Source organism: Neobacillus drentensis NBRC 102427 (assembly GCF_001591445.1).
GTDB classification, from domain to species: Bacteria; Bacillota; Bacilli; order Bacillales; family Cytobacillaceae; genus Neobacillus; species Neobacillus drentensis.
In genome coordinates, this window is the sequence record NZ_BCUX01000009.1 from 173,014 (window position 1) to 230,684 (window position 57,671).

Genomic DNA, 57,671 nt, shown 5'->3' on the forward strand with positions numbered 1-57,671 from the left:
ATATATTAGGATAAGAAATTTTCTCAATTAGCTCAATCCTCGCCATCGCATCTTCTATTTCCTCCACCTGCACTTCATATTCATCTGCTAGCTGATGAATATTCGAGTCCATACCTAGGTAATAATGTGCCATGTGGTGAAAGGCTGCAGCCCAAGCAGCAGGGCTTTTCGGCTCTAATTCAAACGGATAGCTTATAAAAAAATTACGTTCTGCCATTCTGATGCTGTTTTCGAAAAGACCGGGATTTTCACTTTCCAATTGATCCGCTAAAAAAGCCTTTACCTCAGTCAATCTTGGTTCTTCCCTAACTTCTGGGAGCTGTGTGGGAATGATCTTCTTTTCCTTAGCAAATTTCACGACAGTTAATTCTCTATCAATTTCCTGCTCTTTTAAGAGAGTTAATAGGATTGTTTTCAGAAAGGGATGACCAGCATCTGCAGCTAAGTAATCAGCAATTTCCGAGAGATAAGGGCGAATATTTTTCTCAGCTAGGCTTGAAACGAGGAGCATTTGCTCGTTTAGGCTATCAATCGAAAAAAGATTGAGTTCTTGGATGTTGGTTTCCGCCGGAATGATAGCGATTGTTTCTGGGTTTGTATCTATATCTGTTTCTGGCTGACGGTTCTCTGCCATCCGCCGACTGAATTGCAGTATGGTTAAAAAGTGGTCATGTTTTTCAGGCGGAATCTCTTTTTCATCTAAGAGGGCTTCAATCGTTGCAATAATTTCATGGTACTCATGCAGCTGAATAAGGACCGTCAAATAGAGATCGACCATTTGCAGGTAGTCTCCAATTCCTTTGTGCAGCATTTCTTTGGCGAGTTCTTTTGCTTTTTTAAAAGAAGATGCTTCAAAATAAGCAAGAACGAGACCAATCAATATTTCGTGATTATCAGGGTCATGTTCTCTCGCTTCCTCCAATAGATTTATTGCTTCATGAAATTTTTTCTTTTCAAGTTTTTCCAGACCTTTGTCTGTTAATCTTTTTTCAAGTCCGGGAAAAAAGATCACATTATCAATTTTTTTTACAGGTTCCCGTTTTTTCATAAAATCCGTCCTTAAGGTAGTCTTGGAAATAGTTTAGCACAAATAATAGACAGAAAAAAACTCAACAGCAGTGGTGATTGGAATTTGTTAGAAATAGGGGGAAAATAGCTATTCATATTTTAAAAATAGACCTCAAAATATATTGATAAAACCAAATAAAGATTCTATGTGACTAGAATCGCGATGGTGGCAAGGGTTCGGTCACTTAAAGGGGTCCTATGTGACCGGAAAGGCGATTGTGGCTAGCGTCCGGTCACTTAAACGGCTTCTATGTGACCGGAATGACCATTGTGGCTAGCGTTCGGTCACTTAAACGGCTTCTATTTGACCGGAATGACGATGGCGACAAGGGTCGGTCACTTAAAGGGACTTTTTGTGCCTATTTATTAGGACCAAGAATTTTCCCCAATACAGCTACGACTCGTGTAATTTTATGGAATCTCACGATAATCTTTTGCAAATTTAACATTTTGCATTTGATTATTCTTTGGCATTTCTACCCTCAAGCTAATCGAATTCTGGAAATATTTTGGATCAAAGTAGTAACATTCATCTGTTTGAGGACAGTAAACACAATATACATCAATTTCATCTTTGTCTACGTATTTAGTCATTACACCATGGCTAGTACTATAGGATGAACTGAATCTAACTTCTAAAATCCCTTTTGCGTTTAAATTTCTATATTTAACCTGCACTCTTTTAAAATTCTGATCTTTATAACCAACTACATCAAAGGGAGCATGCTCTGTTTGTGGAAGTAAAATCATAAAACCTTTTTCAAATAAATCAACTTGGGCCTTTAGAACACCTAAATCACCTTTACTCTTTGTATGATGTTTCATATAATTACCGTCCTCTTTCAATTTATTAGAAAATAGTCTGGCAAAAATAAAGATTTGGGATGTATTCAAGTTTCAAACAAACAGAAAAAAACTCACTTATAAAAGTGAGTTGATTTCTCTAGTATGTAGTATAGCGTCCCAGGAGAGATTCGAACTCCCGACCCACGCCTTAGCTTACCACTATGACTTTCGTCACCAAACATTCGCTGTTTGTGGTCTGGACTATATCTTCACCATTTCAGGTGCGACACGTGTAGTCTCTACGGAACCTCACGATAATCGTTAAGATTATTTTTTAAGATCTTTACCACTGACAGTTATCAGTCATTCAAGATTTCTCTTCCTTGTGAAAGGCGTAAGTTTCCTCGGTATTACCATCAGCATTATCTGTTAAGGCTTCACCGATATAGTGTCGTCCACTTTATAGGTTCTTGTTTCCCTATAAAGGCTCCTATTTTCTTGAAGGGCGTTGCTCTATCCAGCTGAGCTACTGGGACATATAAGTTGTTTAAGACAAGATTTATTATATTATCCTAATATCAAAAAGTCAACAGATTTTCGATTATTTTTTTAAAAAGAAAAAGGGAGAGGAGTCTCCCTTACTCATAGGGCAAATTCATGAGCAAGCTCGGGGATTTCCCTTCCACTCACTTCAAATACTGACATTTTGATCGTTGCATCCTGCAAATCTAGTATAACATAGGTTTTTTCCAGACGTCCTCGCGGCAGGCGGATGCTGCCTGGATTTAAAAATAAAGTACTGCCTATCACTTCTGCACCAAGGACATGTGAGTGTCCGAAGCAGACGATATTAGCATTTACTTCCTCTACTTTGTATTTTAAATTCATCAATGAAGTTTTTACAGAATATCGATGTCCGTGCGTAATGAAGAACTTCCTGCCCGCTGCCTCGGCCATCGTCTCCAACGGGTATCCTCCTCCGAAATCACAATTTCCCATCACTGTTAAATAACCAGATATCGCTTCATCAGCAGGTGGTAATTCCGAATCACCACAATGAATCATTAAATCGACTTCCTCTGAATGCCGTTCTCTTAAAATCTCGAGTTCCTTCGTCAACCCATGGCTATCACTAACGACTAAAACCTTGCTCATTACTGCCCCGTTTTTTCTAAAATAGAATCCAATACGACATCTAACTTCTTCAGAGCATTTGCACGGTGGCTAATCTTATTTTTTTCATCTGATGATAGCTCTGCCATCGCAACGCCCTTCTCAGGCACATAAAAAACCGGATCATAGCCAAAACCATTGGTTCCCCTTCTCTCCTCAAGAATGCGGCCTTCGCAAGTGCCTGACACAGTCATTGGTTCTTGCCCTGGAATGGCGACAGCTAATGCGCAGTAGAATCGTGCGGAACGCTTCTCTTCAGGTAATCCCTTCAATTCTGACAAAACTTTATCTGTATTGTTCTGGTCATTTTTTGGTTCGCCAGCATAGCGCGCTGAATAAATTCCTGGTCTACCTTCAAGGGCATCGACAATCAAGCCAGAATCGTCGCCGATCACCATTTTTCCAAGCGCTTGAGAGATAGCCTCAGCCTTTAAGAGTGCATTCTCTTCGAAGGTCAAGCCCGTTTCCTCAACATCAGGAATTTCAGGAAAATCAAGCAAAGTTCGAACCTCGATACCTCTTGCCGAGAAAATATGCTCAAATTCCTTCGCCTTTCCCGGATTTTTAGTAGCAATTATAACTTCTTTCATTTCGATCACCTCTTATTTTTCTCTTCGGGATTCTATCTTACTGGTTATTTCTTCACCCAGTACTGCCTTTTGGTGTTCAAATAGTTCCATCAATCCTGCTTGCGCAGCACTTAGCAGACCTTGAAGCTGTTCATAGGAGAAAGTTGATTCCTCCCCCGTTCCCTGCAGTTCAACAAATTCGCCATTTCCGGTCATTACTACATTCATATCGACCTGGGCCTTAGAATCCTCGGCATAGTTCAAATCAAGAACCGTTTGGTTATTTTGTAAGATTCCCACACTTGTGGCCGCTAAATAATCCGTAATCGGAAACTTTGCAAAGTTTTTTTTCTGTGAAAAAGCATTTAATGCTAGCGTCATCGCTACAAAAGCACCAGTGATCGAGGCTGTTCGTGTCCCGCCATCTGCCTGAATCACATCACAATCGATCCAAACAGTTTTTTCACCAAGTGCTCCTAAATCGACAATCGCTCGAAGGGCACGCCCAATTAATCTCTGAATCTCCATGGTCCGGCCTGAGACTTTCCCTTTGGATGATTCTCGAATGTTTCTTGTTTCGGTTGCTCGGGGCAGCATCGAATACTCGGCAGTAATCCAGCCCTTGCCTTCCCCTCTCATAAAGTGAGGGACTCGATCTTCAATACTCGCCGCACAAATCACTTTCGTATTACCAACAGAAATAAGGACAGAACCTTCGGGGTGCATTAAATAATTGGGTTCAATATGTATGGGCCTTAATTGGAGCGGCTCTCTTCCATCTACACGCACAAATACTACCTCCTTCATATTTGTAAAGCCTTTTTACATGGTACCTGATTTTTACTTATAGTCCAAATAAAGAAGAGGCGGCATCCAAGCCAACCTCTTCATGGTCAATATATAGTATAACAAATATTTTTTTTTAAAAACTACCCGTGTTGACTTTTTCTGGACGAGTTACTGGTTCCGTTAATTTTTTACCAGCATCATTTTTGAGGTCTGCCTTCCCTTTGACCTGAATGGCGACTTTTTCAACACCCTCTTGTTCCGTTAAGGAAAGGACGAGTGCATCTAGTAAATGCTGTGAAATTTCTTTTTCTTCAAAGCTGCCAAAAATATTCTCATTAAAGTTTAAGGTTACTTTTCCGTCTTCATACTTTGGAGCCTCTAGGAGCTTAACATCTGACATAAATTCAGAGACGAGTGTTGATTTTTCACTAGGTCCTTTTATCAGTTCATTGACGACGGCAACATAAGGATCTTTCTCCGTATTGCTAACCCTGCGCGTCACAGGTACATAATAATAGGAGCCCTCTACACCGCCAATATAATAAACAGTTACCGGTTTGGTATTGGTAATATCAGAAACATCGGATGTATCGTAGTTAATACCGGTGGCTCTTGAGAGATTTTCACTTATTGGTGTTCCATTAACAGGCATTTCAGTTAGCTCATGACCGTTCATTTTCAGCTTAACAGTTTTCACATTATCAAACTGAGTCAGGGTCCAGGTGACCGATTGGAGGATCTTCATCTCATCTTCAGCTTGGTAATTCTTAAACTCTTTTGAAAAATTAACGGTGGCGACGCCTTCTTTATCAATATTCACAGACAGTTCCGTGTCCTCAGGGAGAACTGCTCGAAAATCATTTGGTAGTTTGTCGGTGACAGGTCCATTCGCCACTAACCATTCAAGGGCTTGCTTAGCTACAGAAGTTGTTTTTGGTAGATCCAATGTTTGCGGGACAACATAGCCATCCTTATCAATCAAATAAAGCTCCGTTTTGACCATATTTTTATTTTCTTGCTTAGCTGTTTCTTTGGTGGTCGCCTCCTTACCTGATGTATTCTCTACGACCGTCGTACTCTTTGGTGGATCAATTTTCTTTTTTGTTTCGGACCCTAATAATCCACAACCTGACAGTAGAACTGTTGAAGTAAGCACAGTCGTGATAAGGATCTTCGCTTTATTTTTAGACATAATTATTTCCCCCTAAGACAGTTTGTACTATCATGTATACGAGCCTTGCGGAAAATTAGACCGACTTAAGTAAGAAAAATAGAACAAAAATTAAAAAAATATGGTGTCAGGCACCATTTCTTTGACAGCTCTTTTATAACACCACTTCTTTTTCAACATAAAAAAGAGCCGCTTATTTAAGCAGCTCGACTCATAGTTTTATTTTTTGTACGTTGTTTATTGGAGTTCCAAGCCATTGTGAGGCAATTTTTGAAAATATTCGTCTCGAACCGGTTGTGATAAATTCATGTTCTGGTTCTTCCTCACACGTTTCAAGTAACCCATTATACTGAAGGATTGCACTTATTTCTCGGGCTGTCTCATCACCAGAGCTAATTACGCTGACAGACTCACCCATGACATCTTTTATGACGGGCTCAAGTAATGGGTAATGGGTGCAGCCTAAAATTAGAGTATCAAGATTTTGGTCCTGCATTGGCTTTAAGGCCTCATCAACAACTCTTTCCACTATCGGCCCGGAAAATTCATTACTCTCGACAAGAGGAACAAATTTGGGACAAGCATGCGCTTTAACAAAAAGCCGACTATTTAAAGATTTCAAAGCTCTTTCGTAGGCACCACTTTTCACAGTGCCTACTGTACCAATAATTCCGACACGGTAGTTTTTTGTCATCTTGATTGCTGCCCGTGCCCCTGGATTAATAACACCTAAAACAGGAATAGACAATTCCTTTCGAATCTCGTCAAGTGCCGCAGCGGTTGCCGTATTACAGGCAATAACGAGCATTTTGATCTTCTTTTCTAATAAGAATGAGGTCATTTCCCAAGTAAACCTCTTCACTTCCCTCGTCGTTCTCGGACCATAGGGACAGCGTGCGGTATCTCCCAAATAGATAATTTTCTCATTTGGAAGTTGTCTGATTACCTCTTTGGCTACAGTCAATCCGCCAACACCGGAATCAATAACACCAATTGCTTGTTTCAAACTTATCGCCTCTTTTAACGCATTTCCTGATGCAATTTCGTTAAACCTTTTTGAAGTAGCTGTATTTCTTCCGTGGAGAAATTGACCAACACTTCTTCTAAATAGCCTTGACGCTTTTTAATCACTTCATCGATGATTCGCTTGCCCTCTTCAAGAAGATGAATTCTGACAACACGACGATCATTCGGATTTTTCACCCGCTCGACGAGTAAATTCTTCTCCATCCGATCGACAAGGTCTGTTGTCGTACTGCATGCCAAATACATTTTATTAGAAAGTTCCCCAATTGTCATATCACCATCTTCAAACAACCATTGCAGTGCCACAAATTGTGGAGGAGTAATCGTGTACGTACTTAACATTTCTCTTCCCTTTTGCTTGATGATCCCAGAGATGTAGCGTAAATCCTTCTCAATATTTGCAACAGTTTCAATATCTTCATTTGCTTTTTGTGAATTTTCGAGTTTCATCCGATAACACTCCTATAAAAAGCTTCTCTTCTCCTTGAGACTATATCTATTAAAAATGATTGTTCAAAGTTGTACGTCATATTGCTTGTACTTATTTTCTACTTTTTGCACTAAAAATTCAAGTTGAAACTATTAGAAATATATTAGTTTGCCACTGTTTGGAATATAATAAAGAGGGAATTCAATAATAATTTCAATAATAAACCAAAGGTGAGAAAAGAATGGACATCGTAATCAGCAAGTCAGCATTACAATGGTTTAAAAACGAGGTAGAGTTAAAAGCAGGAGATAAAGTAAAATTTTATCCAAAGGTTTATGGAAACAGCCCCGTGCAAGAAGGTTTTTCACTCGGCTTTACTGTAGATAATGAGCCTATCGATATCATTACTAAATTCGAAGCAGAGGGCATGTGGTTTTATATTGAAGAAAGGGACTTGTGGTTTTTTAATGGCCACGATTTACACGTTGGCTACAATGAAGAAATAGATGAGGTAGAATATAGCTACACAAAGCATGAAGAGTAAAAAACATTTATGATATTTTATTCGCTATTTCTTATAGTAATTACTTATGTAGTCAATATTAAACCGGCCTCCCCAAAAGGATGCCGGTCTTTTTTAAAGTTCTAGCTCTCCCATTCGAAGGAGCTCTACAACTGCTTGTGAACGCCCTTTGACACCAAGCTTTTGCATGGCATTTGAAATGTGATTCCGAACCGTTTTTTCGCTTATAAATAAATCACCAGCGATTTCTTTCGTTGTTTTGTCTTGTACTAATAACTCGAATACTTCTCTTTCTCGTTTGGTGAGTAACGGTTTATGATTATATACATTCTCCTTCAAGTACTGTAACCCTCCTTGCCTTCGCCAGTTATGAACACGGGGTGGGTATATATTTAGTCAACATATCTTATGTGAACAGCACGAATGTAGTGACTATAATTACAAACAGATGCTTTGTTTTTATAAAAAAAACTCCCAATGATTAGGAGTTTTTCAGCTTTGCATAAATAATGTATCGTTTTGGAGCATTTCCTAGATAACTAAACGGGTAACAGGTTGTTAAAATCAATTCCTCTTTCTCGTGTTGCAGTGTAATAATGCTCGTATCATCTGACTTTACAATTTTGGTATTAATTATTTCGTAGGTATACGATCCATAAGGCATTTCCATTTTAAGTGCATCGCCAATCTCTAATTCCCCTAATTTACGAAACACGGTGTCTCGATGCCCGGATAATACTATTTGTCCTCGATCACCTGGGTAATACGCACCTTTATAATGACCTACCCCTTTTTCGAGGTCATCGGGATCAGTTCCTTCGACAATGGCTAACTCTGCTTTAATTTTTGGAATGGCTAAAAGACCGACTGTTTCACCCATTTCCGGCGGCGGGCTGCTTTTATCCCTCTTTTTAGGGGCCTTTGCAGGCTGATCAGCAATTAGCTCTTTGGCTTCCTTGAGTGATACATGTGTTTGCGTTTTTACATCTATAAATTGCCAGAGTCCAATACCTACTAAAATTAATCCAGTAAGAATAATTAACAGCGGAAATTTAGATTTCACCAGTAAGTACCTTCCTTTTTTAACGGGCTTTGCATTAATACGAGTATACCAAACCACAAATGATAGAACCAATGCAATTATTCGCCTATAAACGACAAAAAACCTTCTTTTCCATAGTAGAAAAGAAGGTTTTTTAGCATCCGCATTACTATGCGTGGTCACTTCCAAAGAAGCTTCTAAATGCTTGAATGGTTGTATCGCGGTTCAAGGCTGCAATCGAGGTAGTCAAAGGAATACCTTTCGGGCATGATTGCACACAGTTTTGGGAGTTTCCGCAGCTGGCAAGGCCGCCTTCACCCATAATCGCTTCAAGGCGTTCTGCTTTATTCATTGCACCAGTTGGATGTGCGTTGAAAAGACGAACCTGAGAAAGTGGCTGTGCACCAATAAAGTCTGATTTGCTGTTTACGTTCGGGCAAGCCTCAAGGCAAACACCACAGGTCATACATTTTGAAAGCTCATAAGCCCATTGACGCTTGGTTTCAGGCATACGTGGTCCAGGACCCAAATCATAGGTACCATCGATAGGAATCCACGCTTTCACTTTCTTTAAGGCATCAAACATTCTGCTTCGGTCAACTTGCAAGTCACGAACAACTGGGAATGTCTTCATTGGCGCTAATCGTATCGGCTGCTCCAATTGGTCCACAAGTGCTGAACATGCTTGACGAGGCTTTCCGTTGATGACCATGGAACATGCTCCGCAGACTTCTTCAAGACAGTTCATATCCCAAGTAACCGGGCTAGAGGCTTGTCCTTTTGCGTTTAATGGGTTCTTACGGATTTCCATTAACGCCGAGATGACATTCATATTCGGACGATAAGGAACCTCAAATTCCTCCACGTAAGAAGTAGTATCTTCGTTATCCTGACGTGAAATAATAAATTTAACCATTTTAGTTTCAGACATTCTTCCTACTCCCCCTTAACTTTTAGCGTAATTTCGTTCACGTGGCTTGATTAATGAGACATCAACATCTTCGTAATGGAAAGCCGGCGCTGATGAACTGTCAACAAATTTCGCCATTGTCGTTTTTAAGAATTCTTCATCATTACGTTTAGGGAAGTCAGGCTTATAATGAGCACCACGGCTCTCATTCCGGTTGTATGCACCAATTGTAATCACACGAGCCAATTGCAGCATGTTTTGCAGTTGACGAGTAAATGCTGCTCCTTGGTTGCTCCATTTGGATGTATCATTAATGTTAATATTTTGATAACGTTCTAGGAGTTCTTGGATCTTTTCATCTGTCTTTAACAGCCTGTCATTATGGCGAACAACGGTTACGTTATCCGTCATCCATTCCCCAAGCTCTTTATGAAGAATATAAGCATTTTCAGTTCCATTTAGAGACATAATTGAATTCCACTTGTCTTCTTGTTCTTTGACATGACGGTCAAATACAGTAGAAGAAACTGCATCGGAACTCTTTTCTAAGCCTTTGATATATTTAACAACATTAGGACCAACGACCATTCCGCCATAAATCGCTGAAAGAAGGGAATTGGCACCTAAACGGTTCGCACCATGTTGTGAATAATCACATTCACCTGCTGCAAATAGACCAGGAATGCTTGTCATTTGGTCATAATCCACCCATAGTCCACCCATTGAATAGTGAACAGCAGGGAAGATTTTCATTGGAACTTTACGTGGGTCATCACCCATGAATTTTTCGTAAATTTCAATAATACCACCAAGCTTAACATCTAATTCATGTGGATCTTTATGAGAAAGGTCGAGGTAGACCATGTTCTCGCCATTGATTCCAAGTTTTTGATTCACACACACATCAAAAATTTCCCGGGTTGCGATATCACGAGGGACAAGGTTTCCGTAGGCTGGATATTTTTCCTCTAAGAAATACCAAGGCTTACCATCTTTATATGTCCAAATACGGCCTCCTTCACCACGAGCGGATTCACTCATGAGGCGAAGCTTATCGTCACCAGGAATGGCTGTTGGATGTATTTGAATCATTTCACCGTTTGCGTAATAAGCACCTTGCTGATACACAATTGATGCTGCTGAACCAGTATTAATAACTGAGTTTGTCGATTTTCCAAAAATAATACCAGGGCCACCAGTTGCCATGATTACGGCATCACCAGCGAACGATTTAATTTCCATAGTTTTTAAATTTTGAGCAACGATTCCACGACATACACCATCGTCATCAACGACAGAGCCCAGGAATTCCCAGCCTTCATATTTCGTAACCAAACCTGCTACTTCTTCACGACGAACTTGTTCATCTAATGCATAAAGCAGCTGTTGACCAGTCGTAGCACCAGCAAATGCTGTCCGGTGGAATTGGGTTCCCCCAAAACGACGGAAGTCTAAGAGTCCTTCAGGTGTCCTGTTAAACATAACTCCCATCCGGTCCATTAAGTGAATAATTCCAGGTGCTGCATCACACATCGCTTTTACTGGCGGCTGGTTAGCTAAAAAGTCTCCGCCATACACGGTGTCATCAAAGTGAATATATGTTGAATCACCTTCACCTTTTGTATTAACTGCGCCATTAATACCACCCTGTGCACAAACAGAGTGAGAACGTTTAACTGGAACAAGAGAAAATAGCTCAACTGGTGTTCCCGTTTCTGCAACCTTAATCGTTGCCATTAAGCCAGCTAAACCACCGCCGACAATAATTATCTTACCTTTACTCATTCGTGACTCACTCCCTTAATCCAAAATCCACTATTTTACGATCAATAATTAATTTGTTAGACAAAAGCTAATAATGTCGTTACCCCAACATAAGATAGAGCCAAGAAAATAACAATTGTCACGTATGTAGAAATAACTTGAGAACGTGGCGATACAGTGATACCCCAGCTAACTAAGAATGACCATAATCCATTGGCAAAGTGGAAAATAGCTGAAATAATACCAACCACATAAAATGCAAACATGAATGGGGATGAAAGAATATCTTGCATCATTTGGAAGTTTACTTCATTCCCAAACGCTGCGGCTATCCGTGTTTCCCATACATGCCAAGTGATAAAGATTAGTGTGATCACACCGGACACACGTTGAAGCAAAAACATCCAGTTTCTAAAAAATCCATATTGGCTTGCATTGTTTTTTGCTGTAAAAGCGATATACAGCCCGTAGATTGCATGAAATAAAATTGGCAAATAAATAATTACAGTTTCTAAAACATAGCGAAAAGGAAGATTTCCCATAAAGTTTGCTGCTTTGTTAAAGGACTCTACCCCATCTGTCGCATAGTGGTTCACCACCAGATGCTGCATTACGAAGATCCCGATCGGAATAACTCCTAGCAGCGAATGCAATCTCCGATAAACAAACTCTCGATTACCCGCCATAAATTTACCCCCCTATAATGTTTAAAAAAAATGATGTTCAGTTTCTATCAAATTTAATCCCCTTATTAGGAAACCTAGCACCACTGTGACAATAATGTGACAAGTCCATTTTACTCCCATCCAGAAAGAGCGTCAAGAAAACGTATACACAAATCATGCATAAATAATAAAATTTTTTAAATATATTGAAATTATAATAGACTTGTTATTCTTACTAATATCACTGGCTTTATATTAAAAATATACAACTATTTACCAAAAAATAACGGTTGTTATATCTTCTAAATTGGGAATTATAATTATCATAGAAAACATGGTTAGATATTGCAAAATAACAAAAAAATGATTGAAATTGAGCCGTTTTATCTAGAAAAACTGTACTGACACTTAATAAAAAGTGTATATAATAGAAAGATAGAAAGAGGGGAAGCTCGTGAAAGATAGTACAGTTATTGTTGATACGATAAATACCGATGAACCAAGAACCATATCCATTTTTGGATATGAATTAATCAGGGAAATTCTTTTACCTGAGATTTTAGGAAAAGATACACCTGAGATTTTATATTGGGCCGGAAAACGCCTCGCTCGTAAATTTCCGTTAACAGATATTGCGCAAATTATTGATTTTTTCACAAAGGCCTCTTGGGGTCAGCTTGAAATAAAAAAAGAAAGTAAAACGGAAATCCAATTTGAACTTTTCAGTCCACTGATTGTCTCGCGTGTAAAATCAAAAGCTGAGTACTTTTTCCAACTCGAGGCTGGGTTCATCGCCCAACAAATCGAACTCCAAAAAGAAGCCATTGCTGAAACCTTTGAACACCCTGTAAAAAAATCAAATATCGTCCTTTTCACCGTCAAATGGGAAAAAAACTATTAGAAAAGCGCAAGCGCCCTGTTCAGCGGCGTATGGCCTGGAGCTAGACAATTTTCAAAGCTGAAAATTATATTCTTATCTTATGAAATGGTGTCAGGCACCGCTCGGGTGCCTGACACCATTTTTTTATTGAAGTGACAGTCCAAATGCTTCGTGTAATGCTTCTACTGCTTTTAGCATATTTTTTTCTTCTACCACGGCTGATACTTTGATTTCGGATGTGCTGACCATTTTGATTTGGATGTTGTCAACAGCGAGTACCTCAAACATTTTTGCTGCGACTCCAGGGTTGGAAACCATTCCAGAGCCGACAATCGATACCTTGGCTAATTTATTTTCCGCGTCAATCTGCTCATAACCAAGCTCTGTTTTATTGTCTTCTAGTACCTTCAATGTCTCTAGTAAATCATTCGTATGGATTGAGAACGATAAATTAGCAGTATCACCCTCGGTTGTACTTTGGATAATAATATCAACATTCAGATGATTTTCGGCTAGTGTAGTAAAAATAGTTGAAAGACTTGTTAATGAATTGGCCAAGCCTAATACTGTTACTTTCGTTATTTCATCTTCAAATGCGACACCGCGGACTACTAGGTTTTGTTCCATTGCTGCTTCCTCCTCAATAACTGTTCCTTCTATTTTCTCCATGCTTGAGCGAACCTCAAGTCGAACTTGATAGTTTTTCGCAAATTCCACCGCTCGTGGATGAAGCACACCGGCGCCTAAATTAGCTAACTCTAGCATTTCATCATACGATACTGATAATAATTTACGCGCATGCTTGATATACCTTGGGTCAGTTGTAAATACCCCGGTAACATCAGTATAAATATCGCATTTATCTGCCTTTAGGGCCGCCGCTAATGCCACGGCTGTCGTATCAGAACCACCGCGGCCAAGGGTCGTAATTTCACCATCCTCCGTGATTCCCTGGAAACCAGCAACAATGACCACCTTGCCAGCCTCGAGCTGTGTTTCAATGGCAGCAGTTTTTAAATTCGAGATGCGCGCATTTCCATGAACTGGTTCTGTGATAATTCCCGCTTGCCAGCCTGTAAAGGAAACGGCATCAAGTCCTTGCTGATTCAAAGCCATCGATAGTAACGAAATAGTTACCTGCTCTCCGGTTGACAATAGCATGTCCATTTCCCGCTTATTCGGCTGTGCAGAAATTTCCTTTGCTAATCCAACAAGTGTATCTGTCGATTTGCCCATTGCAGAAACGACAACGACCACATTGTTGCCGCGATCTGTTTCCTCTTTTACACAGGATGCAACATTTAATATTCTTTCTACGTTAGCAACGGAGGTTCCCCCGAACTTTTGAACAATAATCCCCATGTTGGTTTCTCCTTCTTTCAAGTGAATACATTAATTATCCCCTAAAACATAAAAAAGCAATGAGAAGGGCATCTCATTGCTTAAGAAAACGAAAAAAAATTCTCGCGCCTACAATGTAAGATAGCTCTCCAAGACATTAGTCTTGACAATCCAGCATTTATTCAATACGGGACCAGCAAAGAAAGTTATGAGACCTTCCTTACTTCGGCGAACATCCCCTTTCATGATTCTTCTCAGAAGCTCATCCTTCTCAGAACCATTACTCTTGAAGCTCGCACCTCTACCTTCACTTTAATACGTAAAAGTGATAGTAAATTAAATTTTCACTTATTATAGCATGTTCTTTTTTTTCTGACAATCACTAAGATTGAAGTTTTTTGATCAATTCTTCGGCAACATTGACAGGAATTCCGATTTTTGTAAATTCCTCCATACTAGCCTCTTTCATTTTTTTAACGGAGCCAAACTGCTTTAGCAATAACTTTTTCCGTTTATCACCGATTCCAGGTATATCATCGAGCAAGGATTGAAAAGCCGTTTTTCCACGAAGCTGGCGATGAAAGGTAATCGCAAAGCGATGGACTTCATCTTGAATTCTTTGCAGTAAATAAAACTCTTGACTGTTACGGCCAAGTGGAACAATTCCTAATGGATTGCCATACAGCAATTGTGAGGTACGGTGTTTTTCGTCCTTCACAAGTCCCGACAGCGGGATATCTAAGCCTAATTCATTTTCCAAAACGTCTCTCACTGCTTCGACATGGCCTTTACCGCCATCGATGATGATTAAATCAGGAAGGGGGAGCTCTTCTTTTAAGGCACGTGAATATCTTCTTCTCGTAACTTCCCGCATCGATTCATAATCATCTGGTCCTTGAACGGTTTTAATCTTATATTTACGGTATTCCCGATGATTTGCTTTTCCATCAATGAAAACAACCATGGCTGAAACAGGGTCAGTCCCTTGGATATTAGAATTATCAAAGGCTTCAATCCGGTGCGGGGTGTATATTCCCATCAACTCACCTAAGTTCTCGACAGCCTTAATTGTTCGATCCTCATCCTTCTCAATTAAGGAAAACTTTTCATTTAATGCGATTTTTGCATTTTTAATCGCTAATTGAACGATATCCTTTTTTTGTCCCCGTTGCGGCTGGAGTACCTTAACTTCTAAGAGCTGTTCCGCCAAACTCAAATCGACTTCATCCTGAATCAGAATTTCCTTCGGCTTAAAGTGGTTGGCCTTCGTATAAAATTGACCGAGGAACGTTAAGATTTCCTCCTCTGGCTCGTTATAGATAGGGAACATCGAAACATCCCGCTCGATTAGTTTCCCTTGCCGGACAAAAAAGACTTGCACACACATCCAGCCCTTATCAACGGCATAACCAAACACATCACGGTCCGTAAAGTCGGTCATCGTAATTTTCTGTTTTTCCATGGTGGTTTCGATATGAATGATTTTATCACGGAACTCTTTCGCTCGTTCGAAGTCCAATTCTTCAGAGGCAGCCGACATTTTCGCCTGAAGCTCTTTTTTTATCTCCTTATATCCGCCATTTAAAAAGCGGGTAATTTCATCGGTTATTTGTTTGTACTGCTCTTCGTGAATTTCATTTACACATGGTGCCAGGCACTGCCCTAAATGGTAGTACAAGCAGACACGGTCCGGCAGGGTTGAGCATTTACGGAGCGGATAAATTCGGTCAAGCAGCTTTTTGGTTTCATTGGCCGCGGTCACATTGGGGTACGGACCAAAGTATTTGCCCTTATCCTTTTTTACTTTTCTTGTAATGATGAGTTTCGGATGCTTTTCAGCCGTCAGCTTAATAAACGGATAGGTTTTATCATCCTTCAACATAATATTGTATTTTGGATCGTATTTTTTAATTAGATTTAGTTCGAGTAGGAGTGCTTCAATATTCGAGGAAGTTACGATATATTCAAAGTCCTCAATTTCATTGACCAGTCGTAACGTCTTCCCATCGTGCGAACCCGTAAAATAGGAACGGACACGATTCTTTAATACTTTGGCCTTCCCCACATAAATAATCGTTCCCTGACGGTCTTTCATTAAGTAGCAGCCAGGCTGGTCCGGCAGCAGCGTCAGTTTTTGCTTAATTATTTCATTCATTCCGGCCACTCCACTCCCGTCTTTATTGTTTATCTTATAAAATTCTAAAGGAAACTGCGCATAAATGAAAGAGGGGGTCTCTTGGAAAAAAATAAAAAACCTTAGCTGGGTGGTTTCCCAAGCTAAGGTTTCTTCGTTATGCTTACACGTGTTTTTCTAAAACACTTGCTAACGCATCTTTTGGTTGGAAGCCGACAACTTTATCAACGACTTCGCCATTTTTCATCACTAATAATGTTGGAATGCTCATAACTCCGAAATTAGCAGCAGTTTGCGGGTTATCATCCACATCTAATTTAGTAATTTTTACTTTATCGCCCATTTCTGAATCTAGTTCTTCAAGAACTGGAGCGATCATTTTACAAGGTCCGCACCATGGTGCCCAGAAATCTACAAGTACAAGGCCTGAACCTGTTTCAGCGGAAAAGTTTTGATCTGTTAAGTGTGAAATTGCCATTTATATTGCCCTCCTAATGATTACTGATTTACTACCGAAAGTATAACATCGTTTGAATAATCAAGCTATTAAATTGCTTCATCGATCATTTTTCCCCATTAGACCACTAAGTATCCATAAAAATAAAGCGAGCGGAGTCCGTTCCGCTCGCTCTTCTTATATTATGAGTGTACCTTCAACTTTTTAAACTCTTCCGTTAGTAACGGAACAACTTCAAACAAGTCACCGACGATTCCATAATCGGCTACTTTGAAGATATTAGCTTCTGGGTCTTTGTTGATAGCAACAATTACTTTGGAGTTAGACATTCCTGCTAAGTGTTGAATTGCCCCAGAAATACCACAGGCAATGTAAAGATCTGGTGTGACGACCTTACCAGTCTGACCAATTTGTAAAGAGTAATCGCAATAGTCGGCATCACAAGCACCACGTGAAGCACCTACCGCTCCGCCAAGAACATTGGCAAGTTCTTTCAGCGGTTGGAATCCATCCGCACTCTTCACTCCACGTCCTCCAGATATAACAACCTTCGCTTCACTTAGGTCAACACCTTCGCTTGCTTTCCTGACTACCTCTTTAATAATGGCACGCAGGTCTTTAATTTCAACTGAAAGGTTTGAAACCTCGCCAGTTCTGCTTTCATCTTTTTGCAATGGAGCAATATTATTTGGACGGACCGTTGCAAAAATTAAGCCTTCGGTCACAATTTTCTTTTCAAATGCTTTCCCAGAGTAAATTGGTCTTGTAAACACAACATTTCCACCCGCAACTTCAACCGCTGTCGCATCGGAAATTAAACCTGATGCTAATTTCCCAGCAATTCTCGGAGAGAGGTCTTTGCCCAGTGAGGTATGACCTAAAACTAAGCCCTCTGGTTTTTCTTGGTCAATCACGGCTAAAAGTGCCTGAGCGTAACCATCTGAAGTATATAGATTTAACTTTTCATCTTCTACCACGACGACGCGATCTGCACCGTTTTGGATTAATTCCGCCCCTAAAACGCTTACAGAAGTACCAACTAAAACACCAACCACTTCTCCACCCTCAGCAACCGTTTTTGCTGCTGCAATTGCTTCGAAAGATACATTACGTAAAGAACCGTCACGAACTTCTCCTAATACTAATACTTTTCTTGACATTCCATATACCTCCTGAGAACAAAATTTATATAAAAACCGATTAAATTACTTTTGCTTCGCTATGAAGAAGATGAACAAGTTCCTTTACTTGATCATTCAAATCCCCAGCTAAAACTCTGCCCGCTTCTTTTTTAGGAGGCAAATAGATTTCAATTGTTTTAGTTTTTGCTTCTACATCGTCTTCTTCAAGATCAAGATCGTCTAATTCTAATTCCTCAAGCGGCTTCTTTTTAGCTTTCATGATTCCCGGTAGTGAAGGATAGCGCGGCTCGTTCAGACCTTGTTGTGCAGTTACTAATAGAGGAAGACTTGTTTCAATGACTTCAGAATCGCCTTCTACGTCACGAGTAACCGTTACATTTGTTCCATCAATTTCTAGCTTCGTAATGGTTGTTACATAAGGAATATTCAAAAGTTCAGCGACACGTGGTCCAACTTGACCTGTTCCGCCGTCAATCGCCACATTTCCGCCGATGATTAAATCTGCATCTTTATCCTTTAAATATTCAGCAAGGATTTTTGCTGTGGTAAATTGATCTCCATTCTCAACATCGTCTTCCGTGTTGATGAGGACAGCTTTGTCAGCGCCCATCGCAAGTGCTGTACGTAATTGCTTTTCAGATTCTTCACTTCCAACAGAAATGACTGTTACTTCTCCACCCTTAGCATCGCGGACTTGAATGGCTTCTTCAATCGCATATTCATCATAAGGATTGATAATAAATTCAGCACCATCTTCGTTGATTTTTCCACCGCGAATTGAAATTTTCTCTTCTGTATCAAAAGTTCTTTTCATTAATACATATATTTTCATGGTTTCCCTCCTAATATTTCCGAGCATTCGCTCAGTTTGAAAGATTAAGAAAACTTTTAAGGAAAAAATTTTTTTATTTACCTTCCACTGCAAAAAAATTAGTGTAAAGCTTATTCCCCTTTAAATTGTGGTTCTCTTTTTTCAATAAAGGCTTGGATGCCTTCCTTGCCATCGTTCGAGACAAATACCTTACCAAATAGCTCTGATTCTTTTTTTGAACCTTCATAGAACTCTTCTGTTTTTGCATAGTTTAATAATTCGATAGCGGCTTTTATCGAGCCTGGACTCTTCTTTGCGATTTTTCCTGCGAGCATATAAGCCTGTTCCAATACCTCAGTTTCTGAATAGGCATGATTGGCTAACCCATATTGGACAGCTTCCACACCTGTAATTGGCTCAGCAGTGAACAGCATTTCAGCAGCTCTTGCAACTCCAACATATTTAGGCAGCCGCTGCGATCCGGCAAATCCAGGAATTAACCCGAGTTGCAGCTCTGGAAGACCAAGTTTGGCATTTTCACTGACTAGGCGAATGTGACAAGCCATGGCGAGTTCAAGACCACCACCGAGTGCCGCACCATGGATTGCCGCAATAATCGGCTTCGGAAATTTCTCCATCCGGTCAAATAACTCTTGACCAAACTTCCCAAGATTAGAAAATCCCTCTGAAGAAGTCACCGTTGTAAATTCTTTAATATCCGCACCAGCGGAGAAGAACCGGCCTTCACCGTGAATGACAATCGCTCTAATTTCACGGTTTGGTTCGATTTCATCCAATACTGCCGACAATTCACTTAAAAGACCTGAAGAAAGGGCATTTGCCGGCGGACGAGCAATTGTAATCGTCGCAATATTATTTTGATGCGACCATCTTAAGTATTCCAATCTAACTCCCCCCTATTTCAAAATCTACCGGCTTCCGCAGCCATTGATTAAAAGGCGATGGACTGGGGACGCCAGTGCAAGCAAATCATACTTTTCCTCGTTCATTACCCATGATGTCACGGTTTCATCTATTGTTCCGAATATCATTTGCCGGGCCAGACGAACATCGAGGTCGACGGAAAACTCTCCTGTTTCTTTGCCTTCAAGAACTATCTTATCGATTACCTGTAGATAACCTTTTAGAACATCATTAATTCGAAGTCGCAAATCCTTATTCGATTGCCGTAATTCGAGTTGTGTCACGATGGCCATATGATGGTCTTCAGAAAGCATACTGAAATGAGCTTCTATCATCTTTAATAATTTCTCCACCGCCGTCCCTTTTCCTGCTATCATTTTATTTATTTTTTCAATAAAGCTTCCCATTTTTTCTTCAAAGAGAGAAATAAGGATATCTTCTTTGTTTTTAAAATAAAGATAAATGGTCCCATCCGCCACTCCGGCCTGTTTGGCAATTTTTGAAACCTGAGCTTGGTGATATCCATTTTCAGCGATGACAACCACTGCCGCATCAATAATTTGCATGTATTTTGGTTTACTCTTCTTCAACTATATCCCTCCTCCTGAGCGAAAAGGTCCGTTTCAGTTAATCGATTTAAAAAGAAAAATATGAATGAATAGTCATTCATATTTTAATAATAGTGATTAACTGTATATCTGTCAAGATATACTATATACCATCTTCGGCTTCCGGACAAAGGGACAGGCCTAATCTGTCAAAAAAAAGAGGGAGCCTTAATCCTGAATTTATGCATGTTTTTGATTTTCTTCTTCTTCTATTTTTTGTTTATCTTCTTCAACCAACATCCGCCTTAAAATTTTTCCAATCGCCGTTTTTGGCAGCTCTTTCCTAAATTCATATATTCTCGGAACTTTATAGGCAGCAAGATATTTTCTTGAAAAGTGGTTCATTTCCTCTTCGGTTACTGATGAACCTTCTTTTAAGACAATATAGGCTTTTACCGTTTCCCCGCGATATGGATCCGGTATTCCTGCTGCTACCGCCTCGAGAACATCCGGGTGCTCATATAATACTTCTTCTATCTCTCTAGGATAAATATTGTATCCTCCAGCAATTATCATATCCTTCTTACGGTCTACCACATAAAAGTATCCTTGTTCATCCATATAGCCCAGGTCCCCCGTATACAGCCAACCATCCTGTAATACTTCCTTTGTATCTTCTGGACGATTCCAATAGCCCTTCATGATTTGCGGCCCTTTGATGGCAAATTCGCCAATTTCCTTTACCGGGACAGGTTCTCCGGTTTCCATCGATACAATCTTTACTTCTGTATCTGGCCAGGGGACACCAATACTGCCCTTAATCCTTGGTACATCCCATAGAAAGTTCGCATGTGTAACGGGCGAGGCTTCCGTTAAACCATACCCTTCAACTAGTTTCCCTCCCGATACTGCCTCAAACTGCTCCTGTACTTCAATTGGCAGTGCAGCTGAACCGCTAATACAAGAATGAATCGAAGATAAATCATATTTTTTTAAATCAGGATAATTTAATATTCCAATATAAATTGTCGGAGCCCCGGGAAACAATGTCGGGCGTTGTTTTTGAATGGTCTTCAATGTTGTCTCGATATCGAATTTAGGTAATAATATCATTTTGTTAGCTTGCATCACCGATAAAATGAGTACGGTTGTCATGCCATAAACATGAAAGAACGGGATGACCCCCAGCACCGATTCTTCTCCTGGTTTACATTTGTACAGCCATGCTTGGCACATCTTTGTATTCGCTATTAAATTCTTATGTGTGAGCATAACCCCTTTTGGGAAGCCCGTGGTTCCTCCAGTATATTGAAGAAGCGCCACATCTTCAGCCGGGTTAAAATCATAAATCTTTAGTTTTTGAGGCTTCATTTTTATGATTTCCGAAAGTAAATGCGTACTTCCTTTGTGCTGTACATTCACGACAATTCCATATTGTTTTTTCTGGATGTAGGGATAAATTAGATTTTTAGGAAATGGTAAGTAGTTCTTGATAGCGGTTACAATTATATGCTGCAAGTCTGTTTGCGGCATCACTTTTGATACGCGTGGGTAGAGGATGTCGAGTGTGATGATAGCCTTTGCGCCTGAATCTTTCATTTGGTATTCAAGTTCACGTTCCGTATATAACGGGTTGGTTTGAACAACAATACCGCCTGCCATTAATATCGCAAAATAACTAATTACTGCCTGAGGTGTGTTTGGAAGCATAATGGCGACCCGGTCACCTTTTGAGATACCTAGAGTCCCTTGCAAATAACCGGCAACATTCATTACTTCTTCGTAGAGTTTCTTGTAGGTGATTTCTTTCCCCATAAAGTGAATAGCAACTTTCTCCGGATATTGATGAGCAGAATTCACTAAGTATTGCTGTACTGGCTCCGTGGTGTATTCCAGTGTGACGGGAATTTCTTTTGGATACAGTGCCTGCCACGGTTTTGAATCATACATAAGATCCCCCTTTTCTATGTGGATAATTATAAAAATTCAAACTTCTCTTCTATTATAGTACAGTACTAGGCATTAAACAATTGAAGATACTACAAAAAAATCACCACTGAAGGGCTTCAGCGATGATTTTTATTTAAGTAAAAAATAACATATAAATTAAGCCGATTAGTAAAAACAAGCCGCATAATCCAAGAAGTATTTTAGCTAATGTCTCCACTTTTTTCTTCTCCCCTTACGTAATCCCTGCACCGATGACAATTGAAAAACCAATCGAGATAACCATTGAAATAAACCCAACGGCGCGGTTATCATTTTGGATTTCTTCGTCAATTTTAAATTTTGGCGTTAAAAATTCAAAGATAAAATAACCCACTAATAATAGTAAAAAGCCATAAATCCCCCAACCAACCATTGACAGCAGGGAATTGTTCTGTTCAATCGTATAGCGAAAGATATTGGCAACTCCCAAAATTTTCCCTCCGGTTGCCATCGCCACTGCCATATTACCTTTTTTTATTTCTTCCCAATTTTTATATTTGGTCACCATTTCAAAGATAGCTAAAAAGACAACTAAGCATAGAATCACTACGCTATAATAAGCAGCGATTTGTATATATTCGTTCTCCCAAAACTGGTCCATTGTCAAAACTCCCCGGACATTATTTAAACTCAACGATGGTTACACCTGATCCGCCTTCCCCAGCTTCCCCAAATCGAATTTTTTTAACTTGACGATGGTTTTTTAAGTATTCCTGCACACCCTGTCTTAAAACACCCGTACCTTTGCCGTGGATAATCGATACCCGCGGATAACTAGACAGGAGGGCGTCGTCAATATACTTTTCCACCTTTAGAAGGGCATCTTCATACCTTTCTCCACGCAGGTCTAACTCCATTTTCACAATTGAATCCCGGCCTTTTACAATCGCCATCGGTTTGGTTTCGACTTGTTTCGGGGTGCTCATATATTCGAGATCTTTTTCTTTCACTTTCATTTTGAGAATTCCGATTTGAACCTGCCATTCATTCGCTGAAACCTTTTCAACCAACATACCCTTTTGATCGAAGGTAAGGACCTTCACCTCATCACCTGGGATAAACGTATGTTTTTTAACTTTCTTGTTTGCGAGCGCAGCTGATTTTGGGATTTCCGGTGCTGCCCCTTCTAACCGCCTTTTGGCATCAATTAATTCATGCTCTTTAATTTCCGCATGCTTCTCTGTACGCATTTTGCGAAGGTCACGGATTACCTTGTCGGCTTCGCTTTTCGCCTCTTCCACGATTTCCCCGGCCTTTTCTGCCGCTTTTTCAATCATCGAGTCTTTTTTCTCGTAAAATTCCATTAGTTGATTTTGCAAGTCTTGATGAAGTTTTTCCGCAGATTTTAAATAATCACGGGCTTCTTCCTGCTCTTTTTCTGCCAGCCGTTTACTTTCTTCTAACGAGGCGATCATCTTATCAATTTGGTTCGTATCTTCACTCACATGTGAGCGTGCCGCCTGAATGACATGCTCATTTAAGCCAAGTCGTTTTGAAATTTCAAAGGCATTACTCCGTCCTGGCACACCTAATAACAATTTATAGGTTGGGCTTAATGTCTCAACATTGAACTCAACACTTGCATTCAATACACCTTCACGGTTATATCCATATGCTTTTAACTCAGGGTAGTGGGTCGTAGCAATCACCCTTGCCCCCCGCTTGTGAACCTCATCTAAGATGGAAATCGCTAAGGCTGCACCTTCTTGCGGATCGGTTCCAGCACCAAGTTCGTCAAATAATACCAGGCTATTAAAATCAACTCGATTTAAGATTTCGACGATATTAACCATATGGGATGAAAAGGTACTTAAACTTTGTTCAATCGACTGTTCATCGCCTATATCAGCATACACCGCATCAAAGACGGCTAGCTCTGAGCCATCATAGGCTGGGACCTGCAAGCCTGCCTGGGCCATTAATGTACACAACCCTAGTGTTTTTAAGGTAACCGTTTTACCGCCCGTATTCGGACCTGTAATCACAATAGTTGTAAAGTCTTGCCCCAGCATGATATCGTTGGCAACCACTTCATCAATCGGAATGAGCGGATGTCTTGCCTTAAATAAAGCAATTCTTCCCTCATTATTCATGGTCGGCATCGATGCTTTGATTCGCTTTCCATATCTTGCTTTGGCAAAAATAAAGTCCAAATTCGCGAGAACTTCCACGATTACTTTGAGTTCGCTCTCGTGCTCGGCTGTTTCAGCAGATAGCTCCGATAGAATTCTATCGATTTCCAGTTGTTCCTTGACACGAATATCCTGCAGTTGATTATTTAATTGGACAATCACTTGCGGTTCAATAAACAGGGTTTGTCCCGATGCACTCTGGTCATGAATAATCCCGCCGTAATGCCCGCGATACTCCTGTTTAACAGGGATAACAAAGCGGTCATTACGAATTGTGACAATCGCGTCGGAAAGCATTTTGCTGGCATTGGATGACCGAATCATACTTTCTAGTTTTTCACGAACCCGTGACTCATTGGACCGAAGCTGATGCCTTAATGAACGAAGCAGATCACTCGCGCTGTCTAACACCTCGCCGCCTTCATCAATGGCTTGTTTGATTGCTTGCTCAAGATTCGTTAACGGAATAATCCGCCCTGCTTGTTCAAACAAAATCGGTATTTCTGTTCTCTCATCAGCAAAATCCACGATAAACCGCTTCATTTGCCGGCTTGCATGGATGGTACTAGCAATTTGGACGAGTTCATGCGAGCTTAGCACTCCACCTATTACAGATCGTTTGATGTGTGCGCTTATATCATGGACACCTGAAAGTGGGACATTCCCTTTCACACGGAACACCGTTGCAGCCTCATCTGTTTCTGCTTGAAGTTTGACTACTTCTTCAAAATCAGTTGAGGGCACTAGGCCAATTATTTTTTTCCTACCAAGTGACGAGGCAGCATGTTCTAACAGCTGCTCTTTTACTTTCAAGAATTCTAATACCTTTAAAGCTTTTTCTTGCATGGAGATAACCTCCCTATCCTCTATTATGCAAAAATTCTAGCAGGTCATTTTTATCTAAAGCATTAAGGACGGATGACTTTTTAATCCAGCCCTTTTTGGCAGCTGAAATACCGATTTCCATATGCTTTAATGTATCCATTTTATGAGCATCCGTATTGATGAGAATTTTCACCCCTGCATCCTGAGCTTTTCGTAAATATTCAGCTGCCAGGTCCAGACGGTTGGGATTCGCATTTAATTCTAATGCCGTATTGGTTTCTTTGGCGAGTTCAATCAGTAAATCAATATCAACATCATATCCTTCGCGGCGGCCAATTTTTCTGCCGGTTGGATGAGCAATTAAATCGACATGGGCATTCGTCAAGGCGTTTTTTAAACGCTCCATAATTTTTTCCTTTGATTGGGAAAAAGCTGAATGTATAGAGGCAATCACGAAATCCATGTCAGCAAGAAACTCGTCGTCATAGTCCAGCGTGCCATCTGGAAGAATATCCATCTCCACACCCGCTAGAATAAGAAAATCATCATACTTTGCATTTAATTTATTAATTTCTTCTCTTTGTTTTAATAGTCTTTCACACGTAAGTCCATTAGCCACCTTTAAATATTGTGAATGGTCCGTAATCGCCATATATTGATAACCTCTAGCCCGGCAAGCTTCAGCCATCTGTTCGATCGAATGGGCACCATCGCTCCAAGTAGAATGCATATGAAGATCGCCCTTAATATCTTGAAGTTCAATTAATTCCTCTGCCTTAGTGAACGTTTCCACTTCCCTGCCATCCTCTCTAATTTCCGGAGGAATGAAAGGCAGGTCGAAATGCTTGAAAAATTCTTCTTCCGAAGAGAAGGTGAGAATTTCCCCTGTCTCAACATTTTCCACGCCATACTCACTGATTTTTTCACCGCGTTCCTTCGCCAATTGCCGCATCCGGACATTATGTTCCTTGGATCCAGTAAAATGGTGCAAGGCTGTAATAAACTCTTCTGGTTTAACCAGACGGAAATCCACAGAAATATCATAATCATACTCAAAGACTAAGGAAACCTTTGTATCGCCTGCACCAATCACTTCTTTTATGTTTGGAAGCTTTAATAGATGCGCGCGCACTTGTTCAGGCTGAGTTGTAGCGATTATAAAATCGAGGTCTTTAATCGTCTCTCTCATTCTGCGTAAACTGCCCGCACGTGAAAACTGATGAATATCCGGTGTATCTCGAAGAGTTGCTTCAATCTGCTCAGCAATTGGAAGCATGTATGCTAACGGCAATCGTTCCGGTCTAGAGCCGACATTAGCAATGGCACTAAGGATTTTTTCCTCTGTCTTCTTGCCAAAACCTGCGAGCGCTTGAACCTGTCCTGCTTCACAGGCTTTCTTTAAACTGGAAACATCCACGATATGTAACTCTTTGTATAACTTAGCAATTTTCTTGCCGCCAAGCCCCGGGAGCTGCAGTAACGGGATGAGTCCTCTTGGCACTTCCTCCTTCAACTCATTTAACACCGAAGAAGAACCTTCTTTTATGTATTCATCCATGACAGCAGCCGTGCCTTTACCAATTCCTGAGATCGCGGTAAAGTCCTCAATCTCTGTTACACTGCGTTCGTCTGTTTCTAAAGCAGTAGCTGCTTTACGAAAGGCAGAAACCTTGAATGGGTTTTCCCCTTTTAACTCCATATAAATCGCAATTGTTTCTAGCAAACGAATGATTTCTTTTTTATTTATTTCCATTTTATTATCCACCTACCTACTATTTAGCATTTTCATTTTATCCTACTTTAAGGCATGAATAGAAAAACTTCTCTGCTACAGAGAAGTTAAAGCAGTTGTATATTCAATCCACATGCTTTTTATCTGCTGTGAAAGGATAGGAGTGTGATTCACAATCGCTTTTGCCAAACTCGATTGATCCAATGCGGTTTGTAAAAATTCAATTGGCAGAAGGGCCGAAATATATAATAAAATAAAAATAACTAAGTAAATCTCAATGAAGCCGAGCAGTCCCCCGCCCAAAATATTCAACTGTTTGAGTATAGGCAAATGGGCAACAAAGTCGAGCATCGAACCAATAATTTGCAATAACGCTTTTACAGCAAAAAAGATGATCACAAAGGCAATCGCACGATAAAAAGCGGCCTCCATATTACTGCTGTCCGTCAGCAATTTTAAGGTTGTCACGTTCCCGAAATTTGGATAAGGTATCCAGAGGGTTAGCTTGGGTGCCAACTGTTCGTAGTATGAATTTGCTGCGACATATGCAATAATAAAACCTATTAAATGAACAAGCTGCAGAATAAAGCCTCTTTTTAGGCCAACAAAGAAACCCATAATTAAAAAAGTAATAATTGCTAAATCTAACATGTTTTCTTAGTCCTTTTCTTTTAGTAGTTCTGATTGGAGCCGATCTAATTGGTCTTTTATTATCAGGTAATCATTGACTGCATTTACGGCTGTTAAAACGGCGAGTTTGCTTGCGTCTAGATTTGGATTCTTAGAACTGATTTCGCGCATTTTATTGTCAACTAATGAGGCCACATGCCGAATGTGACTTGGACTTTCCGACCCCATAATAACGTAAGCTTGACCGTATATATCTACGGTTGTTCTATTTTTTTGTTTATTTGACAATGTCCTGCCTCCATTCAGAGAATCCTACACTATATCATAACATGAACCGTTATCTATGGAAAAGTTAAAGCGTATTTTATATTTATTTAGAAATGTGGTGTTAATAGTATGGGTAATATTGTATTGAATCTGGAAATGAATAAAATAATGGAAATGCGAAACTATTACGGAAAAAATTTATTAGATAAAAAGATTCCTGGTAGTGTATTTGCGGCGAAAACACCTGCCTGTATGATCACAGCTTATAAATCAGGCAAAGTATTATTTCAAGGAAACGATAGTGAAAAGGAGTCAAGCAGATGGGGCAGTGCAAGTACATCCTCCAACAAACCTGCCTCCTCTTCTAAACCGAAATCCTCAGCGAAAGGTGACCTGCCAACCGGCATCGGTCAAATGTCTGCGATTGGTTCAGATGAAGTTGGGACGGGAGACTTCTTCGGCCCGATCACTGTTGTGGCAGCTTACGTGAAAAAGGAAAATATACCTTTGTTAAAAGAATTAGGGGTCCGGGATTCGAAAGATTTGAATGATGACAAAATCATTGCGATTGCGAAGGTCATTAAAGATATTATTCCCTTTAGTTTAATGACTTTAAAAAATGAAAAGTATAACCAGGTCCAACAATCTGGCATGTCACAAGGAAAAATGAAGGCGATTTTACATAATCAAGCGATCTTAAATGTACTAGACAAGATTTCACCTGAGAAGCCGGAAGCGATTCTCATTGACCAATTTGTTCAAGCAAGTACCTATTATCAACACTTAAAATCCCAAAAAGCGATTGCCAAGGAGAATGTTTATTTTAGTACGAAAGCGGAAGGTATTCATTTAGCGGTCGCTGCAGCAAGTATTCTCGCCCGCTACGCGTTTATCCAATATATCGATAAACTTAGCGATTCTGCCGGCTTTAAGATTCCAAAAGGTGCCGGGGCACAAGTAGATGTGGCGGCAGCAAAGTTAATTATGAGTAAAGGCCATGACATTCTTCCATCTTTCGTGAAGCTCCACTTTGCTAATACCGATAAAGCAATCGCGCTAGTTAATAAAAAACGAAATTGAAATGTTTTTTGTGGTGGTTGCGAATAAATTTATAAAAACGATGTGTGGAGGGATTGTGATGGCAAATAAACTTAGTGAAGCGGAAATAACTACAGCACTGGCTGAATTAACGGGTTGGAAATTGGACGGGAAATTTATCGTAAAAAAGTACCGCTTCCGTGAGTTTTTACAGGGCGTGGCGTTCGTGAATGTGATTGCCCAGCTTTCGGAAGAAAAAAATCATCATCCCTTCATTTCGATTGATTATAAATTAGTGACACTAAGACTTACCTCTTGGAATGCAGGCGGACTGACCGATTTAGATATCGCTTTAGCAAAAAACTATGACTCCATTTATGAGAAAATATAATTTAATGCGAATTTGAAAGAGGTTGCCCTTGGTGCAACCTCTTTTGGTGATTTTTAACTAGTAAAAATATGATATTTTCTCTTTCTAATTACATAAAAATTGCACAAATTTACTACCATAATGAAATTTTAAATTATATCAGCGCAAAATACGGTTTTATCAGCGATTCCGCACCATTTATCAGCGATAAATTCAATATATCAGCGATTATTCATTTTTATCAGCGAACTGAAATATTACCATGGGATTGTTCTTCGGAAAGTAATAGCGTCCCTTTTTTGTTCCAGAATAATTAAGATTTACAGAAAGCAGTAATCTTTTTGCTGTATCATGTGATTTTATATGAGCAAATTCTCGAAACTGCTGGTTAGTAATTTTCGAATCAAATAGTAAAAAGTAATCACTCAGAGCATTTTTATGAGCATCTTTTGAAAATTTGTCGCATGAAGAGCAGTACCATTTGTGTTTCTTACGAATAAGTGGAAAATGATTGCAGCTGGGGCCAAAAACACCGGTCAATAAATTTGCCTTGTTAATTCCATATTTGGTTAAGATATAGTTGGTTGGGATTTTATTCATTTTTACAAGGAGACGGCTCAGCTTTCGAAGATCTTTGGAATCAAGAAGAGGGGTAGAATATTGTCGCTCAAAAAACTGAATTTTATTTAGGAGAACATCTGACTTACATACTCGTGGCTTTACTTTATGAGCGTTTTTGCCTGTGATGACATAGGAAGCATACTTATTGCTGATGACTACTAAGTGATCAACCGGTACTTGGGGAAATTTATGTTCGGCCATTAGCTTCTTTATATATTCTTGATGCCTTTTTGCTTGGGCAAGCGGGTAGGGGTAACCTTTTTCCTTGTCATTGTTGATTTGAATAAACTGCTCATTTTCCGTATCGAATATTAATTTACCAGTCATATGTTTCACTTCAAGAATTAGGGCGAATTCTGGTGTCAGAAGAAGGGTGTCAATTTGGCAGTTGTAGTTACCATCAGGAAGGTTTAAATCGTGGAGTATCATGTATTTATCAACTGGAAGGAGGCGCAAATAATAATCAAGACTTACTTCACCTTTATACCCAGCTTGCCTTCTCCCCTTCTCCTCTATTATTTGCTGATACTTTGGGTAATCCAGAGGAAGACGCCGGCATAATGCCTCTAAAATGAGAAGTACTAATGGAATTGTTCTTTCTTTTATAATCAAAACTATCACTCCTTTCATTTTATTAATGTAGTTCTGAGTAGACCCTGAAAACCCTGCCGAATATTAGCGAAATTTGTTAATTATTTATGTCTATTTATTTTATCAGCGGTTTTTAAATGTTTATCAGCGATTCCAGCAATATATCAGCGATTCCGCACCATTTATCAGCGAAAAATTCAATATATCAGCGAATCGGAAATTTCGCCTTAAACCCATACGAAAAAGCCAGCCCGAAATCTACATTCGAGCTGGCTTCTATAAATTTAACCTCTTAAAACTGCTCCTGCTTTTTCCTCTAAAGCTGCAAGTACGCGTGTGTGGACCTTCGTAACCTCTTCATCCGTTAACGTACGCTCAGGGTCAAGATACTTTAAAGAAAAAGCAATGGACTTCTTGCCTTCCTCCATCTTGTCACCCTCATATAAGTCAAACACATGAACCTCTTTCAGAAGTGGCGCCCCTGCAGTTAAAATAATTTCGCTTAGGGTGCCTGACACCGTTTCTTTGTTTACCACGAGGGCAATGTCTCTTGTAATCGATGGGAAGCGTGGAATGGCTTCGTATTGTAATGCTGGTGCTTCTGCTTCAAGTACAGCTTTTAATGAAAGTTCAAATACATAGGTATCTTTCAAATCCAAGTCTTTTTGAACTGTTGGATGGACTTGACCGATAAAGCCGATTTTCTCATTATTTAAGAGAATTTCTGCTGTACGGCCTGGGTGGAGACGGTCTACCTGTGCCTGAACAAATTGAACCTGTTCAAAGAGGCCAAGTTTAGCAAACATTCCTTCTAAAATTCCTTTAATAACATAGAAGTCAACGGCTTTCTTCTCTCCTTGCCAAGAATGACTTTCCCAAAGGCCAGTAATGGCTGCAGCAATGTGCTCTTTTTCCACTGGAAGAGAGTCTGTGCCGTTCGCTAAGAATACAGCACCCGTTTCATATACACCTATGCTATCGTTTTGGCGGGCACTATTGTATTTTAATACTTCCAAAAGCTGAGGCATGATGCTCAAACGAAGGATACTGCGCTCTTCACTCATTGGCATCGAAAGACGAATGGTGTCCCGCTTTTCAAGCGCATATTGTGCTGCCTTTTCCTCGCTTGTGAGGGAATATGTTACGGCTTGGTATAAGCCTGCACCCTCAAGGTATTGACGAACCACACGACGTTTCTTCTGATACTCATTCAAACCGCCCGGGGTTGTCGAACCGATTGGCAGTGTTTTTGGAATATTATCGTAACCGTAAAGGCGGGCTACTTCTTCCAGTAAATCTTCTTCTATTTTAATATCGCCGCGGCGAGTCGGTGCCGTTACGGTAATGGTATCTTCCTCAATGCTTACCCCAAATTGAAGACGATCAAAAATTTCTTTCACGTCCTTCATGACAAGCTCTGTACCAAGTACACGATTGATTTTTTCTAAAGTAATCGAGACTACGGCTGGTTCAACTGTTAGTGTATCAGCTTCAGCCGCACCTTCTAAAACTTCTCCGCCAGCGAATTTTGCCATCAGATAGGCTGCGCGCTCTCCAGCAGCACGAACACGATTCGGATCGACACCTTTTTCAAAACGGGCACTCGCTTCACTTCTTAGGCCATGGTCTTTTGATGCCTTTCTAACAGGTGCTCCATTAAAGTAAGCAGATTCAAGTAAAACAGTTGTTGTGTCTGACGTTACTTCAGAATTTGCTCCTCCCATTACACCAGCAAGAGCAACAGGCTCCGTTCCATTTGTAATAACCAGATGTTCAGATGTAAGTGTACGTTCCGCATCATCAAGCGTAACAAATTTCTCGCCATCTGCCGCACGGCGAACAAGGATTTCTTTTGACCCTAAGCGATCATAATCAAATGCATGAAGCGGCTGTCCGTATTCAAGAAGAATATAGTTGGTAATATCGACCACATTGTTGTGTGGACGAATTCCCGCTGACATTAAGCGTGTTTGCATCCAGAGCGGTGATGGTCCGATTTTTACATTTTTAATGACTTTTGCCACATATAACGGGTTATCTTCTTTAGCTTCGACTGTGATTTTTACATAATCAGATGCTTTTTCAGTTGAAGCTTGCAGGTTCGTTTCTGGAAGTTTCACGTTTCTTCCAAGAATCGCCGCCACTTCATAAGCAACCCCTAGCATGCTTAAACAATCTGAGCGGTTTGGTGTTAAGCTTAGTTCAAGAATCTCATCATTTCTATTTAACATTGCAATGGCATCAACGCCGACTTCAGCATCTGCCGGGAAAACAAAGATTCCCTCGGAATATTCTTTCGGCACGACTTTTCCTTCGATCCCTAACTCAGTGAGCGAACAAATCATTCCATTTGATTCTTCGCCGCGAAGTTTTGCGCGTTTAATTTTAAAATTACCAGGAAGGACAGCGCCTACTGTTGCCACCGCAACCTTTTGACCTTGCGCCACATTTGGGGCACCGCAAATAATTTGGACCGGTTGTTCCCCGCCAACATCCACAAGGCATTTGCTTAATTTATCAGCATTTGGGTGCTGCTCGCGTTCGAGGACATGACCAACAACGACGCCTTTAATGCCATTGTTAAGAACTTCTACTCCCTCAACCTCAATACCACTTTTAGTAATTTTTTCTGCTAATTCTGTTGCAGTTACCCCGGATAAATCGATATAATCCTGGAGCCATTTATATGAAACGAACATGTCGTAATCCTCCTTTAGTTATCTTTAATCAACGAGATGTATTCAAGTTCATTCGTGTTTTGAAAATTGCTTTAAGAACCGAACATCATTGGTATAAAAATGTCTGATATCATCGACACCGTACTTTAACATCGCAATCCGCTCAGGCCCCATTCCGAAGGCAAAGCCAGTGTACTTCTTCGAATCGTATCCAGCCATCTCAAGCACGTTAGGGTGAACCATTCCTGCTCCAAGAATTTCAATCCAGCCAGTGCGCTTACAAACACTGCAGCCAGAGCCGCCACAAATTTTACAAGAAATATCCATTTCAACAGAAGGCTCTGTAAACGGGAAAAAGCTTGGGCGTAAACGGATTTCACGATCTGCCCCGAACATTTTTTTCGCAAATACTTCTAATGTTCCTTTCAGGTCACTCATACGGATGTTCTCGCCGACAACAAGGCCTTCGATTTGCATAAATTGATGAGAGTGTGTTGCGTCATCATTATCACGGCGGTACACCTTACCAGGGCAAATAATTTTGATTGGGCCTTTGCCTTGGTGTTTTTCCATCGTCCGTGCTTGAACAGGTGATGTATGGGTACGAAGAAGGATATCTTCAGTGATATAGAACGAGTCCTGCATATCGCGGGCCGGGTGTCCTTTCGGTAAGTTAAGTGCTTCGAAGTTATAATAATCCTGCTCAACTTCAGGACCTTCTGCCACCTGGTAACCCATGCCAATGAATAGGTCTTCAATTTCTTCGATGATTCTTGTCAGCGGATGATGGTTTCCAACCTTTATTGGACGACCTGGAAGGGTAACATCAATGCTTTCAGAAGCTAATTTTTCTAAGACTGCAGCCTCTTCTAGCCCCTTTTGTTTAGCCTCAATTTTTACCGCTATTGTCTCACGGACTTCGTTCGCTAATGCTCCCATCACTGGGCGCTCTTCAGCAGAAAGCTTCCCCATTCCGCGTAATACTTCTGTAATTGGCCCCTTTTTTCCAAGATAAGCCACACGGATGTCATTTAATTCTTTTAAACTTACCGACTTTTCAACTTTTTGAATAGCCTCTTCCTGCAATTCCTTTAAACGTTCTTGCATGTCAATTCCTCCTTAATATTGATCAGTGTCATAGATTGGTGTAATTGATTGGTGTCAGGCACCAGAACAGAAAAAACAAAAAAACCCCATCCCTGGAAAGGGACGAGGTTTATAGTTCGCGGTACCACCCTTGTAAACACTTTATGTAAAAAAACATTGTGTTCGCTTCATTCGGATAACGGCATCTGCCGGCGCATCTTTACATTTCCGTTTGCGAAAATGGTCCCGATGCCAACTCTGGAGGTGAACTTCTCTTATTCCTTCCATAAAAGTGCTTTCAGTCGTGGCACTTTCTCCCTAAATGGTCGTAAATAAGGTACTTTTCTCCGTCATCGTTATTTAAATATTAACATTGTTGATTATTATATAATAAATCGCCGCGCAAGGTCAAACAAGTTTGCGCCTATTTTTTCAAATAATAAAGAAGAATCCCTGTTGCCACCGCTACATTTAAGGATTCGCTTTTCCCATAAATGGGGATATACAGGTTCGCTGTTGTACTGGCAAGAATATCTTTACCTACGCCGTTCCCTTCGTTTCCAACTATGAGAGCAAAGGAGTCACCTGTAGAGATATCAGTATATACTGAGGCCCCTTCAAGTGCGGTACCGTAAACAGGGATATTTTTTTCTTGAAGCTTGTCTATCCATTCATGGAGATCTCCACTTATAATCGGAAGGTGAAAATGGCTTCCTTGTGCAGACCTTAGTACCTTAGCGTTATAGATATCAACAGTTCCACGCCCCACCACGACTGCGTCAATCCCTGCGGCATCTGCCGTACGAATCATCGTGCCGAGATTACCCGGATCCTGAACCGCATCGATGAACAGGAAGGTTTTTGCCTCTTGAACTTCCGCAGGTGTTATCCGGCAAACCGCATAAATCCCTTGTGGTGCCTCTGTATCTGACAAAGAATTCGATATCTCTTCCGTGACTTGTATTACGGGTGTCGACCCAGCATCCCATCGAGAAGGGAGGTCTACTTTTTCTGATACAATAATTTCTAAGATTTGCTCTCCTTGTTTCAAGGCTTCCTCTACTAAATGAAAGCCTTCCACTAAAAAGGTTCCAGACTTATCACGTTCTTTTTTGGTTAAAAGTTTTTTCCATTGTTTAACTTTAGGGTTGTTTATCGATTCAATATGTTTCAAAAACCCGCTCTCCTTTTACATTGACAACTATTTTTTATTATAGCCTAATGAAAATACATAATAAAACCAAAAATAGAAAAACTATTTAAGAAATACAGGATAAAAAGGAGTGTATATACATGAATTTAAATTTACGTAATGCCATTGTTCATAATGTTTCGGGGAATACACAAGATCAACTAGAAGATACGATTGTTGATGCCATTCAAAATGGTGAAGAGAAAATGCTCCCAGGCCTAGGCGTTTTATTTGAGATCATATGGAATAATTCTTCCGAAGATGAGAAAAAAGAAATGCTTGCCACCCTGGAGAGTGGGTTAAAGTAATAAATTTTATGGTTAGGGCTGTCAATCGGTTCGGTTGACAGCTTTTTTCTGATTAATACAGGTATATCATTGAGATCCGACCGTCTATTGGCGAATTTCGAGGTTCTATTGGCGAATCTTGGTATTCTATTGGCGAATTCCGAGGTTCTATTGGCGAATATCAGCATTCTATCAGCGAATCCAAGAATACCACTAAAAAAATGTAACTGAAATGAAAAATCCCCGGCAAAGTTCTACCGGGGACACCACAAAAAATTATTCAAATGTAATCTTATCAACAGTCTCCCGATCCAAGCGCTTGATAACTTCAACTATCAACTTCACTGCATTTTCGTAATCATCACGGTGGAGCATTGCGGCATGGGAATGAATATACCGTGTCGCAATCGTAATCGCCATTGCTGGTACACCATTATGTGTCAAGTGGATAGAACCGGCATCCGTCCCCCCACCAGGAATGGACTCGAATTGATACGGGATGTTCAATTCATCAGCTGTATCGGTAACTAAATCACGTAATCCTTTATGAGCTACAAGCGAGGCATCATAAACGACAACTTGTGGGCCCTTCCCCATCTTACTCATTGCTTCTCGTTCCGAGATCCCAGGTGTATCACCGGCAATACCCACATCGACTGCAAAGCCGATATCAGGCTGAATTTTGTAAGTTGCCGTCTTGGCACCACGCAATCCAACCTCTTCTTGAACATTTCCGACGCCGTAAACAACGTTAGGATGGTCAACACCCTTAAGCTGCCTCAACACATCAATCGCAATCGCACAGCCAATCCGGTTATCCCAAGCTTTGGCTAATAACATCTTCTCATTGTTCATTACCGTAAATTCAAAATAGGGAACAACCATATCGCCTGGACGAATGCCCCATTCAGTCGCTTCCTCACGGCTTGAAGCACCAATATCAATGAACATATCTTTAATTTCCACAGGTTTCTTGCGGGCTTCCGCTGATAAAATATGCGGCGGCTTAGAACCGATAATTCCCGTTACATCTCCCTTTCTCGTCACAATCGTCACGCGCTGGGCAAGCATAACCTGACCCCACCAGCCGCCAACCGGTTGAAAACGGAGGAAACCTTTATCATCAATTTGAGTAATCATAAAGCCAACTTCATCTAAGTGGCCAGCCACCATAATTTTCGGGCCGCCCTCTTTACCTACCTTCTTGGCAATCAAACTACCGAGTCCGTCATTTGTGATTTCATCAGCAAATGGTTCTATGTATTTTCTCATGACTTCGCGTACTTCACGCTCATTGCCGGGAATCCCTTTGGCATCGGTTAACTCTTTTAACATCGTCAAGGTTTCATCTAGTTTTACCATATATTAGCCCCCTTATAGGTTTGTCGACCTTTATTATACAGAGAATAACGATAAATCTACAATTTTTCTATTAATAGTTATTCTGCTGTCTCAAATAATTTACTTCGTTTTTATGAAAATATGCCTTTTTGATTTCTTCATATGTAAATCCGAGCAGCACAGCTAATTCGAAGTAAGATTGAAATAAATTGATGTAATCAGCCAAACTTTTATTTTTTTGAAAAATACTAATCTTGTCGTAGACGCATAAAAATTGTTCTGTCACAGTCAAGGATAACTCCTGCTTATTCAAATCCATTGGCTCCGTATCAAATCCACATTCAATCCCGAGCGATAAAATAAAGTGAACACCATCAACAAATTCTTCTAAAATGACCTCTTTAGCTGAAGATGGCTTGACACTCCAAAACTTAAAGCTTCGTGTCTCATTTGCCAGCTCACCAATTTCAACTAGTAAGGCAAGGACCTTTCTGTCAAATAAATCCTCATCCTGCAGGTTGTGCTTTTCTTCAATATGTTGGTCTAATGCCTTTTGCATCTGAAATAGTTGTTCGAGTTGCATACTACCACCACTCCTTATAGAAAAATTATATCAAAATGAGATATGAATGAAACTTTTTTCGAGTTGTTTCGTATGAATAGGAAAATAGATGCAGGGGGCTTATCCATGATATGGTTGCTGCGCTTCGTATTGTTGTTGTTCCTATTCTTCTTATTTAGCTATGGGGTGAAATCACTTTTTACATCAAAAAGAAAACTGGAAGCTGCCCGTAAACAGAAACGTTTTTTGCTGATCGATGATAAGGATGTCAGAAAGAATTTCTCACTAACCTATAAAGGAGCTGTGTTTGCCGGCGAAAAGTACATGGGGCCTGCTGGCAAAACCTTTGACATCGTCTCCATCGTTATCTGGCCTGAAAATACAGTTTCCCTAAAAGGGCTGGTTAAGGAAGACATTTTTTATATTGATAAAAAACTTCTAGAATGCTATCCGAATGCTGAAATTCACTGGAAGAGTCCGGTGAAGGAATTTTTACAGTAATAGCCGCCTTTCATGCGGCTTTTTATAATAATAGAAACTTGATTAACAGAACCAATTCAATTCCTGCTAGAAAAGGAAAACCAATTTTAAAAGCTGTATGTTTTGTTTTATGCCGGTAAAGCTGCATGCCTGTGGTTGTACCGACTGCCCCTCCTAAAATCGCCACCATCCACAATGTTCTTTCCGAAATTCGATATTGATGTTTCTTTGCCCGCTTTTTATCTTCTCCCATAATCAACAGACCTGCTATATTCATGATTAGATAGACCACTAACCATATTTTCATAATTCGTTTCCCCCTTATAGAAAAGGCCATCCTCTACAAAGAGAATGGCCTTTAAATAATTACTTGTTAATGTTTTGTTTTGCAACGTTCGCTAATTCAGCAAATGCGTTTGCATCGCTTACTGCTAATTCAGCAAGCATTTTGCGGTTTACTTCGATACCAGCAAGCTTTAAGCCATGCATTAAACGGCTGTAAGAAAGACCGTTGATACGAGCTGCTGCATTGATACGAGTAATCCATAATTTGCGGAAGTCGCGTTTTTTCTGACGACGATCGCGGAAAGCATACATTAATGATTTCATAACCTGTTGGTTAGCAACTTTATATAATGTATGTTTTGAACCGTAATAACCTTTTGCTAATTTAAGAACTTTTTTACGACGTTTGCGCGTAACTGTACCGCCTTTTACACGTGGCATTTAATTTCCCTCCAATATATAAATCGATCACTTAATTTTTACTTCATGTAAGTTAACATTTGACGAATGCGTTTGAAATCACCTTTAGAAACAAGTGATGCTTTGCGAAGCTTACGCTTTGCTTTTGTAGATTTGTTAGCAAATAAGTGGCTTGTATAAGCGTGGTCACGTTTAAGTTGACCTGAACCAGTTTTCTTGAAACGCTTAGCAGCGCCACGGTGAGTTTTCATTTTTGGCATTTGGGATTTCCTCCTTATTACTTGTCGATTTTAGGTGCTAAAACGAGGAACATGCTTCGTCCATCCATTTTAGGATGTGACTCAATGGTCGCAACTTCCTTGCACGCTTCGGAAAAACGGTCTAACACACGTTGACCAATTTCTTTATGGGTAATCGCCCGGCCCTTGAAACGGATTGAAGCTTTTACCTTGTCGCCTTTTTCTAAGAACTTAATTGCATTGCGCAACTTTGTATTAAAGTCATGCTCATCAATTGTTGGGCTGAGACGAACTTCTTTAGTGGTGATGATTTTTTGATTCTTACGAGCTTCTTTGTCTTTCTTTTGCTGCTCGAATTTGAATTTGCCATAGTCCATAATTCTGCCGACCGGAGGCTTTGCATTTGGTGCTACAAGTACCAAATCAAGATTCACTCTTCCGGCAATCTCTAAGGCTTCAGTTTTGGTTTTAATCCCTAACTGTTCGCCATTTTGATCAATTAGGCGGATTTCGCGAGCGCGAATGCCCTCATTTAACAACATGTCTTTGCTAATAATTAGCCACCTCCAAGGTTTTATCACGAATACAACGTCTTGGTCAAGAAAATCTTAAAGAACCCATTTCAACCTAAACGTAGGACACCTTACTAAATTAACAGGTATTAAACTTTTCAGCCGTACTATAAGTGCACAAACAAAAAAAGTGCGGATGAATGCACCCACACTTTACAGAACATAAGTAATGAAACCAAAAAGTTCACGTAAAACCTGCCAACTGCCAACTGCGTCAATCAGGTGAGAAGCGGGTGCTTCTTCTTTTCCCAAAAACAAGTATTCAATTTTTCACCTTAGTAAATATAACATAAACAAAGACGTAATGTCAAACGAACTATTTTCTTTGACAACGGAATTTATTTTAACAAGAAACCAAGAATTATTCAATAGATTTTTTTTGTAAAAAAAAGAAAGAGCGGCTAGCCCTTTCTTTCTTAACAAATTATCCTCTTTTCACTTCAGCTGTTATTGCTGCTAAAAACTCTGCAAATGGCTTTGTTTCTGAGTTCTGTTCACCATATTTACGAACATTGACTGCTTGGTCTTCAACTTCCTTATCGCCAACAACTAGCATATATGGTATTTTTTGCATTTGTGCTTCACGGATTTTATAGCCGATTTTTTCATCCCGGCCATCCAACTCAACCCGTAGGCCCTCATTTTGAAGTTGCTCCTGTACCTGCTTAGCATAATCAAAGTGTGCACCTGGTGAAACTGGAATGACTTGAACCTGAACTGGAGCGAGCCATGTTGGGAATGCTCCTTTGTATTCTTCAATTAAGAAGGCCACAAAACGTTCCATCGTTGATACAACGCCGCGGTGGATAACAACTGGACGATGCGGTTTTCCGTCCTCACCCACATAAGTTAAATCAAAACGTTCCGGTAATAAGAAATCTAGTTGAACAGTGGAAAGTGTTTCTTCCTTACCTAAAGCAGTTTTTACTTGAACGTCCAACTTCGGACCATAGAAGGCAGCTTCCCCTTCAGCCTCATAGTAGTCAAGTCCAAGATCATCCATGGCATCCTTCAGCATACCTTGTGCTTTTTCCCACATCGCGTCATCGTCAAAGTACTTTTCAGTATCTTGCGGGTCACGGTAGGAAAGACGGAAGGAATAGTCATTAATACCAAAGTCTTTATAAACGGCTAAAACTAGGTTCACAACCCGTTTGAATTCATCTTTAATTTGGTCGGGACGAACAAAAATATGTGCATCATTTAAAGTCATACCACGAACACGCTGCAATCCTGAAAGTGCACCTGACATTTCATAACGATGCATTGTTCCAAGTTCGGCGATCCGAATCGGAAGCTCACGATAACTGTGAATGCTGTTCTTGTAAACCATCATATGATGCGGGCAGTTCATTGGGCGTAGAACTAATTGTTCATTGTCCATTTCCATGACCGGAAACATGTCTTCCTGGTAATGATCCCAGTGTCCTGAAGTCTTGTATAAATCGACGCTGCCCATAATCGGAGTATAAACATGGTCATAGCCAAGACGTTGTTCTTTATCGACAATGTAACGCTCAACTACTCGGCGAATAGTTGCACCTTTTGGAAGCCATAACGGTAAGCCTTGACCTACCAATTGGTTATTAGTGAAAAGATTTAACTCTTTACCAATTTTACGATGGTCACGCTCTTTCGCTTCTTCAAGCAAGCGAAGATGCTCCGCTAAATCTTCTTTCTTAAAAAAGGCTGTTCCATACACGCGCTGAAGCATTTTATTTTTGCTGTCGCCGCGCCAATAGGCACCCGCAATGCTCAATAGCTTAAATTCTTTGATTTTTCCAGTTGAAGGGACATGGACTCCACGGCATAGGTCAAAAAAATCGCCTTGTTCGTAAAGTGTCACGGTTTCCTCATCAGGAATCGCCTCAATTAGTTCGAGCTTGTAAGGATCTCCGGCTTCTTTAAAAAGCTGTACAGCTTCCGCACGACTTACTTCCTTGCGAACAATTTCAATATTTTCATTGACGATTCTGGCCATTTCCTTTTCAATCTTTGGCAGATCTTCTGGAGTTAATGATTCCTCAAGGTCCATATCATAATAAAATCCACCCTCGATCACAGGCCCTACACCTAAATTCACACCAGGATAAAGTCTTCTAACAGCCTGTGCCATCAAATGGGCTGTACTGTGACGTAAAACCTCTAATGCGTCTACGGAATCAGGAACGACGATTTCTATTGAACCGTCTTCATTAATTGGACGGCGAAGATCATACAGTTGACCGTTCCATTTACCGGCAATCGCTTTTTTCTTCAAGCCGGGGCTGATGGATGCGGCAATATCTTCCGTTGTTGTTCCACGCGGGAACTCCTTTACTGCTCCATCCGGAAACGAAATCTTTACAACGTCTGACATGGTAATTCCTCCTTTGTAATTAAGCGTCCCTGGGCATTTTGCCCAGCAGATTCGCTTTTGAAAAATAAAAAAAACCCATCCCTGGAAAAGGGACGAGTTTTGATAAACACGTGGTTCCACCCAATTTTTCATTTCCAACTGTTGACCCCTTGAAAATGACTTTGGTCTGTTAACGGTCGATAGCCGTCAACAATTACTAACCTCATGATCCCATGAAGCGTTCACTGCTGAAGTTTAAAGGTGGTAAGTATTATTTTCGTGTTAGGAGGCTTTCAGCCCTGTCCTCCCTCTCTAGAAACCGTAAAAAATACTGTTATCCTTATCAATACTTTTGCTATGAATATTCTATGTAGAGTATTATAATGATTAATTTTTTAAAAATCAAGGGATATTGACCTAATAAGACAAATTTTCACACTATTCCTCAACTTAAGCATGATTTTCCGAAGAATCATTAGTTTCCAACCACTTATGAACCTCTCGTAAAGCAGCAAAAGATTTAATCGTTACTCGTTCTTCAAAGATGTTTTTGATGGTCCGAACTAATGGTTCATCTGGATCCTTTGTATACAGAAAAATAGTTGTTGGCGCAAGCGATAAAAGTGGTGCAATCGAAGCGGAATCGACGTAGACAGGATGATTAACAAGTAACTTCCGGTCAATCAATCTGATTAATTCAGCTCTTTTCATCTCCACAAATTGTTCATTATAAAAGGTGATTTCCTCGTCAAATAACAAATGGAGAACGTCCATTTTGGGTTCTCGATTAATTAAAAAGTCCCTGAGCATTTGCACAAACATTTGATACTCTTGCTCCATTTTATATTCATCAATGGCAACCTCAACATACCCTTCCAGCAGCTGGAGGTATGGCCGCAAGCGAAATTTTAGAAATGAGTCAAACGAAAATGAAATATTTTCTTGAAAAATGTGCTCTATGGCTGCTCTAATAGGCGGCTCTTCGTTTGTATCCTTCAAAAAAACAGTTAAATCCTTTCTTTGACCTTCTAGAATTGAATAGATTATCTCCATTATTTGTTGTTGTACTTCCAGATCCTCATAAAAAAATTGATTTTTCAATATTTCCCGAAACCAATCATCACGTTTTATGCTCGTAATAAATTCGTAAAATGCCTTTTTAACCATAGTAGAAATTTCAATGGAAAGGAAGCTGCCTAAAAATTTTACTATATGTTGATCTTCAATTAGAAGAATAGTTTCTTTATCATGATTATTTGGTAAGTACTTCAGCAAGTGGTTATAAAACTTTTGTGCCTCCAGCTTGCTTTGGAAGATGATTTCCGCCAACCAAATCCCCCCTTTATGCCAATCTTTGTATTAATATATATGGGGGACTTGCTTAAAATAGAAGCTAGCAACCGTCGCTTTTGTTATTTACGGAAAAAAAGTCAAAAAAAAAAGACTGCTGACCTTTTTTCAGCAATCTGGAACACCCTTTTAATTACCGTCTGTTTGGACCATCGACCATCACTGGCACACTTAGGGACCTAATTCTCTCCATGATCCGTCGTGCTTTCATCTTCTCTTCTTCACCCCGTTGGCTGTATGTTAAATGATGCTCCAGCTCTGGAAAATTAAAATTAGAGGTAAAAAATGTCGGCAGGCTTTCGAGCATGCGGAATTGCAAAATTGGGCCTAAAACTTCATCCCTTGTCCAGCTTGATACTGCTTCTGCACCAATATCATCAAGCATTAAGATGGGTTCTCTTTTTAATGCCTCGATTTTTTCATTTAATGTGGAATCAGCGATTGAGCTTTTCATTTCCCTCAAAAGTTCAGGAACATAAACAATCATCGAAGAAATCTGTTTTTTAGCCAATTCATTGGCAATTGCTCCTAATAAATAAGACTTCCCAACCCCGAATTTCCCGTAAAGATAGAGACCTTTTGGTTTTTTACCATCTTCATAATTCATTAAGAAGGTTGCCGCCTTGTCACCGGCATCGAGTCTGCCCGAGTCACCCTCAAAGTCTTCAAAGGTGGCTTCAAGTATGTCTCTTGGTACATATAAACTTTTAATGAGTTTTTCATTTTTCTTCTTTTCATCTGCCATGACTTTTCGAGGACAGCGTTTATAAACAACATCAATGGAGTTTCGTGATAAAACCAAATCCGGGTGATACCCCTTCATGAAATTGATACAACCAGCCAAGCTTTCACATTTGTTACAATCCTTGCTTTGGTTTGAATACTCATACAGCTTGCTCATGCTTTTATCGATCATCATTTGATCGATTTCATTTTGATGTTTATCTAAAAAGGCCTTTATATCCGAATTTTCGAGGACTTGCCTGCGTTGTTGTTCATAGCGTTTTTGAAAGTTTTCATTAGAAGCCAATCTTTTCAAGGTACGATTAATTTTTTCCAAATGTGGTCACCCCCTATTTGCGAAACGCTTTTAGTTTTTCTTCAATTGCGCGTTTTTTCGCTTCTACTTCACTGGTGTTACCTTGCGAAGGGTCTTTTCCTGCTTCTTTCGAACTGTCATCGAACCAATCAGGAATTAACTCGGTCCGAATTGGTTTTTTATTTGTCGACCGATTTGTTTTTTTACTTTCGGTCACCTTTTGTTCCTCATTCCTTGCGAGTTCCATCGCTTCCTTCACCGTTTTCACTTTTTTTCTCGCCCAATGACTGGCAATTGACTCCACAAAGCCCTTAGTAAATTTCATGTCTGTTTTTCTCATTGCCACCTCAATTAAAACATTTACCACACCTGGAGGCAGTTTATATTTAATCATAATCTCTTCTAAGGTTTTCAAATTAGCATTTGAAGGTTCAACGCCCCCAGATAACTCTTTAAAAACGATGAGCGGCGTCGTCGTTTCATATGAGCGGATTAATTTTTCCTCCGGGGTTTTCGGCTCGGTTAATTGTGTTTGATGGACAATCGGCTGCGTTCGGTTAATCAAACTCGGAAGTTGGTCGTAATTGACAAATTGATACCAATCACGAGCTCCCTTTCTCAAATCCTCAATATCAATTTCTTCGTGCTCATTAATGGCACCTAAGATAAAATTTTTCATTTCGATTGCGTCTATTTGGTACAAAAATGCGAGATTACTAATCACATTTTTCACTTTGGGCGTGAGCGCTTTTTTGGGAACAAGCGATTCATTTAGCCCCGCTGTTAACAAATCAAAATCAAACAGGTCGACACCAATTTGGATGGGACTCGGTTCCGTTCGACCGATAAACTGTTGATTTTCTTCCTCTTGTAGTTCCTCCGAAAGACCTTGAATATATTGCATACTGCCTGGTGCTCCTGATGAAAATACGTCCTGAAAGGCCTTAGTAACCTCTACATACTCGCCTTCACTTGGCTTTTGTTGATCACTAAAAAACCGTTTCAGACGGGAAAAATGGGTTTTTCCAATTTTTCGATATAAATAAATATTTAACATTCCATCTAAAAAGAATTGCTCCGGACTTAATGGCGGATGGAGTTCATAGATAAAAGACCGTCCTCCTTCATCCGTTTTGACACGAGTCTTTAATAATCCAATGCCCTCTAGCTTTAATCTTGCTTCATAAATATCCTTTAAGTTCAACTCTAAGAGATTCATCAATAGATGGTGTGTGGATGACTCAGACCAGAGACGATTTTCCTCTATCTCCGCCCAGAGAGTCATATACAAGCTAAAGCAAGTTGATCCAATCAAGGGCTGATATAATAACGTTAGCACTTTGCGATCATACTCATGCAGCAGCCCGTCTGATGCAACTTTATAGCGATCGATAGGGAGAATTTCCTGCCAATGCTGCGCCATAATAATCCAACCTTTCCTCTCGTACAAGTCAAAAAGAGCCAAAAACACTTAGCTCTTAAGATTTTTCTTTTTTGATTAGTTCTTTTAATTCATCAATAAAAACATTAATATCTTTAAACTGACGGTAAACGGATGCAAATCTTACATAGGCGACTTCGTCGACATGTGCCAGTCTATCCATGACCATTTCACCGATCGCTTCACTTTTAATTTCTGAAATACCCTGACTGCGCAGATCCTTTTCTACACCATGCGTAATATCTTCTAATTCCTTTAAGGCAACAGGGCGCTTCTCACATGCCTTGATCAAGCCACGTAATATTTTATCACGGCTAAACTCTTCTCTGGTGCCTTCTTTTTTGACTACAATTAGCGGGATTTCTTCGATCTTCTCAAACGTAGTAAAACGATATCCGCATTCTTCACATTCACGTCTCCTACGAGTGGCCCGACCTTCATCAACAGGTCGAGAATCGAGGACACGTGTACCATAATTTTGACAAGAAGGGCATTTCATTTGTAATCCACTCCAAATCTACACTGTACTTCCGAACAAAACGCTTACTTTCATCTTATAAAAAAGAATATCTTTATACAAGTAGAAGTATTAGGAGTTTTTTATTCCTATAAAGTTATGTAATTGATTAATTCGCTCGTAATATGAAATAATCCGCTTTTTTAAATCGGGATAGGTGCCGAGTAAGGAAAATTTTTCAGATGAAATATTAAAATCTACCGCAGTTTCCATTGGTTTTACAGCTACAATAGTAACAATCAGGAAGCAGGGTATAGGTTTACTGACTTCGACAGCAATTTCTCCATGTTCTTTAGAAACCGTCGTGACCCGGCAATCGGCATCTTCATGAAATAGTTTTTCTACAGCTGCAAATAATTGATTATACTTCGCCTTATAATAATGTGTTTTTAAGGAATCATCTTTGATTTGATCTGAAGTCTCTAATTGCTTTTTAAACCGAACAAATAAGTTATCTAACATAGCTATAGTATTCCTCCCGTGATGTAAGCTTTGGTCTTATTGTACAACATTTAGCTAGAAAATATAAAAAGAGGTGTATATTAAGATACACCTCTTTGCTAATTATTTTTAAAGTGACTATAAAACCTTTGCCTGTTTTACTTGAACTGGACCCATGCCTCGTGGAATTTCAATATTTTCACGTATCTCGGCATTTAATGCTTTAGCTATATATTCAGCTGCAACATTAGGATTTAAATCGCCGCATGTGTATACATCAATGCTGGCATATCCATGTTCAGGGAAGCTATGAATGGTAAGATGCGATTCAGAAATAATTACTACACCACTCACACCTTGGGGAGCAAATTTATGAAATGCTACCTCACGGATTTCCGCTCCAGATCTAAGAGCTGCTTCAACAAAAGTTGTTTCAATAAAATTCAAATCATTTAATTTTTCAAAGTCGCATCCCCATAGTTCTGAGATTACGTGACGTCCCATTGTTTCCATATTCATTTTCCCCCTTTAACCATTTTGTTCTTTCTTGAAATCCTGTTGTTGCTGGTACCTGAATAACTACCACGGGGGAAAGTTAGTCCAGAGAGGTCCTAACCCTTTAAGTAATTACTAGCTACCTAATTTCAAGAAGTTCACGATGACTAGTATACTTTGTTTATATTTGTTTTGCAACCTATCAAAATTAATCATTATATTTTAATGGTGTAACAAACATCGATAGGCATTTTCCATTTTATAATTCAAAATCTATTCTATGCTAAAAACACAAAGAGGGCACAAAAAAAGCTGTCATCCGACAGCGTTTTTATCCAACCTTTATTTGAGATGAGTTTGCTATTTCCTGTGCAACATAAAGGGCGAGATCGACTACTCGTGAAGAATATCCCCACTCATTATCATACCATGCCAATACTTTTACTTTTCTAGTTCCCATTACCATGGTGGAAAGACCATCAATGATGGCAGAATGCTCATTGGTATTAAAATCAACAGATACTAAAGGTTCCATTGTCAAATCCAAAATGCCTTTTAACGGTCCATTTGAAGCCTCAATAAAGGCATTATTAACATCATCGACTGTCACATCTTGATTAAGATCAACTACTAAATCAACAAGTGAAACATTTGGTGTTGGCACACGAAGTGACATCCCATGTAATTTACCCTTTAAATGGGGTAATACAAGTGAAATTGCTTTAGCTGCTCCTGTTGTCGTCGGAATGATAGATTGTCCACATGCACGAGCCCTCCGTAAATCTTTATGAGGGTTATCAATATTTTTTTGATCATTTGTATAGGCATGAATGGTGGTCATTAATCCACATTCAATGCCAAACTTTTCGTCTAGCACCTTTGCAACGGGTGCAAGGCAGTTCGTTGTACAGGATGCATTAGAGATTATATCATGATGATGGATATCAAGCATTTCCTCATTAACCCCCATCACAATTGTAACATCCTCATTTTTCCCTGGTGCCGTTAAGATTACCTTCTTGGCTCCTGCTTCTAAGTGCAATGCTGCCGCCTCACGTGCATTAAACTTCCCGGTAGCCTCAATAACTATCTCAATTCCAAGCTCTCGCCATGGAAGTTCCTCTGGATTACGACTACTTAATAGTTTAATTCTTTTGCCATTTACAATTAACTCATTATCAAATGGGATTACTTCTCCCTGAAATGGTCCATGATTGGTATCATATTTAAGTAAATGTGCTAATGTTTCAGCTGGATAGCTCGCGTTAATAGCAACAACCTCAAGCTTATTTTCAAGGATCGCTTTTCTAAAAACCATCCTTCCAATTCTTCCAAACCCATTTATTGCAACTTTCGTCTTCATTTTACAGCCCCTTCCGCATTAGTGTCATACTTATTACTTGTATCGTTGTAATTAGTATAACATATTTAGGTGCAATTGTGATGAATAAAGTGCGGATTTTTAAAATGTTTTACAATTCAGGCAACTTAGAAACAGAAAAAAAGAGAAGGTACCCCTTCTCTCCCATTAGTTATGATTATTTTTAGTGATACCAAACTGTTCTAAAATTTCAAGAAGCTGTTTTTTGGTATCTGCAATCGATCCATTATTATCAATCACAGCATCCGCAAGTTTTATTTTATCTGACAGTGGCATCTGGGAACGGATTCTTGCACGGGCATCCCCTTCAGAAAGATTATTTCTCTCGATCAACCTTTTTAATTGTGTTTCATTGTTAACATAAACAAGTAAAGTTTTATCCACCATATAGGTAAGCTTACTTTCAAATAATAAAGGAATATCAAGAACCACCACTTCTTCACTGTTCTTAATGGCCTGTTCTACTTGGTCTCTCATCCTTTTTCTAACCTCAGGGTGGACGATCTCGTTTAAGATTTGTCTTTTTTCTTCTTGGTAAAAAATAATGGAGCCTAATCTTTGCCTGTCAATTTCCCCGTTATCTAATAAAATATCCTCACCAATTTCAGCAAGTATCTTTACATAAGCAGATTCGCCCTTCATTACTGCCAGGCGTGCTTCTATATCTGCATCGACCACAGTGATATCCATTTCTTTGAACAAGTTTGAGACTGTACTTTTTCCACTGGCAATTCCGCCTGTTAACCCGATAACTAGTGACATGGTCGTATCCTTTCTAGATTCATAACTTCCATATTCCAATTATTATTAATAATATCCCTGGCAAAAACGTGAATTTCTGGATCCATTCATATTTATGGAAAAAACTCCCACTTTTTATTCCTAATAGAACAAATAACGAGCTCATAATCGCGACAGTAATGGCTAAATAAATGGGGGAGTAACCGAGCATCGCTGCACCAATCCCTGCGCCAAAGGAATCGAGCGACAAAGCAAAGCCTAACATTAATGCTTCGATACCGGTAATCGTTCCTGATTGATCAAAGTCAGCCGACATTGGTTTTTTCAATATGTTAATAGCTAAACCTAGGGACTTGATTTCAAAATTCACGATCGTTTTTTCATGAACTAGTACGTCTTTTTCTTTTTCCGGTTGGAAAAATTGGTACAAAACCCATGCACCAAGCGCGATTAGAATGATTCCTCCCAGGCTTGCCGTCATTTTTGGAGATAGAACTTTTTCAAGTCCATGTCCAATTGACACGGCAATCATTAAAGAAATAGCCGAGCAGCTTGCAATAATGATGACTGATCTGACCGGCATGACCATTTTCCTTAGCCCATAGGTAAAACCTACACTAAAGCTATCAAGGCTAAGCGCAAAAGCTAAAATAAGAAGTGAGATCAACTGAACCATGTGTCTAGGGCTCCTTCCTCCAAAATCATTACGATAGTATATGGCAGGAGCCTATCAAAGGTTAATATTATTCAATTCTCACTTATCTCTTGTCTCATTTCGGTTTAGGCCTTTTGGCAATGAGGGCAGTAATGGGTCCCTCTGCCTCCTACAGTTGTTTTTTCTAACGGCGTCCCGCACCGTTTACATTCTTCGCCTTTTCGACCATATGCGTATAATTCAAGTTGAAACATTCCAATTTCCCCTTGCGAGTTAACATAGGAACGGATCGTGCTTCCTCCCTTTTTGACGGCTTCACTTAAGGTAGCAACAATTTCACGGTGAAGAAGGGTAATTTCATCTTTATTTAGTGTGTTCGCAAGACGCTCCGGGTGGATACCTGCGCGAAAAAGTGCCTCATCCACATAAATATTACCAAGCCCGACAAAAAATTTTTGGTCTAATAGGGCTGTTTTTATTTTCCGAGTCGTTTTTTCTAACTTTTTCGCCAAATACTCTACGGTAAATTCTTCGGAAAAAGGTTCAGGGCCAAGTCCTATCAGCGGCTCTGTTAAGAATTCATCGCCTTTTTTATACAGATGCATGGTCCCAAACTTCCGAACATCCCGATATCTTAACTCGGTCCCATCTGTAAAGTGAAAGAGAACATGTGTATGTTTATCAAATGGCTCATCCTTTTGATAAAGCCCATACTTTCCTTCCATCCTCAAATGAGAGACTAAAGCGAAATTTCCAGTATAAATGATTAAAAATTTCCCTCTTCTACCTACATCAACAATCGTTTCCCCAATTAAAGCATCGACAAACTGTTCAACCTCGACGGGGTTTTTAATGATTTTCGGCCAATAGACCGTAATATCTTTGATTGTTTTATTAACAACTAATTTTTTTAACGTCTTACGTACGGTTTCTACTTCTGGAAGCTCTGGCAAGATTGCCCCCCCTTTTTATTTTGCATCAAACCATGTGGGTCCGTAGGCATAATCCACTTTTAATGGCACCTTTAATTCGAGAGCATTTTCCATCACGTCCGGGACTAACTTTTTCAAAATCTCCAACTCGTCCTCAGGTGCCTCAAAAATCAATTCATCGTGTACCTGCAGTAAGAGACGCGTTTTTAAGCCTTTGTCCTTTAAGGCATCGTCCATGTCAATCATAGCTTTTTTGATGATATCAGCAGCACTGCCCTGAATTGGAGTGTTCATCGCTGTCCGTTCAGCAAAGCTTCTAATATTAAAATTGCGAGCGGTTATTTCCGGGAGGTATCTTCTCCGTTGCATCAAGGTAGAAACATAGCCCTTTTGTTTTGCCGAATGAATAATATCATCCATGTATTCTTTAACCCCTGGATAGGTATCCAGATATCGATTAATGAATTGACCAGCTTCCTTCCTTGTAATTCCTAACGATTGTGAAAGACCATAATCGCTAATCCCATACACAATTCCAAAGTTAACAGCCTTGGCCTGACGTCTCATATTGGAGGTTACCTCCTCTTTACTGACATGAAAAACCTCCATTGCCGTTTTTGTATGAATATCCATGTCATCTTTGAAGGCCTGAATTAACTTTTCATCTCCCGCAATATCCGCCAGGACACGCAACTCAATCTGTGAATAATCTGCTGCAAAAATGATCCAGCCTTCCTCTGATGGAACAAAGGCTTGACGGATTTTACGCCCCTCTTCAAGTCGAATCGGGATATTTTGCAGATTAGGGTCAATGGAACTCAATCTTCCAGTTGCCGTTAAGGTTTGTTGATATCTGGTATGGACTTTTCCCGTTTTCGGATTAATAACCTTTAGTAATCCTTCAATATAGGTCGACTGAAGTTTACCTAATTGTCTGTATAGGAGAATATGCTCGATGATCTCATGATCATCGGCTAATTTCTCTAGTACATCCGCTGAAGTGGAATAACCTGTTTTCGTTTTCTTTGCTGAGGAAAGGTTTAATTTTTCAAATAAAATCACACCCAGCTGTTTCGGTGAGTTGATATTAAACTTTTCGCCTGCCAATTCACAAATCTTTTCTTCAATCTCAATGAGCCGATCATTTAACTCCTTCCCCATTTTCTGAAGGCGCTCTTGTTCCACTTTGATTCCGCATGATTCCATATCTGCTAGAATCAGCGATAATGGCATTTCGAGCTCGGTAAATAATTCATATTGTTCATTTTTTCTTAATTCATCTTCAAGTTTTTCTTTTATATCGAACATCGCAAGACTTTTCCGAACAAGATGTTCTGCAAGCTTAGCTTCTTCAGGGACTTTTCGTTTCGCCCCTTTCCCATAAAACGATTCATCCGATTGAATATTATGTAAATCAAATCTTTTCGTAATGGCTGCGAGGTCCTCAATGTTTTCTGAAGGATTTATGATATACGAAGCCATTAGAATATCAAAATCAGCCCCTTTTAAGTGAATATCATGTCTTCTTAATGAAACTTCCGAACGCTTCGCATCATAAACTGTTTTCTTTTTACTCTCATCTTCCGCCCATTTTTTAAATGCAACCGATTGCAATGCTAGGTCGGTTGGCAAGTAGAAATATCCGTTTTCATTGACAAGCGAGAAACCAATAATCTCTGCATAATGATAATTATCATCCAGCATTTCGACGTAAAAATAATTGCTGTCTGCAAACAATTCCTCTGTTATTTCCGCTGGTATTTGAAACTCAATCTCTTCAAGTTCGTGCTCCTCTATCACATCTGGACCTTCTCCAAGCTTAGCCAATAATGTATGAAAGCCTAATTCTTTAAATAGTACTACTAATTTTTCACGTATAAAGCCCTCGTAAGCAACGGTTTCTAAATCCACTTCAACAGGTGCTTGTCTTTCAATCGTAGCAAGTTCTTTGCTCATAATCGCTTGGTTCTTAAATTCTTCAAGCTTCTCCTTCAACTTATTGCCCGTAACTTGGTCAATCGAGTTTATTAAATTTTCAAGTGTTGAAAACTCCTTTAACAGCTTGATCGCTGTCTTTTCGCCCACCCCCGGGACACCAGGGATATTATCAGAAGGGTCCCCCATTAATCCTTTCATATCAATGATTTGTTCGGGTGTTAGTCCATATTTTTCGGCCACATGTTCAGGGGTATATTCCTCAATATCTGTAATCCCTTTCCGAGTAATTCCGACTGTTGTAGAGGCTGAAGATAGTTGTGTTAAATCTTTATCTCCTGAAATCACTTTTACTTCGAACCCATCCTCTTCTGCTGTTAATGAAAGGGTCCCGATGATATCGTCGGCCTCATAATTTTCAAGCTCATATCTGGAGATTCCATAGGCGTCAAGAAGGTCTCGGATAAAGGGAAATTGTTCGGATAGTTCGGGCGGAGTTTTTTGCCTTCCACCTTTATATTCACTAAAGGTTTTATGACGAAAGGTCGTTTTCCCTGCATCAAACGCGACTAGTATATGTGTTGGCTTTTCATCTTCAAGAATTTTCATCAGCATCATCGTAAATCCATAGACGGCATTCGTATGAATTCCTTTATCGTTATTAAGCAGCGGTAATGCAAAAAATGCTCGGTAAGCAATACTATTACCGTCAATCAGGACAAGTTTCCTCTTTTCCATTTATATCCACCTTCCAAAAATCATGTCAAATATTTATGTAATTCGATAATAAATTCGCTTCCTTCACCTAAATCGCTTCTAACACTTATGTTCCCATGATGAGCTTCGACTAAATGTTTAACAATTGCTAACCCAAGGCCTGTCCCACCGGAGTTACGACTTCTGGCACGATCCACCCGGTAAAATCGTTCAAAGATTCGTGGGATTTCTTCTTTACTAATTCCCACCCCCGAATCTTGCACATGGATTCTTACGTTCTCACCGTGTTCGAGAAGGATAATTTTCACATTGCCTTCTAGCGGGGTATAGGTAATTGCATTGGCGATTAAATTTATAAACACTTGTTTTAAGCGGTCAAAATCACCATTGATAAACACATGATTTTGCTTACAATAAAGTTCAAGCTTGATATTCTTTGCTTGTGCTTTTCCTGTAAGAATCGTAATCACTTCATTTAATAACATATGCAAATCTACTTGTTGAAGGTTTAAACTAAAGCCTTGCTGCTCTATTTTCGAAAGCTCCAATAGCTCTTGGATAAGAGTCTGCAGGCGATCGCTTTCTTTTAAAATAATGGAAAGAAATGCTTCTAATGTTTCTTTATTGTTCATGGCTCCGTCCATCAACGTTTCGGTAAATCCTTTAATAGATGTAACTGGGGTTTTTAATTCATGCGAAACATTGGCGACAAAATCCTTCCGCATTTGCTCGAGTTTTTTTATTTCTGTTATATCATGAAAAACAAGCAATACCCCTTTCCAAACATTATTAGTTCCAATTATCGGGACACCATAAACGACAAAATACCTTCGTTCAATCAAAAAAGGCACAAGTATTTGTTCACTGACCTTCTTTTCAGTCCGAAAAACCTCAGCAACTAGATGACAAATCTCCTCATAGTCAATCACTTCATAATAGAGTTTATTTAAATAATCAGTTGGGTCCACATGAAAAATTTCTTTGAATCCTTTATTAATTAGATTAATATAGCCGCGACTGTCGATTAAGACTAATCCTGCTCCCATATTTTCAATTAAAGCACTAAGCCGGTCCTGTTGAATTTCCTGTGTCTTAACAAGCTCTTGGAGGTTTTCGGCCAGCATATTGATAGAAGACCCGAGCATGCCGGTTTCATCCAATCGATTTACTTTTGTTCGAGCACGGTAGTTTCCGTTGGCCAGTTCAATTGCTACCTCCGTAGCAGCTTCAATCGGTTTAGTATACTTTGAAGTGATTCGCATGCACAGTGTAAAAATAATAACGATTGCAATTACGAGGCAGATTGAAAGAATCCACAAGATTTCTATCTTAAGATGCTGATTTAGCGACTCTATGTAATAGCTATTAAAAAGTTGACCTAACAATATTCCTGATCCCACTAAAACCGCAATAATTAATAGAACTAGTGAAAGCAGCAGTCCCTTTCGAAATTTGGTCATTCTCCCTTCGGCTCCTCAAGTCTATAGCCCAAGCCCCGCATCGTTTTGATATAGACCGGCTTTTTCGTATCGACTTCAACTTTTTCTCTTAGATGAGATATGTGTACATCCACAATTCTAGTATCTCCAGCAAAGTCATAATTCCAAACCGCACTAAGCAATTGATCACGAGTCAAAACGCGGCCTTTATTTTGCGCAAGATAAAGAAGCAATTCAAATTCCTTTAGGGTTAACTCCAAAAGAGTATCGTTAAAATACGCTTCATATTTATCAGGAATGATTTTTAAATTGGCTATCACTAGTTCTCCTGTTTCCTTTTCACTAGCATCTATCGCTTCAGGCTGGACTTGTGTCCTCCTAAGTATTGCTTTCACTCGGGCAATTACTTCTCTAGGACTAAAGGGCTTAACCATATAATCATCTGCACCAAACTCAAGGCCCAATATTTTGTCGAACTCGTCATCTTTAGCAGTTAACATTAAAATAGGAGTCATGATTTTCTCCTGACGGAGCTGCTTGCATACTTCCATTCCATCCAATTTCGGCAGCATAAGGTCCAAAACAATGATATCAGGGTTTTGAGTCTCAGCAAGTTGTTTCCCAGCTTCACCATCCATGGCAGTAATCACTTCATATCCCGCTTGCTCCAGATTATATTGGAGCAAAGTAACAATGGATTGTTCATCATCGACAACAAGAATTTTATTTTTCATAATATCCCCCACTAAATAAGTTACCTCCATTATAATAATAAAAATAATAAATTATCTAGTTTTACAAAACTTTAATATAAAAAGGAATGTGAGCAGGTCACATTCCTTAGATTTATTTCTATTAAAAGTTCTCTAATGCTCTACCATGTATTTCCTCCAAACGATGGGGAGGACAAACTTTTAGCTTTCCCTGTATTACTGTCTCATTTTTTTCATTGCTTCCTACAACACTTATCACAATGGTATGTTCATCTCTTACTACTTCCACCACTTCAAACAAAAACTCGATGGTTCCGTAATGATAGACAGGAATTAGAAACTCAATATCTTGGCTTAAGATATGGCTCCCGGGACCGGGTAAGTATTTTGAAATGGCCGAGGTGATCATTCCCGTAAGCATGATACTAGGAACTATTGGTTTTTCAAATGGAGTTTGTGAAGCATAATCATGTTGAATATAGAGAGGGTTCGCATCATCTGTTAATCCTAAATAAAGGAGGATATCCTTATCTTCTACTTTTTCAGTCATAGACAATTTTTCGCCAACTGTAATTTCTTCCATCTTTCGGCCTAACTTTCTTCTTTTACCTAAAAGCATATATTCCACCTCCGTTGTAAGCGATTTCAAATAAATACAAAGAAATTCGGGGAACCCCTTGTAGCCCCGAATTTCTCAATTATTCTTTTTATGCTAATACTTGCATAACATTGCGAACGGATTCCACTGATTTATCTAAGGCAGCTTTTTCGTTTGCAGTTAACTCAAGCTCAATTATTTTTTCAATACCATTGGCTCCTAGGACTGTTGGTACTCCAAGGTAAATGCCGTCATAACCAAATTCGCCTTCAAGATAAGCAATCGAAGGAAGAACTCGGCGTTGATCTTTAAGAATTGCTTCACACATTTCGACCAAAGAGGCTGCAGGTGCATAATAAGCACTTCCGTTACCGAGTAGGTTTACAATTTCTCCGCCGCCTTTTCTTGTGCGTTCTACGATAGCTTCTAAGCGGTCTTTAGGAATTAATGTCTCTAATGGAATACCACCTGCATAAGAGTAACGTACAAGCGGAACCATGTCATCACCGTGTCCACCTAATACGAAACCGGTAATATCTTTAACAGAAAGATTTAATTCTTGCGCAACAAATGTACGGAAGCGGGCTGTATCAAGAACTCCGGATTGACCAATTACACGGTTTTTAGGGAAGCCTGATTCTTTAAATACAGTGTAAGTCATAGCGTCTACTGGGTTAGTTAAAACAAGAATCGTACAATTTGGAGAATACTTCACAATCTCCTGTGTAACACTTCTCATAACCTTTTGGTTTGTTTGAACTAAATCATCACGGCTCATACCAGGTTTACGGGCAATACCAGCAGTAATAACCACGATATCTGAATCACGAGTATCTTCATAGTTGGAGGTACCAGTAATATTAGCATCAAAGCCTTGGACTGGACTTGCTTCTAGCATATCTAATGCCTTACCTTTTGTAGGGTTTTCCATTGGAGCGATATCAACTAAAACTACATCCCCAAGTTCCTTTTGTGCAAGTAAAAATGCTGTAGTTGCTCCAGTGAATCCTCCGCCGATTACAGAAACCTTTTTCCGTTTTAATGACATTATGACTCTCCCCTTTGAACATATTTAATGTTTCAGTAGAATTTATAAAAAACAGTAAGGACTATTTATATTAACAGCCCTCACTGAACTTAACTTTCCTTCTTACTCCATGTTCTTAATAAGCTCGTCACCAAATTCAGAAGTTTTCACTTCAGTTGCACCGTCCATTAGACGAGCAAAATCATATGTTACAACTTTGGAAGCAATTGTTTTTTCCACTGATTTAATAACCATTGTAGCTGCTTCAGTCCAGCCAAGGTGCTCTAGCAATAACACACCCGATAAAATGACAGAAGAAGGGTTTACTTTATCAAGACCTGCATACTTAGGTGCAGTACCATGAGTTGCTTCAAAAATAGCATGTCCTGTTTCATAATTGATGTTAGCGCCTGGTGCAATAC

At 39.7% G+C, this 57,671-nt stretch carries 59 protein-coding genes, 1 riboswitch and 3 other annotated features (2 of these 63 only partly in view); of the genes, 6 read left to right on the top strand and 53 right to left on the bottom strand.

All coding sequences use genetic code 11. From position 1 onward, the window contains the following. The 8 genes from BDR01S_RS05875 to BDR01S_RS05910 all read right to left on the bottom strand — a co-directional run. Window positions 1-1,048, bottom strand: partial view of a tetratricopeptide repeat protein gene (locus BDR01S_RS05875; protein ID WP_066257984.1) — the 5' portion only. Its footprint begins 2 nt before the window's first position; 1,048 of the gene's 1,050 nt are visible here — the first part of the coding sequence; it begins with the start codon at window positions 1,046-1,048; its stop codon straddles the left edge of the window (only 1 of its three bases is visible, at window position 1). A 431-nt stretch (window positions 1,049-1,479) separates the two neighbouring features. After that, window positions 1,480-1,893: a group I intron-associated PD-(D/E)XK endonuclease gene (locus tag BDR01S_RS05880; protein WP_066257985.1), complete on the bottom strand. Its 414-nt coding sequence runs from the start codon at window positions 1,891-1,893 to the stop codon at window positions 1,480-1,482. 603 nt (window positions 1,894-2,496) lie between these two features. Then, window positions 2,497-3,009, bottom strand: a complete 513-nt coding sequence (locus BDR01S_RS05885; protein ID WP_066257986.1) for a metallophosphoesterase family protein — start codon at window positions 3,007-3,009, stop codon at window positions 2,497-2,499. Further along, window positions 3,009-3,617 (bottom strand): XTP/dITP diphosphatase, encoded by a 609-nt coding sequence (locus tag BDR01S_RS05890; RefSeq protein WP_066257988.1) that lies wholly within the window; start codon window positions 3,615-3,617, stop codon window positions 3,009-3,011. The genes BDR01S_RS05885 and BDR01S_RS05890 overlap by 1 nt, the downstream gene beginning before the upstream one ends. Before the next feature lie 12 nt (window positions 3,618-3,629). After that, the gene (gene rph / locus BDR01S_RS05895; RefSeq protein WP_066257990.1) at window positions 3,630-4,385 is read right to left on the bottom strand and encodes a ribonuclease PH; all 756 of its coding nucleotides are present in this window, start codon (window positions 4,383-4,385) and stop codon (window positions 3,630-3,632) included. A 133-nt stretch (window positions 4,386-4,518) separates the two neighbouring features. Next, window positions 4,519-5,577, bottom strand: coding sequence for a GerMN domain-containing protein (locus BDR01S_RS05900; protein WP_066257992.1), 1,059 nt, complete (start codon window positions 5,575-5,577; stop codon window positions 4,519-4,521). 190 nt (window positions 5,578-5,767) lie between these two features. Beyond that, window positions 5,768-6,562, bottom strand: a complete 795-nt coding sequence (gene racE / locus BDR01S_RS05905) for a glutamate racemase (protein ID WP_066257994.1) — start codon at window positions 6,560-6,562, stop codon at window positions 5,768-5,770. Window positions 6,563-6,576: 14 nt separating this feature from the next. Further along, the gene (locus BDR01S_RS05910) at window positions 6,577-7,032 is read right to left on the bottom strand and encodes a MarR family winged helix-turn-helix transcriptional regulator (protein WP_066257996.1); all 456 of its coding nucleotides are present in this window, start codon (window positions 7,030-7,032) and stop codon (window positions 6,577-6,579) included. 221 nt (window positions 7,033-7,253) lie between these two features. Here BDR01S_RS05910 and BDR01S_RS05915 point away from each other — a divergent pair, with 221 nt between their 5' ends. Then, the gene (locus BDR01S_RS05915) at window positions 7,254-7,556 is read left to right on the top strand and encodes a HesB/YadR/YfhF family protein (RefSeq protein WP_066257998.1); all 303 of its coding nucleotides are present in this window, start codon (window positions 7,254-7,256) and stop codon (window positions 7,554-7,556) included. 93 nt (window positions 7,557-7,649) lie between these two features. Here the strand turns inward: BDR01S_RS05915 and BDR01S_RS05920 are convergent, their stop codons facing one another. The 5 genes from BDR01S_RS05920 to BDR01S_RS05940 form a co-directional block, all read right to left on the bottom strand. Continuing rightward, on the bottom strand, window positions 7,650-7,874 hold the full coding sequence (locus tag BDR01S_RS05920; RefSeq protein ID WP_066258000.1) for a helix-turn-helix domain-containing protein: 225 nt from the start codon (window positions 7,872-7,874) through the stop codon (window positions 7,650-7,652). A 142-nt stretch (window positions 7,875-8,016) separates the two neighbouring features. Beyond that, window positions 8,017-8,598 carry a class D sortase, LPxTATN-specific gene (gene srtD / locus BDR01S_RS05925; protein ID WP_066258002.1) on the bottom strand — a complete coding sequence of 194 codons (582 nt, stop codon included), beginning with the start codon at window positions 8,596-8,598 and terminating at the stop codon, window positions 8,017-8,019. Window positions 8,599-8,746: 148 nt separating this feature from the next. Continuing rightward, entirely contained in the window at window positions 8,747-9,508 is a 762-nt protein-coding gene (gene sdhB / locus BDR01S_RS05930) for a succinate dehydrogenase iron-sulfur subunit (protein ID WP_066258005.1), read from the bottom strand. Window positions 9,509-9,523: 15 nt separating this feature from the next. After that, complete coding sequence (gene sdhA, locus BDR01S_RS05935; RefSeq protein ID WP_066258009.1) at window positions 9,524-11,272, bottom strand: succinate dehydrogenase flavoprotein subunit; 1,749 nt, start codon at window positions 11,270-11,272, stop codon at window positions 9,524-9,526. 56 nt (window positions 11,273-11,328) lie between these two features. Beyond that, window positions 11,329-11,937: a succinate dehydrogenase cytochrome b558 subunit gene (locus tag BDR01S_RS05940; protein ID WP_066258011.1), complete on the bottom strand. Its 609-nt coding sequence runs from the start codon at window positions 11,935-11,937 to the stop codon at window positions 11,329-11,331. Between the two features lie 433 nt (window positions 11,938-12,370). Here BDR01S_RS05940 and BDR01S_RS05945 point away from each other — a divergent pair, with 433 nt between their 5' ends. Beyond that, complete coding sequence (locus BDR01S_RS05945; protein WP_082797313.1) at window positions 12,371-12,817, top strand: YslB family protein; 447 nt, start codon at window positions 12,371-12,373, stop codon at window positions 12,815-12,817. 123 nt (window positions 12,818-12,940) lie between these two features. Here the strand turns inward: BDR01S_RS05945 and BDR01S_RS05950 are convergent, their stop codons facing one another. From BDR01S_RS05950 to zapA, 13 genes are all read right to left on the bottom strand, one after another. After that, window positions 12,941-14,158 carry an aspartate kinase gene (locus BDR01S_RS05950; RefSeq protein WP_066258013.1) on the bottom strand — a complete coding sequence of 406 codons (1,218 nt, stop codon included), beginning with the start codon at window positions 14,156-14,158 and terminating at the stop codon, window positions 12,941-12,943. Window positions 14,159-14,271: 113 nt separating this feature from the next. Continuing rightward, a riboswitch (Lysine riboswitch) is annotated at window positions 14,272-14,449 on the bottom strand. 70 nt (window positions 14,450-14,519) lie between these two features. Beyond that, window positions 14,520-16,292, bottom strand: coding sequence for an excinuclease ABC subunit UvrC (gene uvrC / locus BDR01S_RS05955; RefSeq protein ID WP_066258014.1), 1,773 nt, complete (start codon window positions 16,290-16,292; stop codon window positions 14,520-14,522). A 142-nt stretch (window positions 16,293-16,434) separates the two neighbouring features. Beyond that, window positions 16,435-16,749 carry a thioredoxin gene (gene trxA, locus BDR01S_RS05960; protein ID WP_066258015.1) on the bottom strand — a complete coding sequence of 105 codons (315 nt, stop codon included), beginning with the start codon at window positions 16,747-16,749 and terminating at the stop codon, window positions 16,435-16,437. A 161-nt stretch (window positions 16,750-16,910) separates the two neighbouring features. Continuing rightward, entirely contained in the window at window positions 16,911-17,888 is a 978-nt protein-coding gene (locus tag BDR01S_RS05965; RefSeq protein WP_066258017.1) for an electron transfer flavoprotein subunit alpha/FixB family protein, read from the bottom strand. Between the two features lie 40 nt (window positions 17,889-17,928). Further along, window positions 17,929-18,702, bottom strand: coding sequence for an electron transfer flavoprotein subunit beta/FixA family protein (locus BDR01S_RS05970; RefSeq protein ID WP_066258019.1), 774 nt, complete (start codon window positions 18,700-18,702; stop codon window positions 17,929-17,931). Between the two features lie 110 nt (window positions 18,703-18,812). Further along, window positions 18,813-19,586 carry an enoyl-CoA hydratase gene (locus BDR01S_RS05975; RefSeq protein ID WP_066258022.1) on the bottom strand — a complete coding sequence of 258 codons (774 nt, stop codon included), beginning with the start codon at window positions 19,584-19,586 and terminating at the stop codon, window positions 18,813-18,815. Window positions 19,587-19,610: 24 nt separating this feature from the next. Then, window positions 19,611-20,195, bottom strand: coding sequence for a fatty acid metabolism transcriptional regulator FadR (gene fadR / locus BDR01S_RS05980; protein ID WP_066258023.1), 585 nt, complete (start codon window positions 20,193-20,195; stop codon window positions 19,611-19,613). A gap of 198 nt (window positions 20,196-20,393) precedes the next feature. After that, on the bottom strand, window positions 20,394-22,103 hold the full coding sequence (locus tag BDR01S_RS05985; RefSeq protein WP_066258026.1) for an AMP-binding protein: 1,710 nt from the start codon (window positions 22,101-22,103) through the stop codon (window positions 20,394-20,396). A gap of 232 nt (window positions 22,104-22,335) precedes the next feature. After that, window positions 22,336-22,743: a DUF350 domain-containing protein gene (locus BDR01S_RS05990; protein ID WP_066260308.1), complete on the bottom strand. Its 408-nt coding sequence runs from the start codon at window positions 22,741-22,743 to the stop codon at window positions 22,336-22,338. A 19-nt stretch (window positions 22,744-22,762) separates the two neighbouring features. Next, a complete protein-coding gene (locus BDR01S_RS05995) occupies window positions 22,763-25,120 on the bottom strand; it encodes an endonuclease MutS2 (protein ID WP_066258028.1) in 2,358 nt (785 codons plus the stop codon). A 13-nt stretch (window positions 25,121-25,133) separates the two neighbouring features. Next, window positions 25,134-26,852: a DNA polymerase/3'-5' exonuclease PolX gene (gene polX / locus BDR01S_RS06000; RefSeq protein WP_066258029.1), complete on the bottom strand. Its 1,719-nt coding sequence runs from the start codon at window positions 26,850-26,852 to the stop codon at window positions 25,134-25,136. 75 nt (window positions 26,853-26,927) lie between these two features. After that, window positions 26,928-27,482: a CvpA family protein gene (locus BDR01S_RS06005; RefSeq protein WP_066258033.1), complete on the bottom strand. Its 555-nt coding sequence runs from the start codon at window positions 27,480-27,482 to the stop codon at window positions 26,928-26,930. Between the two features lie 6 nt (window positions 27,483-27,488). Then, a complete protein-coding gene (gene zapA, locus BDR01S_RS06010; protein WP_066258035.1) occupies window positions 27,489-27,749 on the bottom strand; it encodes a cell division protein ZapA in 261 nt (86 codons plus the stop codon). 108 nt (window positions 27,750-27,857) lie between these two features. Between zapA and rnhC the strand changes: the two genes are divergently transcribed. Next, window positions 27,858-28,808: a ribonuclease HIII gene (gene rnhC / locus BDR01S_RS06015; protein WP_066258038.1), complete on the top strand. Its 951-nt coding sequence runs from the start codon at window positions 27,858-27,860 to the stop codon at window positions 28,806-28,808. Window positions 28,809-28,866: 58 nt separating this feature from the next. Beyond that, complete coding sequence (locus tag BDR01S_RS06020; protein ID WP_066258040.1) at window positions 28,867-29,157, top strand: 4a-hydroxytetrahydrobiopterin dehydratase; 291 nt, start codon at window positions 28,867-28,869, stop codon at window positions 29,155-29,157. Between the two features lie 207 nt (window positions 29,158-29,364). Here the strand turns inward: BDR01S_RS06020 and BDR01S_RS06025 are convergent, their stop codons facing one another. The 4 genes from BDR01S_RS06025 to BDR01S_RS06040 form a co-directional block, all read right to left on the bottom strand. Then, window positions 29,365-30,369, bottom strand: a complete 1,005-nt coding sequence (locus BDR01S_RS06025; RefSeq protein ID WP_066258041.1) for a nuclease-related domain-containing protein — start codon at window positions 30,367-30,369, stop codon at window positions 29,365-29,367. Window positions 30,370-30,632: 263 nt separating this feature from the next. Continuing rightward, window positions 30,633-33,047, bottom strand: coding sequence for a phenylalanine--tRNA ligase subunit beta (gene pheT, locus BDR01S_RS06030; RefSeq protein WP_066258042.1), 2,415 nt, complete (start codon window positions 33,045-33,047; stop codon window positions 30,633-30,635). Between the two features lie 48 nt (window positions 33,048-33,095). Further along, a complete protein-coding gene (pheS, locus tag BDR01S_RS06035) occupies window positions 33,096-34,133 on the bottom strand; it encodes a phenylalanine--tRNA ligase subunit alpha (RefSeq protein ID WP_066258044.1) in 1,038 nt (345 codons plus the stop codon). Between the two features lie 95 nt (window positions 34,134-34,228). Further along, window positions 34,229-34,475 (bottom strand) — a binding site (T-box leader). A 61-nt stretch (window positions 34,476-34,536) separates the two neighbouring features. Next, window positions 34,537-35,286: a TrmH family RNA methyltransferase gene (locus BDR01S_RS06040; protein ID WP_066258046.1), complete on the bottom strand. Its 750-nt coding sequence runs from the start codon at window positions 35,284-35,286 to the stop codon at window positions 34,537-34,539. A gap of 119 nt (window positions 35,287-35,405) precedes the next feature. Here BDR01S_RS06040 and sspI point away from each other — a divergent pair, with 119 nt between their 5' ends. Further along, window positions 35,406-35,612 carry a small acid-soluble spore protein SspI gene (gene sspI / locus BDR01S_RS06045; protein ID WP_066258048.1) on the top strand — a complete coding sequence of 69 codons (207 nt, stop codon included), beginning with the start codon at window positions 35,406-35,408 and terminating at the stop codon, window positions 35,610-35,612. A gap of 255 nt (window positions 35,613-35,867) precedes the next feature. Here the strand turns inward: sspI and BDR01S_RS06050 are convergent, their stop codons facing one another. Continuing rightward, a complete protein-coding gene (locus BDR01S_RS06050; RefSeq protein WP_066258050.1) occupies window positions 35,868-36,953 on the bottom strand; it encodes a M42 family metallopeptidase in 1,086 nt (361 codons plus the stop codon). A 70-nt stretch (window positions 36,954-37,023) separates the two neighbouring features. Further along, window positions 37,024-37,515, bottom strand: a complete 492-nt coding sequence (locus BDR01S_RS06055) for a dUTP diphosphatase (protein ID WP_066258053.1) — start codon at window positions 37,513-37,515, stop codon at window positions 37,024-37,026. A gap of 105 nt (window positions 37,516-37,620) precedes the next feature. Here BDR01S_RS06055 and BDR01S_RS06060 point away from each other — a divergent pair, with 105 nt between their 5' ends. Then, the gene (locus BDR01S_RS06060; protein WP_066258055.1) at window positions 37,621-37,995 is read left to right on the top strand and encodes a sigma-w pathway protein ysdB; all 375 of its coding nucleotides are present in this window, start codon (window positions 37,621-37,623) and stop codon (window positions 37,993-37,995) included. A 22-nt stretch (window positions 37,996-38,017) separates the two neighbouring features. On the opposite strand, the gene BDR01S_RS06065 is transcribed toward BDR01S_RS06060, so the two are convergent. The 21 genes from BDR01S_RS06065 to icd form a co-directional block, all read right to left on the bottom strand. Beyond that, window positions 38,018-38,281, bottom strand: a complete 264-nt coding sequence (locus BDR01S_RS06065; RefSeq protein WP_066258057.1) for a DUF1294 domain-containing protein — start codon at window positions 38,279-38,281, stop codon at window positions 38,018-38,020. 59 nt (window positions 38,282-38,340) lie between these two features. Then, entirely contained in the window at window positions 38,341-38,700 is a 360-nt protein-coding gene (gene rplT, locus BDR01S_RS06070; RefSeq protein WP_066258061.1) for a 50S ribosomal protein L20, read from the bottom strand. Window positions 38,701-38,738: 38 nt separating this feature from the next. Beyond that, window positions 38,739-38,939 (bottom strand): 50S ribosomal protein L35, encoded by a 201-nt coding sequence (gene rpmI / locus BDR01S_RS06075; RefSeq protein ID WP_066258063.1) that lies wholly within the window; start codon window positions 38,937-38,939, stop codon window positions 38,739-38,741. 17 nt (window positions 38,940-38,956) lie between these two features. After that, entirely contained in the window at window positions 38,957-39,460 is a 504-nt protein-coding gene (gene infC / locus BDR01S_RS06080) for a translation initiation factor IF-3 (protein ID WP_066258068.1), read from the bottom strand. A gap of 148 nt (window positions 39,461-39,608) precedes the next feature. Continuing rightward, window positions 39,609-39,741: a sequence feature (ribosomal protein L20 leader region), on the bottom strand. Between the two features lie 173 nt (window positions 39,742-39,914). Next, complete coding sequence (gene thrS, locus BDR01S_RS06085) at window positions 39,915-41,849, bottom strand: threonine--tRNA ligase (RefSeq protein WP_066260310.1); 1,935 nt, start codon at window positions 41,847-41,849, stop codon at window positions 39,915-39,917. A gap of 85 nt (window positions 41,850-41,934) precedes the next feature. Then, window positions 41,935-42,184, bottom strand: a binding site (T-box leader). A gap of 94 nt (window positions 42,185-42,278) precedes the next feature. Then, window positions 42,279-43,157 carry a sporulation protein YtxC gene (ytxC, locus tag BDR01S_RS06090; RefSeq protein ID WP_066258070.1) on the bottom strand — a complete coding sequence of 293 codons (879 nt, stop codon included), beginning with the start codon at window positions 43,155-43,157 and terminating at the stop codon, window positions 42,279-42,281. Between the two features lie 154 nt (window positions 43,158-43,311). Next, complete coding sequence (gene dnaI, locus BDR01S_RS06095) at window positions 43,312-44,238, bottom strand: primosomal protein DnaI (RefSeq protein ID WP_066258072.1); 927 nt, start codon at window positions 44,236-44,238, stop codon at window positions 43,312-43,314. 13 nt (window positions 44,239-44,251) lie between these two features. Then, window positions 44,252-45,640, bottom strand: a complete 1,389-nt coding sequence (locus tag BDR01S_RS06100) for a replication initiation and membrane attachment family protein (RefSeq protein ID WP_066258074.1) — start codon at window positions 45,638-45,640, stop codon at window positions 44,252-44,254. Between the two features lie 55 nt (window positions 45,641-45,695). After that, on the bottom strand, window positions 45,696-46,157 hold the full coding sequence (gene nrdR / locus BDR01S_RS06105; RefSeq protein ID WP_026563356.1) for a transcriptional regulator NrdR: 462 nt from the start codon (window positions 46,155-46,157) through the stop codon (window positions 45,696-45,698). Window positions 46,158-46,247: 90 nt separating this feature from the next. Further along, the gene (locus BDR01S_RS06110) at window positions 46,248-46,637 is read right to left on the bottom strand and encodes a hypothetical protein (RefSeq protein ID WP_066363059.1); all 390 of its coding nucleotides are present in this window, start codon (window positions 46,635-46,637) and stop codon (window positions 46,248-46,250) included. Window positions 46,638-46,754: 117 nt separating this feature from the next. Further along, window positions 46,755-47,129 carry an adenosylmethionine decarboxylase gene (speD, locus tag BDR01S_RS06115; RefSeq protein WP_066258078.1) on the bottom strand — a complete coding sequence of 125 codons (375 nt, stop codon included), beginning with the start codon at window positions 47,127-47,129 and terminating at the stop codon, window positions 46,755-46,757. Between the two features lie 313 nt (window positions 47,130-47,442). Beyond that, entirely contained in the window at window positions 47,443-48,474 is a 1,032-nt protein-coding gene (locus tag BDR01S_RS06120) for a glyceraldehyde-3-phosphate dehydrogenase (protein WP_066258080.1), read from the bottom strand. Window positions 48,475-48,639: 165 nt separating this feature from the next. Beyond that, window positions 48,640-49,254, bottom strand: coding sequence for a dephospho-CoA kinase (gene coaE / locus BDR01S_RS06125; protein WP_066258082.1), 615 nt, complete (start codon window positions 49,252-49,254; stop codon window positions 48,640-48,642). A gap of 19 nt (window positions 49,255-49,273) precedes the next feature. Next, window positions 49,274-49,909, bottom strand: a complete 636-nt coding sequence (gene ytaF / locus BDR01S_RS06130) for a sporulation membrane protein YtaF (RefSeq protein WP_066258085.1) — start codon at window positions 49,907-49,909, stop codon at window positions 49,274-49,276. A gap of 104 nt (window positions 49,910-50,013) precedes the next feature. Next, the gene (gene mutM / locus BDR01S_RS06135; RefSeq protein ID WP_066258088.1) at window positions 50,014-50,841 is read right to left on the bottom strand and encodes a DNA-formamidopyrimidine glycosylase; all 828 of its coding nucleotides are present in this window, start codon (window positions 50,839-50,841) and stop codon (window positions 50,014-50,016) included. A 15-nt stretch (window positions 50,842-50,856) separates the two neighbouring features. After that, window positions 50,857-53,493: a DNA polymerase I gene (gene polA, locus BDR01S_RS06140; protein ID WP_066258093.1), complete on the bottom strand. Its 2,637-nt coding sequence runs from the start codon at window positions 53,491-53,493 to the stop codon at window positions 50,857-50,859. Window positions 53,494-53,513: 20 nt separating this feature from the next. After that, window positions 53,514-54,932 carry a two-component system histidine kinase PnpS gene (pnpS, locus tag BDR01S_RS06145; protein WP_066258095.1) on the bottom strand — a complete coding sequence of 473 codons (1,419 nt, stop codon included), beginning with the start codon at window positions 54,930-54,932 and terminating at the stop codon, window positions 53,514-53,516. Further along, a complete protein-coding gene (locus tag BDR01S_RS06150) occupies window positions 54,929-55,645 on the bottom strand; it encodes a response regulator transcription factor (RefSeq protein ID WP_066260312.1) in 717 nt (238 codons plus the stop codon). The genes pnpS and BDR01S_RS06150 overlap by 4 nt, the downstream gene beginning before the upstream one ends. A 121-nt stretch (window positions 55,646-55,766) precedes the next feature. Beyond that, complete coding sequence (locus tag BDR01S_RS06155; protein ID WP_066258097.1) at window positions 55,767-56,243, bottom strand: MaoC/PaaZ C-terminal domain-containing protein; 477 nt, start codon at window positions 56,241-56,243, stop codon at window positions 55,767-55,769. An 88-nt stretch (window positions 56,244-56,331) separates the two neighbouring features. Continuing rightward, the gene (gene mdh / locus BDR01S_RS06160; RefSeq protein WP_066258099.1) at window positions 56,332-57,270 is read right to left on the bottom strand and encodes a malate dehydrogenase; all 939 of its coding nucleotides are present in this window, start codon (window positions 57,268-57,270) and stop codon (window positions 56,332-56,334) included. Window positions 57,271-57,372: 102 nt separating this feature from the next. Then, a protein-coding gene (gene icd, locus BDR01S_RS06165; protein WP_066258100.1) for an NADP-dependent isocitrate dehydrogenase crosses the window boundary here: on the bottom strand, window positions 57,373-57,671 show its end. 970 nt of this gene lie beyond the right edge of the window; 299 of the gene's 1,269 nt are visible here — the last part of the coding sequence; its start codon lies beyond the right edge, outside the window; it ends in the stop codon at window positions 57,373-57,375.

What these genes read in the sequence shown, in the direction of transcription:
- BDR01S_RS05880 (WP_066257985.1), bottom strand. Translation starts at nt 1,893, where the DNA reads ATGAAACATCATACAAAGAGTAAAGGTGATTTAGGTGTTCTAAAGGCC.
- BDR01S_RS05885 (WP_066257986.1), bottom strand. Translation starts at nt 3,009, where the DNA reads ATGAGCAAGGTTTTAGTCGTTAGTGATAGCCATGGGTTGACGAAGGAA.
- BDR01S_RS05890 (WP_066257988.1), bottom strand. Translation starts at nt 3,617, where the DNA reads ATGAAAGAAGTTATAATTGCTACTAAAAATCCGGGAAAGGCGAAGGAA.
- BDR01S_RS05900 (WP_066257992.1), bottom strand. Translation starts at nt 5,577, where the DNA reads ATGTCTAAAAATAAAGCGAAGATCCTTATCACGACTGTGCTTACTTCA.
- BDR01S_RS05910 (WP_066257996.1), bottom strand. Translation starts at nt 7,032, where the DNA reads ATGAAACTCGAAAATTCACAAAAAGCAAATGAAGATATTGAAACTGTT.
- BDR01S_RS05915 (WP_066257998.1), top strand. Translation starts at nt 7,254, where the DNA reads ATGGACATCGTAATCAGCAAGTCAGCATTACAATGGTTTAAAAACGAG.
- sdhB (WP_066258005.1), bottom strand. Translation starts at nt 9,508, where the DNA reads ATGTCTGAAACTAAAATGGTTAAATTTATTATTTCACGTCAGGATAAC.
- sdhA (WP_066258009.1), bottom strand. Translation starts at nt 11,272, where the DNA reads ATGAGTAAAGGTAAGATAATTATTGTCGGCGGTGGTTTAGCTGGCTTA.
- BDR01S_RS05940 (WP_066258011.1), bottom strand. Translation starts at nt 11,937, where the DNA reads ATGGCGGGTAATCGAGAGTTTGTTTATCGGAGATTGCATTCGCTGCTA.
- BDR01S_RS05950 (WP_066258013.1), bottom strand. Translation starts at nt 14,158, where the DNA reads ATGGGGATTATTGTTCAAAAGTTCGGGGGAACCTCCGTTGCTAACGTA.
- uvrC (WP_066258014.1), bottom strand. Translation starts at nt 16,292, where the DNA reads ATGAATGAAATAATTAAGCAAAAACTGACGCTGCTGCCGGACCAGCCT.
- trxA (WP_066258015.1), bottom strand. Translation starts at nt 16,749, where the DNA reads ATGGCAATTTCACACTTAACAGATCAAAACTTTTCCGCTGAAACAGGT.
- BDR01S_RS05965 (WP_066258017.1), bottom strand. Translation starts at nt 17,888, where the DNA reads ATGTCAAGAAAAGTATTAGTATTAGGAGAAGTTCGTGACGGTTCTTTA.
- BDR01S_RS05970 (WP_066258019.1), bottom strand. Translation starts at nt 18,702, where the DNA reads ATGAAAATATATGTATTAATGAAAAGAACTTTTGATACAGAAGAGAAA.
- BDR01S_RS05985 (WP_066258026.1), bottom strand. Translation starts at nt 22,103, where the DNA reads ATGTATGATTCAAAACCGTGGCAGGCACTGTATCCAAAAGAAATTCCC.
- BDR01S_RS05990 (WP_066260308.1), bottom strand. Translation starts at nt 22,743, where the DNA reads ATGGACCAGTTTTGGGAGAACGAATATATACAAATCGCTGCTTATTAT.
- BDR01S_RS05995 (WP_066258028.1), bottom strand. Translation starts at nt 25,120, where the DNA reads ATGCAAGAAAAAGCTTTAAAGGTATTAGAATTCTTGAAAGTAAAAGAG.
- polX (WP_066258029.1), bottom strand. Translation starts at nt 26,852, where the DNA reads ATGGAAATAAATAAAAAAGAAATCATTCGTTTGCTAGAAACAATTGCG.
- BDR01S_RS06005 (WP_066258033.1), bottom strand. Translation starts at nt 27,482, where the DNA reads ATGTTAGATTTAGCAATTATTACTTTTTTAATTATGGGTTTCTTTGTT.
- rnhC (WP_066258038.1), top strand. Translation starts at nt 27,858, where the DNA reads ATGGGTAATATTGTATTGAATCTGGAAATGAATAAAATAATGGAAATG.
- BDR01S_RS06020 (WP_066258040.1), top strand. Translation starts at nt 28,867, where the DNA reads ATGGCAAATAAACTTAGTGAAGCGGAAATAACTACAGCACTGGCTGAA.
- pheT (WP_066258042.1), bottom strand. Translation starts at nt 33,047, where the DNA reads ATGTTCGTTTCATATAAATGGCTCCAGGATTATATCGATTTATCCGGG.
- pheS (WP_066258044.1), bottom strand. Translation starts at nt 34,133, where the DNA reads ATGCAAGAACGTTTAAAGGAATTGCAGGAAGAGGCTATTCAAAAAGTT.
- sspI (WP_066258048.1), top strand. Translation starts at nt 35,406, where the DNA reads ATGAATTTAAATTTACGTAATGCCATTGTTCATAATGTTTCGGGGAAT.
- BDR01S_RS06050 (WP_066258050.1), bottom strand. Translation starts at nt 36,953, where the DNA reads ATGGTAAAACTAGATGAAACCTTGACGATGTTAAAAGAGTTAACCGAT.
- BDR01S_RS06055 (WP_066258053.1), bottom strand. Translation starts at nt 37,515, where the DNA reads ATGCAACTCGAACAACTATTTCAGATGCAAAAGGCATTAGACCAACAT.
- BDR01S_RS06060 (WP_066258055.1), top strand. Translation starts at nt 37,621, where the DNA reads ATGATATGGTTGCTGCGCTTCGTATTGTTGTTGTTCCTATTCTTCTTA.
- BDR01S_RS06065 (WP_066258057.1), bottom strand. Translation starts at nt 38,281, where the DNA reads ATGAAAATATGGTTAGTGGTCTATCTAATCATGAATATAGCAGGTCTG.
- rplT (WP_066258061.1), bottom strand. Translation starts at nt 38,700, where the DNA reads ATGCCACGTGTAAAAGGCGGTACAGTTACGCGCAAACGTCGTAAAAAA.
- rpmI (WP_066258063.1), bottom strand. Translation starts at nt 38,939, where the DNA reads ATGCCAAAAATGAAAACTCACCGTGGCGCTGCTAAGCGTTTCAAGAAA.
- infC (WP_066258068.1), bottom strand. Translation starts at nt 39,460, where the DNA reads ATGTTGTTAAATGAGGGCATTCGCGCTCGCGAAATCCGCCTAATTGAT.
- thrS (WP_066260310.1), bottom strand. Translation starts at nt 41,849, where the DNA reads ATGTCAGACGTTGTAAAGATTTCGTTTCCGGATGGAGCAGTAAAGGAG.
- BDR01S_RS06100 (WP_066258074.1), bottom strand. Translation starts at nt 45,640, where the DNA reads ATGGCGCAGCATTGGCAGGAAATTCTCCCTATCGATCGCTATAAAGTT.
- nrdR (WP_026563356.1), bottom strand. Translation starts at nt 46,157, where the DNA reads ATGAAATGCCCTTCTTGTCAAAATTATGGTACACGTGTCCTCGATTCT.
- BDR01S_RS06110 (WP_066363059.1), bottom strand. Translation starts at nt 46,637, where the DNA reads ATGTTAGATAACTTATTTGTTCGGTTTAAAAAGCAATTAGAGACTTCA.
- speD (WP_066258078.1), bottom strand. Translation starts at nt 47,129, where the DNA reads ATGGAAACAATGGGACGTCACGTAATCTCAGAACTATGGGGATGCGAC.
- BDR01S_RS06120 (WP_066258080.1), bottom strand. Translation starts at nt 48,474, where the DNA reads ATGAAGACGAAAGTTGCAATAAATGGGTTTGGAAGAATTGGAAGGATG.
- coaE (WP_066258082.1), bottom strand. Translation starts at nt 49,254, where the DNA reads ATGTCACTAGTTATCGGGTTAACAGGCGGAATTGCCAGTGGAAAAAGT.
- ytaF (WP_066258085.1), bottom strand. Translation starts at nt 49,909, where the DNA reads ATGGTTCAGTTGATCTCACTTCTTATTTTAGCTTTTGCGCTTAGCCTT.
- polA (WP_066258093.1), bottom strand. Translation starts at nt 53,493, where the DNA reads ATGGAAAAGAGGAAACTTGTCCTGATTGACGGTAATAGTATTGCTTAC.
- pnpS (WP_066258095.1), bottom strand. Translation starts at nt 54,932, where the DNA reads ATGACCAAATTTCGAAAGGGACTGCTGCTTTCACTAGTTCTATTAATT.
- BDR01S_RS06150 (WP_066260312.1), bottom strand. Translation starts at nt 55,645, where the DNA reads ATGAAAAATAAAATTCTTGTTGTCGATGATGAACAATCCATTGTTACT.
- BDR01S_RS06155 (WP_066258097.1), bottom strand. Translation starts at nt 56,243, where the DNA reads ATGCTTTTAGGTAAAAGAAGAAAGTTAGGCCGAAAGATGGAAGAAATT.
- mdh (WP_066258099.1), bottom strand. Translation starts at nt 57,270, where the DNA reads ATGTCATTAAAACGGAAAAAGGTTTCTGTAATCGGCGGAGGATTCACT.